We start from the raw sequence: 56,694 nt of genomic DNA on the forward strand, positions 1-56,694 counted from the left end.
GGTAGTAGCAGGTGCGTTAGTCATGTTGCTGGTCTGTGGGGCCACGCTCAATTTGCAATCGTACATGGGATTGATTATGTCCGTCGGCGTATCCGTAGCCAACGCCATTCTGATGGTAACCAATGCGGAGAATTTGCGGATATCCCTGGGTAATGCCCGCCGGGCCGTTATTCTGGCGGCGGGTAGCCGGATTCGTCCCATCCTGATGACCAGTATTGCCATGGTGGCGGGTATGTTACCCATGGCCTCGGGTCTGGGTGAAGGCGGCGATCAGATTGCCCCACTTGGTCAGGCCGTGATAGGGGGCTTGGTTGCCTCGACGCTGGCCGCTCTCTTAATTCTCCCTTGCGTGTTCACGCAGGTGCAGGCAAAAGCTTCTTTACAGTCGGTATCACTGGATCCTGAAGATCCCGAAAGCAAATATTATAAACTTCAAGCTCAGGAGGAAATCGCATGAAACGCATGAATTATTGGCTAATTCTTCCCGCCATAGCCAGCTTATATGCCTGCACACCCGCAGGTAGCGAGAATAAAAAAACGGAAATGAAAGCGGCGGCACCCGTAAAACTGGAAATGACCGAAGTTCGGGAAATGCAGCCGAGTAAGAACGTAACCCTGCCGGGTGAACTATTACCCTGGAATCGGGTGAATCTTTACGCGAAAGTGAAAGGCTTTGCCAGCCAGGTCAAGGTAGATCGGGGTACCTGGGTTCGAAAAGGACAGGTGTTGGTTCAGCTTGACGCCCCCGAAGTACTCTCGGAAGTCAACCAGGCTCAGGCTCAGGTGCAGGCTCAACAGGCAAATCTCATCCAGCAGCAATCGAAATACCGGGCCAGCCGCCTTACCTATCGGCGTCTGGTTGAAACCAATCGAGTGGAAGGGGCCGTTTCGCTCAATGAAATCGATCAGGCTCAGTCGAAGATGGATGCCGATAGTGCTCTGGTGATGGTGGCTCAGGAAAGCGTTCAAGCCGCCAAAGCCAATCTTCGCAGCAAACAGGATTTAAAGCAATACCTAACGATTACCGCTCCGTTCGATGGCGTGATTATCGAACGGAATATCAGTCCGGGAGCGTTGGTGGGAGCGGGCGATGCCGGAAAACCTTTGCTCGTGCTGGAGGATACCCGAACGCTACGGCTAACCGTAGCCATTCCCGAAGCATACGCGAATCAGTTATCTAAGAAAAGTCCAGTAGAGTTTATGGTAAACGCCATTCCTGAGCGGATTTTCAAAGGCTCACTGGCCCGGAGTGCCGAAAGCCTGCAACAGGACAAACGTTCAATGATGGCTGAATTTGACATTCCCAATGCCAAAGGAGAACTCAAAGCGGGCATGTATGCTCAGGTGAAATTACCCGTCGAGCGTTCGCAGGCGACCTTATTCGTACCTAAAAGTTCGGTCGTTACTTCATCCGAAAAAGTATTTGTTATTCGTTTAAATGGCGATAAAGCTCAGTGGGTAACGGTAGATACGGGTAATACGCTGGATAGTCTGATCGAAGTTTTTGGAGACGTAAAGGCGGGAGACGTATTGGTTAAAAAAGCCTCAGAGGAAGTTCGGGACGGCCAAACCATTCAAAAATAAATTTTTAATTCAAGCAAAAAGCCTCGACTCAAATCATTGAGTCGAGCTTTTTGCTTGGGAAAGGTTACTTACAGAAATTATCAGATTCAATATTCAAGCGGTAAAATGTCACCTTTAATAAGGTATCTCGCTGGGTTAATGGCCAGCCGATGGCAGGGTTAGGAGTAGCCCGGAACCGGTAGCGTTTGCCTATTTCCAGTTTGTTGGAGGCTACTTGCCGAACGGTACGTGTTAAAGTAATCAGGTCACGCCAGGTATCGGTGCCTACCACCTGATATTGAACGTAGAGATTAGCAGGAAGTTTGGATTCATCTACTTGTTTACCAGCAGGACACTTCACCACCAATTCGACACTTAAAGTGGTTGGAGGCGTTTCGAAACTTATCGGAGCAACAATTGTCCGGCCATCACACAGATCCACAGGAGCCGAGGTGTAGATCGGTGTCGTCATGTCGCCGCCGTAGTAGTTATTCGCTCGGAAAACCTGAAGACGAACGGTTTTCTGAACCAATCCAGAGAACGAACGCTTCGAACCATTGTTGAGGTCCAGATAGGTTTCCAGCACGGGTTGGTTGGTTGCTACATCTATCAGTTTCGCATAGTAAAGAATATCAACGTTTTTCAGGTTGGTCTGAAACTGGAAAGTCGGCCCTACTTCACAAACAGGCTGTGTTTCAGCCAGTGCGTAATAGCTAAAATTGGAAACCTGAGTTTTGATGAAGAGCTTATTAGTGGAAGCATCTTTCTGAATGCGAAGCGTATTTTGACGAACCCAAATGTTGCGATTCAGGTCATAACGCCAGAAAGGAACTACATCTCCTTCTTTCACCAACTGACCGTTTAGCAAACGCTGATTCCCTATTAATTCAACGGTCACTTCGGCATTACCCGTTGACCCCTGAATAACCTGGCCGCCCGTGGTAAAAGCATCTAATTGGAAATAAGCCAGGCTTTGAAAAAGGAAAGCCGAAAGTTTGCGATCACTTTCGTCAACAGCATTATAAATGGTTTGCGTATGACCAGGTAAATACGTGTTGGCCTGGGTGGGATTAATATAATAAAGAGCCGCATTAACTTCACCCGTCAGGTCGTTACCTGCCAAAGTCTTTAACTCCAGATTATCCGGTAATGCCCATCGTGCTTTCGTTCCGGTTCCTGTTAAATCAGGCGTTTGCAGGGTAATAGAACGACCCGTATACGTTTGCTGCGTGGCTGATACACCGAAAGGAGGCTGATTGATATCAATAAGTTGAACCGTTTGGCGAATGTTGGTATTATCGGACATGTTAATCCGGGTCAGCTTACTTAAGTAGCCTTCAGCCTCGGCCAGTACAGAAAGTTTTACCGGATCCTGGGTAGTTGGCAGGTGATTGGGATCAATAGACAACCCTAACAACCCTTCCGAGCTGGGCCTGATCACTTTGCCACCCGTCAGGTTTCTGATGCGTTCGGCATCGTCTCCAACGATAGCAATTTTCAAATTGCTGGGAATTTTCTCCGCTGAGGAGGCATTGGCGTTGGCGTACTGGAGTAAAACGGTAGCTTCAGTACGCGGATCTTTAAACTGAAAATCGATATCCTTAAAAGGATTGGCACACGCATAAATTAGCGTCAGTAATGCGAGGCAGATCAGGGAAGGGAAAGAGTAGATTCGTTTCATCTTAAGATTTTGGCGGAAACCTTGATTGATTGAATATATACGTTTCTCTTTATCTCAAGGGTGGGTAGTAGGCTGAATAGTGTTGTTATTGAGATAAATATAAAGAAAAAAACTAACGATTGACCCACTTTGATTATCATAAAATATCAGACCACCAGATTTTGGTAACCGTATGGAATCATGGGTATAACGTAGTACTTGGAATGAGCAGGTATAATCAGTTAGGAAAATAAAAAAAGAAACCCCCAAACATCCGCCAATGTTTGAGGGTAACAAGTTTTGCAAGTATTCGTTAATACTTAGTTCTACTTGTACTAATAAAATTTTTTAAAATATCGGGCCATTCGTAATACAACTACCTAATGAGACGAAGCGTTCTCGATATGTGGAATAATTACTTCACATTAACTAGTGAAGAGTAAGTTAAGTAGCAGAAATAGGACATATTTTTAGTAGTAAATATATATATGATAGGATTAATTGAATATTTGTACAATAACTATAGTCTATTTTTCTTGGTCAGAAATGTTGAAATAAGGGAGTGGAAGCACTATTGCTATCCAATGTATGCAATGGCTACTGATCTACACGTGCAGACTTTTTGAAGCCTGAGTAGCGGGCATAAACTACCAACCCTATTCTATATACTAATTCAAAGCTGGATCCACCTTTGCCCAGATTATTAACCCCGATGCGATAGCCGGGTTCAAGCCCAAAGCAGTCAGGTAATTGGCTAATGCATACAAAGCAAAACCCGCAGGAATCCCCTGCATGACGTAGAGGTAGAAGAAAGTAACGTACCGCAGCCATCTTTTTTCAGACAGTATAAGTGGATAAGCACCTGCCTCAACCGGGGAACTATATACGTATACATAAAAATGACTAGTTATTATCCAGTTTTATATGAATATGGTTCTATAATATGGCTGTATCTAACATGGTTTGGCAGTAGGAGGGTAATGAATAATAGCTTTGTTGAATGATGTAATGTATTAATCAGTATTACCCAATTAATCAGACTGGCTCAGTTGAGCGATCCATTGAAAAGTCCGATAGCTAAGCCGCTTAGGATTACAAGGGCATAGTGTGGAAAATACATCCAGTTTATGTCGAAGTAATAAGGATGCCATTCCGCTACCTACCAACGTGGCCCGACCAGCTTTTTCGCTGGTGGCAACTACTTGTGCCGTGAAGATAAATCTAAGGCAAAAGGGAGGCTATGCCACTACCAGCTTTCCGCCGGTACCTATTACTTGTCTCAAGATGATGGATTTCATAGCACTGAGTTAGTGCTGGCAGTGATTGAAAAGTCATGCAAAAAAGCATGAACAATTAGTAAATTATGGAATGTTTTTTTTCGGTTAAATCCTGCTAGGTACACCCCAAATTTTAATACATTCATCAGACATGAAAATCAGAACGCTTGCTTTTGCTGGATTATTCTTTCTATTAAACGCCTGCGACTTTTCTCCTCAAGAAAAACAAGAAGTAAAAAATCAGGGATTCCCCGAGATTAGAAATCCCGAAACGGCTGCTCCTACCACTGGAGCCACGGGCGAACCTACTAGTCCTACGTACAACGAGTCAGATTCTCTAATTCTGCCTGAACCTCGTCAGGATACTTCAGATTTGAACTGAAGCCATGACGTTTATCGGTAAGTCGAAATTAGAGCAACTTTAGTGGCCGAAATTGAGGAGAACGTCCCTTCTAGGGATGAGCCAATAACCATTAGCCTACATTTAACCTACCTTGTCAGAGCTAATGAATTATTGAAATGTATGCCTTCCCTTTTTCATCTGTCCGCCAGTGTGGCCGCTTTCGCCTTTATTTTCACGAGCAATCATTTAGTTCTTACGACGGAAGACTCGCCTGAAAGAGCTGTGACAGATACGAGTGGTCGGTATCTAGCGGAAAAATACTGCCAGAGTTGCCACCTTTTCCCCGAACCAGAGTTACTCGACAAACAGACTTGGGCGAAGGGTGTACTGCCGTACATGGGGTTACGCCTGGGAATCAAATCTCATATCAACCCTTACCACGGGTTATTTGCCGAAGAAAAGCAGCGATTGCAGGAAGCCGGGATTTATCCCGAAAAGGCCCTTTTAACCAAAGCGGAATGGCGAGCATCGTTAACTATTATGTGAATGCCGCTCCCGAACGTACGCTTCAACCCCTGAAAGTACCAACGGCTCAAAAGAACCTTCCGCTTTTTGAGGTAAAGGAAATTTCTTGGCAAGACGAACACTTGCCTCAAACCACACTCTTGCATTACGATACGCTTTCCTCGCGTTTCTATTTAGCGGATCGACAGAAGCAAGTAACGATTCTGAAATCCAATTTTGAGGTAGAGCGAGTCATAAGCCTGGACAGTCCGGCGTCGGCCATGCGGGTAAGTAAGGAGGAAGACGTGCAGGTATTAACCACTGGAACACTCAATCCTTCGGATCTTTCCATAGGTAACTTATTGAAAATTAATGCTGATGATAAGATCGAAGTACAATTGCATTCACTGCCCAGACCCGTTGATTTTGTAGAATGTGATTTAAATCAGGACGGTAAAAAAGACGTAGTGGTCTGTGGCTTTGGCCATAATCTGGGAAAATTGTTATGGATTGAAAGTTACCGAGAATCCCACTCCCAGGAGCACGTACTTCGAGCCTTACCCGGAGCCCGAACTGCGGTAGTGAAAGATTTCAATGAGGACGGTAGACCAGATATCATGGTATTAATGGAACAGGCTCAGGAAGGAATTTTTTTGTATGAAAATCAGGGGAATGGACACTTTCTGGAGCGGGAAAAGCTACGCTTTCCACCTGTTTATGGCACCAGTTCGATGCAGGTTGTTGATTATAATCAGGATGGGTTTGATGACCTATTAATAACCAATGGTGATAACTGGGATTACACCAATATCCTGAAAGCTTACCACGGCGTTCGGGTGTATTTGAATGACGGAAAAAATAATTTTAAGGAAGCCTTATTTTATCCTCTGTACGGAGCCAATCAGGCCATTGCAGCCGATTTTGATGGTGACGGAGATCTGGATATAGCCGCTATTTCTTTTTTTCCAGATTTGCTCAATAGTCCTGAAAAAGGGTTCATCTACCTCGAAAACGAAGGAAATATGCAGGTAAAAGCCTATACAACGCCCGAAGCCGTCAGTGGAAAATGGTTAGTGATGGAAGTCGCCGATTACGATCAGGATGGCGATCTGGATATTCTGCTGGGTTCGCACGTATCTAATATGCTGGATTTTACTACGCTCACGTTGCAGGGAAAGGAAACGTTTCCTCAAATCCTGCTATTAACCAATCAACGTGGTGCTCAATAAAATCGGCTTAAACATTACTGTTTTCCAAAGGTTTATATACGTACTCTCTACTTTTAAATCATCTGATATGAAACAATTACTTCTGGTTATAGCCCTGGTGTGGGTGTCAATGGCTTGCTCGAAAAAAGAAAGTGCTCCGGTTAATATCGACGCAGCTACACTGGAGCTGAATTATGATGAGCAACATCAGTTTGTATTAACCCAGGGCAGTAATACGCTGAACGCAAACGATTATACCTGGGCTTCCAGTAATACAACCATTGGCCAAGTCAGTGCTTCGGGTGAATTTACTGCTAGTCGAATCGGAGAAACCACCGTTACCGCAACGGCTAAAAACGGTGGTGGAATCATTGAAAGTAAAGTGACGGTAGTACCTTATTATAGTTTTGGAACTGAGCCTTCTTTTAGTTTAGGCGGAAGTAAAACGGTGGTGAAGAGTTATGAAAAACGTACGTTAGTAGCAGAGACAGACAGTACCTTAGATTATCAAGGGGAAAATAATTCAATCAACGGGGTTAGGTATTACTTTGATAATGCTGCCTATAGCGAATCATATTTGTTCTACATGCCAAGTGTTACATTACTACAAGCCCAAACCTATTATGATGAACGATATAGTTATCTTGGTAATATACAAGATCAAGGATTGACTTACAATGTTTTTTCCATTACGAATACAGTAGGAGTAGGAGTTACGAATGTCTCAAACCAAGGATGCGTAGCTGTTTATTTGCCGATTAATTCGGGAGGAAGAATCCCTGCAAACTATTTGAAAGCAGCAGCCAATCGCATTCGATCTGGAGGAATTAAGTAATATTGATAGAAAAGCTGATAAAGCCGCTATTGACGAAATCAATAGCGGCTTTATCGTTTATGCTTTCGTCAAAAAGCGTCGGCTAGTTTTTCTTTCGATTCTAAAAAATTAACGTGTTTGCCTTTGTTACTTTCGAACATAAAGTCTTTTAAACTTTTACTTTCATACGCACCGAAATCGCCGATAATAATCAGTTGAACACGATAGGTTGAAAATTTCTGAAGTATTTCTCCGGCCAGTTTCGTTTTTAAGTCAAAAAATGCAGGAGTTATATTTTGGGCATGAATAATAACTTTATCGAAGCCCTGGTAATAGATGTTTCCCAGTAGATCGGTGGCCTCTTCCAGAGTAGTAATAATCAGATCATCTGAAATGATTTCAGCAAATTCGGTTTGATTGATTTTGATTCTTTCCAGTTTCATAGAAATGAATTTAAGAGACGCTTTTACGCAGTAAAGGTAAGGAAGTGCCTGTTATTGGAATGATTCATTAGGGCACTTCAGTAGCTAAAATGCCCTATTCAGCGTCTAAAAGCTGGTTTTGGGTAAGTTCTTTTTTCATGACATTCACTCATCCCTCACCTTTGTTACGAACCAAACGGCAAAGCACCTTTACAGGTAGGAAGTCGAAAATTTGAAAAGCCATGAAAAAACTCATTTTAGTATTCGGACTGATGGCAGGAGCCTTTCTTGTACAGGATAGTGCTGCTCAGGTAAATGTCAATGTAAATCTGGGAAGTCAGCCCGCCTGGGGACCAACGGGGTATTCGTACGCTCAGAGCTATTACTTGCCTGACATTGACGTTTATTATAACATTCCTCAAAAGCAATGGACTTATCAGGACGGCAATCGTTGGGTAACCGCACATACACTTCCGGCTCGTTATCGTGCCTATGATTTATACAGCGGACATAAAGTGGTTATTAATGAAGCAAGACCTTATTTAAACCACGCCAAATACCGCAAGCAATACGCCTTTTATAAAGGTCGCCATGATCAGGTCGCCATTCGTGATGGCAGAGATTCAAAAAACCGCTGGGATGATCGAAAAGATCGAAAAGAGGATCGCCACGATTCTCGTAAAGATCGGGATCGTTGGGAGGGAAATCGTCGTCGCGGCTAAACAAAAAAATCCCTGGTTTAAACGCCGGGGATTTTTTGTTTATATCACAATAAACAAAAAAGCCTGACACTTTTCAGTATCAGGCTTGCCAGTAGTCCGTGCTGGGATTAATTGACGACTATCATAATTGTCTGTTTATTAATAAGTATATATCAATTTTCTCAATTCAAGGTTAGTTTTTAATGAAAGAGGTTAAAATAAGATATGTTTTTTATTTATGGTTAGGAAGTGCCCTCTAAATTCAGGTATATAAATTTTTTTCTAAACAAAATTCAGCTAAATTAAGAGGGTATTAACCCTTAACATTCTTTACTTACCTATGCCGCCTGTAAACACTATTCGCATAGAATCAAACGGCTTTATTGTACTTGAGAATGATAAGGGTGAGTTGATTTCCATAGACCCTTCTAATGATACTCTCGCACTTGAGCAGCTTCGTAAGCTATCGCGTTTTCAATTAGATAGCTTATTACAGGTTGTAGATACTGAACAAAGAGTTGCCCTCTTTGAGGTTGCCTTACATCAGATAGCTGCCGAAAAAAATATTTTAAAAGGAAGTGTATCTAATGTACAAACAGTAACAATTGGAGATGTTATTCATATCCACTACACTCCTGTACCCTCTATCCCCAAAGAGCTAACGAGCAGAATCCCCCGAATTCAGGAGGATGAAATCATTGGGCGTGGGGAAGATTTACAGGAATTGCATCGACTTCTACATCAAACCAGGAAAGTGGTGCTAGTAAATGGACTGGGAGGGGTTGGCAAAACGACCTTAGCACAGGTATATCTAAGTAAGTTCTATGAAGACTATCAGCATATAGCCTGGATAACTCAAACTTCTGATTCTTTCGGGGTGGATTTAATCAATGAGGCAGATTTACTCAGAAATCTGGCCATTGAGACGGATCAAGTAAATGCTGAAACGTTGATTAGGGAGACCTTACGAAAGCTCAAAGCCATCCCGGAGCGACCTAATCTGCTGGTGGTTGATAATGCGGAGCAATCTTTTTCCGAATATGTACATATGCTTCCGGGCCAGCCTAACTGGCATGTATTGATAACGTCTCGGGAAGAGATTGAAGGAGTGCATGTAAAACCGATTGGATTTCTAAGTGAAACGGAAGCCATTGCTCTGTTTCGAAAACATTATACCCGTCAGAAACTCAGTGAGGAGGAAATAAGCGAGTTAGTAGTGTTGGTTGATTATCATACGCTGACGATTGAGCTACTGGCCAGAACTGCTCAGGTCCAGCGGTATGATCTGGCGACGTTGAAGATCGCCATTGAGCAGAATATGCGGGCAAATGTAAAAACGGCTCACAGCCAGATGCAGTCGATAGAGAAGGTGGGCACGTACCTGGAGGCGTTATTCGGGATTAGTTCACTAAGCGAGGGCGAGCGTTGGCTATTGACGCAGTTTGTGTGTTTACCGGCAGAGTATCATAGTTATGCGTTATTGGAAGAACTATTAATCAATGAGACCAGTGAGTATGCCGCCGAATTTTCCGAAACGCTGGACTTTCTAAGTAAGAAAGGCTGGTTGCTTCAGGATGGAGAATTGGATGGGTATAAGATGCACCGGGTGGTAGCGGGTGTGGTGAAAAAGCAGGTGTCATTTGAGGAAGAGCGGGTTCAGCCATTATTGGAAAACATAACAAAAAAGCTGAGTATTGATGACACACGAGATAACCCGGTTGACAAATTCAAGTGGATTCCGTTTGGTACGCTGTTGGTGGAGTTATTCAAGGAAACAGGCAGTATTTCCTTGTCAAATCTGCAAAATAATTTGGCTGTGGTGTTACAAGATTTGGGAGCGTATGAACAGGCCCGGGTGTTGCTGGAGCAAGCGGTAGAGTTGGATGAGTTGAATTATGGGAAAACACACCCGAGTACGGCCATCAGTTATTCGAATTTAGCTCTGGTGTTACAAGAGTTGGGAGCGTATGAAGAGGCCCGGGTGTTGCTGGAGCAAGCGGTAGAGTTGGCAGAGTTGAATTATGGGAAAAGACACCCGAGTACGGCAAGAAGTTATTCGAATTTAGCCCTGGTATTGAAAGATTTGGGGTATTACGTACAGGCCTTAATGTATTCCTCTAACGCTCTATGTATTTTTATTGACTGCTTACCAGAAGGCCATCCTTATATTGAGACGGCTGCTGAGAATTATAGGGCTATAAAGGAATCATCTGAATCAAACAACCATACGAATGGAACCCATTTATTAAGACGGCTGCTGAGAATTATAGGGCTATAAAGGAATTATCTGAATCAAACAACCATACGAATGGAACCCATTAGTGTAATAGTTTCTGCGGCCTTCGGGTATATTCTGAAAGGAGCCGCTCAGAGCAAGGCTGCGGACACCGCAAAAGAAGAATTAGTAACGGGCTTCTGGAACTGGATTAAACCGTACCTTTTGGAAGATGTGCCTGAACTCGAAAAACAACCTGAAGAAGCAGAAACAGAGGTAAAAACCGAAGAGAAGTTGTTGAAACTAATTCAGGATGAAAGCTTTTTCGAGGTACTGGCTGAAAAAGTGAATGCAATGAAGAATTCAGGAATTCGGGAAAAAAATATTGCAAAAGGAAATATAAGTAGAGTCAAAAAAATAAGAATAGGGGACAAAGTTTATAATCCTGATGAATTTTATAACCGTAAAAATATTGTGGAAGGTGATGTAAGTGATGCTGATGAGTTTATTCTGGGGGATGGGCATTAAGGTGCTAAGCAGTTGATCGTTTTTAGCGGCCGCCGCTGCGGTAGTCAATAGATTATAAAACAAGAACAGGCTAGAAATCTAGTTTCTAGCCTGTTCTTGTTCACAGCGTTTGCAAGCAAAGCTTTTCGTAGTCCGTACGGGAATCGAACCCGTGTTTTATCCGTGAAAGGGATACGTCCTAACCCCTAGACGAACGGACCGTAATCAGAACCTTCAAATTTCTAAGAAACTTTCCGGTAGTGGTCGCGTAGGGATTCGAACCCCAAACCTTCTGATCCGTAGTCAGATGCTCTATCCAATTGAGCTACGCAACCGGTACTTATGTCTTTTGTAATGCCTAAAATTCAGGTGGTGGTCGCGTAGGGATTCGAACCCCAAACCTTCTGATCCGTAGTCAGATGCTCTATCCAATTGAGCTACGCAACCTATTTCCCTTTCTGCCAGCGGCGTGATTGGGAGTGCAAAAGTAGCAATAGAAGCCCCCTTTGTCAAGTTTATGCTCAAAGGTTTTTAAAAATATTTTACTTCTTGCTGAATTTCAGGGCGTTGGTATAATGATTAATGATTCGCTTGGTTCGGAGGTAACGTCCTACATTGAACTCATCATAATGGTCAGCCGAAGGATCGATGCTATTTACCATGACAAAATTCGAGGAATGAATAAACTGATTGTTTCCGATCCACATGGCTACGTGAACGACTTTCTCCGTACCGTCCTCATTGACTTTCCCAAAAAATAATAAATCTCCGGGCCGAAGCTTCGACCAGTCCTTGGTCGTATCCACCAATTCTCCTGAATTTACCTGTTGTGAAGCATCACGGGGCAACTGGACACCGTTGAGGAAATAAACGGTTTTGGTAAAGCCACTGCAATCCACGCCTTTGAAGGACGTGCCACCCCAGAGGTAGGGCAAACCCATGAGTTTTTTAGAGGTACTTACCAGCGAGGATTCGGATATCTGAACGGAAGACAACCATTCCTCGTAGAAACGGGCATCGGCTTTGCGAATAAAGGCTTTTCGACCATCAGGGTAAGCGACCTCATAAAAAGCTCCTTTTTCGCCTTTGTAAGCCACTAAATCGCCCGCAACGATGTCGGAGATGGTTGATCCATCGGCGTTGGCCTCAGCGTAGCTGAAACCGTAAGGCGTCAGGTAAATAAGTTTGCGGGCTTTCTGCCAGTTTTCAACCTCTGCAGGCGTAGCCAGAAAAATGGCCCCCTGATCTACCCAGGAAATGTATGCATCGGGCGTTTGCACCCGTAGCCAGCTTCCTTCTTTTTCGTATACGTTCAGTGGTGTGCCGAGTAATGCCTGCGTGGCTAACTCCGCCGAATGCTTGGGGGCGGAGCGGATGTTGCAGACCGACACATTGACAATGGCCTGCGTTTTCTCGCCCACAGCGGCGTTGGGTAATACCTGCATTTCGTCCACCAGACTCGGTTGAACGGCTTTTAGTTTCTCTACCAACGCTTCGTGAGCTACAGCACTGCTGGTTTTGCCCGTTAATTTATCGTCCTCTGATACTTCAGCCTCAAAGATAACGGTGCGTTTATCGGGAGCGTAGGTTTTCTGAACCTGAGTAATGATTTCTTTCATGGATACATGCTGAGCCATTGCCGATCCAACCAGCAGGCAGAAACTCAGGGTTAATAGTGATTTCATTCGTATCGGTTAGACTAGAAACGGACGTAAATTTAAAGATAATGCCATCTATGAGTTCTGGGCAAACTGCCGACAAGCCTGAGCAATGTGCCTGAGGTCTTCGAGCGTGTGTAAAGGGGTAATAACCAGTCGGGTAATAGCCGGATCGTTGGGGCCGGGGTAGGGGAAACAAGCCGTTAATATTCCCTGGTGCCGTAAATACTCGTGTAATCCCGGACGATCTGTCGTGAAGGCTGGATACTTTTCGATCCAGTGAAACAGATGAATGGCTTCCCCTAATGCTTCCACGAATTGTTCAACCCGCAATAGGAGCTTTTGATGGGCTGACTGATAATCGGGTAGTGCCTGGGTTAAGGCCCACAAGTACGCCGGATTCGCCGGACTGGCTCCGCTAAACATGGAAAACTGACGCATGGAATTCAGGATGGCCTGAGAACCCATAATGAGTCCCGCTGGCACACTCATGGCTTTATTGAGCGAAGCCGTGATAAGTAACTCAAGGCTCGCTGGAGGGTTGATTAACTCATGAATGCCTTTTCCGTTGGCTCCCAAAACGCCCAGTCCGTGCGAGTCGTCAATAACTACGGTGATTTTCTTCGAGGGGGGTAACCGATGCAGCCAGTCAAAAGGAACGGCAGCAGTATGGGGAGAACCCACGGAATCGGTAACGACCACGATTCTTCCGAAGCCGTTGCCTCCAATCGTCTGGGAAGCTCGGCAAACCAGTTTTCGTAATCTTCGACAGCGGGCGTAAACCCTTCCAGTCTCAGGGCAGGGTGAACGTTAGGGGCATAGAAAATGGGAACCTGAGGGTTTTGAAAAACCAGCCATTTGAGTGCCAATTGTCCCGCCAGCATACCCGATGAAACGGTTAAGGTATCCGCCACGCCAAACCATTGAGCCAGAGCAGCTTCCGCCTCTTCGTATATCGATAATCGGAGGGTATTACTTCGCGAACTACCCCAATTAATACCCACCTGCTGCATGCCCTCCATTACCCGCTGAATGAATACTGGATTTTTACTCATGCCCAGGTACGAAGTCCCGCTGCACCAGAGGTATTCTTTCTGATCAATAACCAGGGTTCGATCTGGAATACATGAAGTGTAAAACGTTGACATTTAGCTTAATAACTTGGCTCCGGTTCCGTTTTCTTCGGCGTAAATTACTTTTCCGTAGTCGATGGTAACACCGCTGGAAATGTGGTCTTCTACCAGTAAAATACCGTCCATATCCACGTAATCGAGCAGCGGTAATAACTGAGCGATGGCTGAACAGCCAATGTTGGATTCGGTCATGCAGCCCACCATAACTTTCAGACCCAGCTTACGGGCGTGGGCAATCATCCGACGAGCGGGGGTAAGGCCGCCGCATTTCATCAGCTTGATGTTAATTCCGTGAAAGAAGCCATAACAACGGGCCACGTCGGCTTCTACGATGCAGCTTTCATCCGCGATGAGAGGTAATGCCGACTCCGCGTAGACTTTCTTCATGCCTTCCCAATTGGTGGCCTTCATGGGCTGTTCGATGAATTCAACTCCAAGTTCTTTTAGAGCTATGGAATTCTGGATGGTTTCTTCTACATCCCAGGCCGTGTTGGCATCAACCCGGAAAACGGCATCGGTATGTTTTCGTAATTCCTGGATAATTTGAATGTCTTGTTTCGTGCCTAGTTTAATCTTATACAAAGGAAAAGGCATTTCCTTCATTTTTTCGACCATTTTTTCAAGGGTGTCCATGCCAATGGTATAATCCGTAATTGGATTCTTGGAAGGCTCCAGTCCCCAGACTTCGTACAATTTTTTACCCGCTTTTTTGGCGTATAAATCATTATAAGCTACGTCCAGAGCACATAAGGCAAAGGGATGTTCATCGCGTAAGTGCGGCTCAATGAATTCGTAAAATTCCTCGGGAGTACCGCCCGGATACTGTTCAATGCGTGAGCGAACAGCTTCGAGCTGGGCAATCATGGTGTGCATATACACACCGTAATAAGTAGTTTCGGTGGCTTCGCCATACCCAGAAAATTCGCCGTCCTGAAGCTCAACGATGAGCGTAGGTTGTTCATTACGAGATTCGTGCGTGATGGTAAACGTGTGCCGCAACTGAAGAATATGGGAGTGAAGGAGAAGTTTCAAGGGACAATGAAATGATAAACGGTTCAATAATGAAGAAGGCAGATACGGTCCTAAAAAAAGAGAGGTACCCAATGATCACTAATCAAAGAAAATCAAAAAGCTCTGCCGATTAACAAAATTGTGTAATTTTATGAAAAATGGGCTATTTATTTTGTGATTCATTAGATTATTCTGTTTTTCTTTGGAACAAATCCGTTTATAGAAATGCTTCAAATGTAAACCCTATGACAAAGTCTCTGGTATTCATCGCTCCCACTAGGTTTGCTTGAAAATCATCCCGTAAATTTATCTGCCGTTTCAATTAGTACCGAACGAAATATAATCCTTTCTTTCCCTGTGAAAACTGAAGAAATTTCAGCTCCTGTAAAAAACGATAAAGCTGAGCGTAACTTTAATTTCTGGCAGTCGACCGTTGCTTTCATGACTTATGCTTTACTTCTGGTTTGCATACTCGGGCGATTCGGGACGTATTTTTTCTTCTTTGAGTTATTTAGCCACTTTGCCGTACAGTGCCTAGGTGTGTCGGTATTTCTACTGATTTACTGGATACTCTTCCGAAATCGGCTGTACGTAATTGCCTTGTTTAGCGTCATTCTAAATGCCTGGCAGGTGTTTCCCTGGTTACAGAGAACGGACACAAGCGGAACTGCTGATTTACGCATCATGCACACTAATGTGCTGTTTACGAATACTAATTACGAAGCCATCGTCAGGGGTATTGCTAAAGAGAAGGCGGATATTGTGTTAATCGCTGAAGCTACGCCTCCCATTTTTCAGCATTTCAGGAAGAGCCTCGGAGCCGAATATCCCTACCAATACATGGTTTACACGAAGTCACATTGTTACAATGTGATTGGCAGTCGCTTTCCCATTGAAGTAGACCACGCAGCTGTTACTGCCAATCGCATGATGCATGTTTACGCCAATGTAAAGGGCAAAAAAGTGGCTCTGATTTCGGTACACCCGAAAACGCCCCTGAGCTCGCTCTGGTTTAAACTTCGAAATGAGCGAATTTCCAAAGCCTTTGCCCTGGCTGCTCAGGAGAAAGTTCCGGCTATTCTGGCGGGAGATTTTAACGTCAGCGTTTTTTCGCCGGTGTATCAATCGCTGGTGAACGAATCAGGACTACACGCTTCCAGAAAAGGTATTGGACTTTTCCCTACGTACCGAAATGGCTATGGCCCACTAATGATTCCGATTGACCATGTGTTGACGAATAAAGGCTTCAAAACGGTAGGTTTTCACACCGCCGATATTGAAGATTCAGACCATAAAGCCATTATCGTCGATCTGAAATTCCAGTAAAAAAGCCCTGAATATTCAGGGCTTAGAATTTATGGGATTAAGCGGAAGTTTAGTTGGTAGCTGGCGTGAAGCGAGTTTGAATGCGTTTGTAATACAAATTCGTCAGTCCTTCATAGCCAGAATCGGTCCCAACGACCACATAAATATTTCCGTCGGCGTTGGAGGTAACCTGTAACTTTTGATTTTCGTTACTGCGAGTAATAAACTTGTACGTACTGTCCTGCGTGCCGTTTGAGATATCTCCTAATACCATCAAATCCTTACCGCCCTGGGCCTGATTGCCCTTGTCCAGATTAAACGTATAAAAATCTCCCACTAGCGTTACCGCCGGAGCCACGCCTGAAGCTCCGGCTTTCAGATAGACGGAATGGGCGGGCGACCCTCCAATTCCAACGCTTTTATCCGGTGCGTTTGAGGCTAGTTCCACCACAAACTCAACGTTAAACTTGGTGTTGGGAGCTAAGCCAGAAACTTTTTGGGTCAGATACATGAATATGTCATCGCTTCGATTAATTGATTGGAGACGAAATCCCTGTTTGGTAGTATCTAGTGGAGCAGGAAGTTTTGATAAACCTTTTCTAAAACTGAAAATGGCCGTATCGGTGGCGGTTGAATAGTCCGAAAAACCAGCCGACCAATTTGGACTTCCTCCCATACTAAAGTCAGTGGCGGTGAGAAAAAAGGGTTCTGAAAAATTTTTGTTACAACTGATAACTCCGGTGGAAAGGAGAATCAGGCAAATCCATTTTGACAGTTGTTTCATGGTTTGTTTGTTAAATCAAATGAGTTCTGTTTCACACTGAACCAGTGGCAGACGCAAACGGTCTGAGAAAGCTTTCTGAATTTAAGACCCTGGTTACTGATTAAAAGTTGTAACGTAGTAATTATTTATTAAGTATTTATAGGGTAAATTATTGAATTTGAATATCTTATGATTGGTGAAAATAGTTAGTTACCCCGCCGCTCGACTCTAGCCAAGCGACGCTGTAGTATGGTAGGCTTCTGTCCGATGTTCGCAAGCTTGGTCTTGTTTGGGAAAGCTGTTTTGTAACTAGCTAGGGGTTTGCACTCTACGGGCCAGAGGCCTGGAGCTAGGTAGTCACTCGGCTAGAGCCAAGCGACTGCGGAAGATTAACTTGCAGCCAGAAAGTGTTACTCAATCCTATAGTAGGGTCCTTCGTTTCGCTCTGGATGACAGGAGGGAAGAAGAGGGTGTTATTGCTACCAATGTAGCCCGACCAACTTTTTGCTGGCAGCTCTGTTAGGAATTGGAGAAGTAGAGTTATTTCTTAACCTGCATGCGATGCCAAATTTCGTAACACGCCCGGCTGTTGTGGTAAGGGCATTTCCAGGCATTAACCTTATCAGCCTTTCGGGAGGGCTGATGATGGGCATCCGTTTTCTCGAACCATTCGCCATCGTTATAGTCAATCAAATGCTCTTTGATGAAAGCCCAACTTTGCTGCGATTTTTCCAGAAAATGTTGCTTACCCGAAAGTTGATAGGCGTTGAAGTAACCCACCATTTGTTCACTTAATACCCACCAGCTTCGATCTTCGTTTTTATGTCCCGAGGTCGGATCGAATTCGTAAGTCAAGGCTCCGTCTGGGTTTAAGCCTTCTAGGGTAGCGGTAACCATTTTCAGACTTAACTCTTTTACTTTTGCTAGTAACCCCTTTTCATTTAATACTTCGGCTGTTTCGTAGAGTAACCAGGACGCTTCAACGTCGTGTCCGTAGGAAATTTCGGTGGACTTTACCTGCCAGTCTTCCGTGAAAAACAGCCGCATGTGATAACTTTCAGGATTAATGATATGACCCATAAAGTCATTTTCCAGCATGGAGCGAACGTGTTTTTTCAATTCAGGATCGGGCCATACGCGGTATAAATTTGTGAAGGGTTCAATCAAATGCAGGTGCGTATTCATCGATTTTCGCTCTTCACCCTTACTCAAAATATAATCCTCCGTTTGCGACCAATCTTCATTAAAAGCTTCAATAAAACCGCCTTGTTTCGGATCGTAGGCCTTTTCAATCAGCGTTTGGAACAACTGTTTCGCATCATCCAGGACTTGAGGTATTTTCGTAGCCCGGTAATATTCGCTCAGTCCGTACAAAGCAAAGCCCTGACCGTATAACTGTTTCTTGGTCACAGAAGGCTACCGTCCGTTTTCACCGACCAATACACGCCGCCATTCTTTTTATCCCAGAAGTAGGTTTTTATAAACTGATACGCCCGATCAGCCAGCGTTCGATAGTCCGGTTTTCGGGTAACCCGATACGCTAGCGAGAATGCCCAGAGAATGCGGGCATTCAGAACAATCGCCTTATCTGCCTTTGAATCAGGTTGATTGTCTGCGTCTATCCGACCATAAAAGCCTCCGCGTGGATCGACGGTATGCGTTTCCCAGTATTGAAAAATGCGTAGAAATTCCTGATAAACTTCCTGTTGCAGGGCCGGTAACGAAAGCATAACTCAACTACGTTTAAAAAATCAGTTAACGAAAAGAGAGGTATGAAAAGACTTCGCCAGCTGTAAATTCTGAACGATCTGCGGGTAATTCCAGAAACCCGGTACACGCCAATAAATTCGCGAAATCACCTGACCCTGACCCTTTGAGTGGGGTCGCCATCAATCGACCTTCTTCGTTAAAAGAAGCGGCAACGGTTAGAAAATACGTCAGCTCGGGTTTGAAAATGATCTTTTCTGAAAGAACGGCTTTCATTGGTGCGAGCGTGCCCTGCAACAAATACGGTCGAACGTATTTCAGAAAACAGGCAAAGGTAGAAACGGGATTGCCGGGCAAAGCGAAAACGGCGTTTTGTCCTGCTCTAACTCCAAACCAGACGGGTTTACCGGGCCGCTGAGCTACTTTATGAAATTGTTTCTGAATCCCTAATTTCTCCAGCGTAGCGGGTACAAAATCCTTTTTACCGGCTGAAACGCCACCCGTCAGAATCAGAATTTCAAAGTTCTGTATTAATTCCGTTAACTTCTTTTCCAGTGATTCAGGATGATCGGGGAGGTGAAATAACTCACTGGCAAAACCCATTTCCTGCAAAGCCGCCGCCAGTTGATACCCACTGGATTTACGAATTTGATGGGGGAGAGGAGTTACCTGAATATCAACCAACTCGTCGCCCGTTGAAATAATAGCTACGCGTGGTTTTTTCTGAACCAATACCTGCGACTTACCCACGGAAGCCAGAATGCCAATCTCAGAAGAACCCAAGCGAATGCCAGCCTGTAATAACACTTCACCCGCCCGACGGTCGCTTCCCTGGTGATGTACGTTTTGCTGCGGATTGACGTTTGTATTCAGAGCCGCAAATCGTTTATCTCCGTACTCTGAAAATGTTAAGTCTTCGTAACGAATGACCGTATTTGTATTCGATGGAAGAACCGCTCCCGTCATGACCTCGAGGGCTGAACCCCGTGAAGTGATCGTTTTAGGCGACTCTCCGGCGTATTGCGTTCCTTCAATTCGGAATAATCCTTCGGTAATGGGCGTATCAATCGAAACGGCGATACCATCCATTGTTACCCGATGGAAAGGAGGGAAATCACGGTCAGCCGTTATCGCTTCGGCCAGAATTCGGCGGTTGGCTAGCGGTAGAGGAATCGTTTCAGTACCCCAATCGATTTGATGGGCAGTGATGATCTGGGAGGCTTCTTCAACAGAAATCATAAGCAAAGGCGTAAAAAAAGGAATATCAAAGATGGCAGAGTAGACTTATTCAAGCAATGCTTCCGGCCCGAATGCTTTTAAATATTGAATTTCTTGGCTCTATTTGTAAGTTAGGTAGCCTCGGAAAGGTTTACATTTGAAGGTACTTTCTGTAAAAAGCCCCAAACTCCCATCTCAATAAGCTTAAGACTAACCAGTTTTTATGAGAAAACCATTTTCCCTCATTGCATTACTTGTTTTTATAAGTACGGTCTGTGCCATTGCTCAGCCCTCTGCTGAACCGTATGGCCCCCAAGCTTTGACTATTCTGGATGCCCGTAAGTTTCACTGGTCGCCCGATGGAAATGCTTACCTGAATTTTCAGGGAGGCGAGTTAGTTCAGACGGACGTTAAAACCGGAGCGAAAACTACGCTGGTAACAAAACAGCAATTAACTCCTGCTGGAGCGAGTGAGCCTCTGCGAGTGCAGGCCTTTGATTACTTGCCTACGCTTAAAAAATTATTGATCTACACCAATGGCAAGCGGGTGTGGCGTTATGCTACCCGTGGTGATTATTACCTGCTGGACATGGCGGGTAACTCCCTTAAGAAGCTGGGACAGTCGCTGCCCGAAAGCTCTCTGATGTTTGCGAAAGTTTCGCCCGATGGTTCTCAGGTGGCCTATGTTTCCAAGCATAACCTTTATGTAGAGGATTTAAAGTCAGGAGCGATTAAGCCTTTGACGACTGACGGAACAGATCGGTTGATTAACGGGACGTTTGACTGGGTTTATGAAGAAGAACTGGATTGTCGCGACGGATTTCGCTGGTCGCCCGATAGCAAGCGAATTGCCTTCTGGACGGTAGATGCCCGTAAGATTCGTAATTTCCTGATGATGAATAATACGGACTCTACGTATTCTTTTAACGTTCCCGTAGAATATCCTAAAGCAGGAGAGAAGCCTTCTCCGACGTTTGTCAAAACGGTTGAAGTGGCAACGGGTAAGATTACACCCATCCAGATTCCCGGCGAGCCGGATAACAACCTGTTACCCCGCATGGAGTGGATTCCTGGAAGTTCGGAGTTATTAATCCAGCAACTCAATCGTCGTCAGCAGGAGAGTACCTTATACGTAGCGGACGGAACCACTGGAGCGGCGAAAGTGATTAATAAAGAAACCGACGATGCCTGGGTAGATGTTCGGAGTAACTGGTCAGAAAGTGAAGTGACGAACTGGCACTGGCTCGCGGGTAACAAAGAGTTTTTATACCTGAGCGAAAAAGGCGGCTGGCGTCAGTTATATAAAGTGACGAAAGAGGGTAAAGAAACGTTGCTTTCAAAAGAACCTTATGACATTATTAATGTCTATGCAGTCGATGAAAAAAATGGGTATGTGTACTTTGCTGCTTCCCCTACGAATGCAACTCAGCAATATTTATACCGTCTGAAACTGAATGGAAAAGGAAATGCGGAACGCTTAACGCCAGCAAAATACGCAGGGACGAACGATTACGAGATCTCTCCGAACGGTTTATGGGCTAGTCATTCGTTTTCTTCGGCAAATATTCAGCCTACTGGGGGTTTTATCTCCCTGCCTACGCATAAGCCAGCCGATGGGAAAACTGAGCCTGAGTTGAAAGCGGGTCGAATGAAAGTAGAATTTTTCCAGGTAAAAACATCCGAAGGAACCGTTATGGATGGCTGGATGGTGAAACCTGCCAACTTCGATTCTACGAAGAAATATCCCGTTGTCTTTTACGTGTATGGCGAACCCGCTTCGGCGACGGTAGTCGATCGTTTTGGCTCGGGTTACAATCGTCTGTTCCAGGGAAATATGGCCGATCAGGGCTACATCTATATTTCGCTGGATAACCGCGGAACTCCTGCTCCGAAAGGTCGGGCTTGGCGGAAAGCGATTTACCGTAACAACGGAATCGTGAACACCAAAGACCAGGGACTGGCTACGCAGGAAATTGTAAAATGGCCATTTATCGATAAAAATCGCGTAGCCATTTGGGGCTGGAGCGGCGGTGGCATGTCTACGTTAAATGCTCTCATGCAGTATCCTGATTTGTACCAGACGGGCATTGCTATTGCGGCTATTTCGGATCTGCACTTGTATGATAACATCTACGAAGAGCGGTACATGGGTATTCCTTCGGAAGCTCAGGCTGATTATGCCAAGGGATCACCGATCAGTCACGTTAAAAACCTGAAAGGAAACCTGTTGTACATCCACGGAACGGGTGACGATAACGTGCATTACCAAAACGCGGAAGTGCTGATTAACCATTTGATCAAGGCAGGTAAGTTGTTTAGTCTGATGATTTATCCGAATCGCAGTCACAGCATCTCCGAAGGTGAAGGAACGTCTCAGCACTTGTCAAAAACCTATACGGACTTCTTGCTGAAGAACTGCCCTCCGGGAGCAAAATAAGCGTATTGCATTCTACCAGGAATCGCTTAGATTTGGCAACGCTTCGGCGTTGCCATTTTTATTTCTTACCTTCTTAAGCCGCAATGCAATGAGTACGAGTGAACCTTTTGCTTATGAAGCAATCTTGAAAGATACCCAGGACTCTGGCTTTACGATGGCCTCTGAGCCACTGACGGGTTCTTTGCTTCGGACGCTGGCTGCCACCAAACCCGGTGGAAAATTTCTGGAATTAGGTACGGGTACGGGATTATCTACCAGTTGGATTCTCGCCGGAATGGATGCGGCATCGACATTGATTTCGGTTGATAATGATCCTAAATTTCTGGAGATTGCGGAACGTCACCTTCACAGTGATGAGCGACTTACACTGGTACGAGCCGATGCGGGAGGATGGCTGGAAGCGAATGCGGAGGAGTCATTCGACTATATCTTTGCGGATACCTGGCACGGGAAATACCTGTTACTGGACGAAACACTGGCTCTATTGAAACCGGGTGGTTTATACATCATCGATGACTTATTACCGCAACCCAACTGGCCCGAAGGACACGATATCAAGGCACATTTATTAAAAGAACGCCTCCTTTCAGAACCCCAACTCTGGATTACCCAACAAGATTGGGCCACGGGTATTATGATTGGGGTGAAAAAATAAGGGAGTTTTGAGTTTAGAGTTGTTGGTTTTGAGTTATTGAAACATTAACATTTTAACAACTCTAAACTCAAAACCAACAAACTCAAAACTAGCATGCCTCTTTCTCATATAGACGAAAATGCGAACCCTACGATGGTGGATGTGGGGGACAAGCTGATTACCCGCCGGACGGCTACGGCCCGGAGTCTGGTTTTATTACCCCCAGCCGTGCTGGAAGCTTTGCAGGATGGTGAAATTAAAACCAAGAAAGGCCCTGTGTTTCATACCGCCATCATTGCCGGAACGATGGGGGCGAAGAAGACTTCGGAACTAATCCCCTTCTGTCATCCGCTGGGACTGGATTCCTGTAAGTTCAAAATTGAAGTCATGGGTAATCAGGTGCAAATTGATTGTACCTGTGCTCTGGAAGCCAAAACCGGGGTAGAAATGGAAGCCCTGACGGGAGCCTCTATCGCCGCTCTGACGATTTATGACATGTGCAAAGCTTTATCTCACGATATCGTTATTCAAGAAACCCGGTTACTCACCAAAACAGGCGGAAAATCTGATTTTCAATCAAAATAGATTGTTTGAGGAGGTTTGAATGGTTTTGAAATCGTTTGATTTTCTGAAAAACCATAGCCCTGGAGGGGTTCAATACGAATAGCCCCGGATGTATCGGTTCGTTGTCATATCCTATATGTTACTCTTCCCCGGATTACATCCGGGGCTACCCATATTAAACCCCGCTGGGGTTATTAAAAGCTGGGTTTATTAAAAAACGATCAAACCTTCTCAAATTAACCCAAGTCAAAGTGAAATGAAGCAATTACCACCGCTTTGGGGATTGGTGCTGGCTGGGGGGCAAAGTTCCCGCATGGGGCAGGACAAGGCCTGGTTGAGTTACCACGACATGCCTCAGTGGCAGTACGTACAGAAGCTGTTACAAAAGGTTTGTGAGCGGGTATATCTTTCCATGAATCCTTCTCAACCATCCGTTTCGGGCGAGTTAGTAATCACCGATCAATACGCGGAGCAGGGGCCAATGGGCGGGTTAATGTCCGCCATAGGAACCAATTCTGAAGTGGCCTGGTTAGTAATGGCGGTAGATATGCCTGTCGTAACCGAAGAAACCTTACGTTTTTTGTCGACTCATCGGAACCCTGCATGTGCGGCAACGGTTTATAGAACTTCTGATAATCAGATAGAACCATTATTGGCCATTTATGAGCCGTCTAGTTTTTCATCGATTCATACTTTATTTGAAAAAAAAGCATTAAGCTTGCAGAAATTTCTAGGGACATCAGACGTTACTTTCCTGAGTCCGCCCAAGCCCTCAGAGTTAATCAGTATAGATACCCCCGAAGCCTACCGATACTGGAATAAGCATTAAGCTTTCTCTTCAGATTCTCCGCTAAGGTTTGCAATCCCATAGATTACGATTGGAACAGTTTCAGGAATTTTTAAACAAGTATCTTCCAGGAAACGACTGGCTCAATTTTTTAGGATTCTTTGTTATCCTTGCTACTGGAACGCTCTTTCGCCGTTTTATTGGCAAAAAGCTGAGTCAGATCACCTTCGGAATCGTTCGAAGGGTATCCCGGGAAAATGAAGTAACGGTTCAGGAGTTTGTTACTTTATTGGGGCGACCTCTGGAATATGTCTTTTTGCTGGTCATTGCTTTTTTTGCCTTTGATCTCATACATATCCCTACCCAGTGGGAGCTGGCTCATCCAACGGAATTTGGCCTTCGCCTTATTTTTCTCAGAGGATACAAAAGTTTACTCATTCTGGCCCTAACGTGGGTTCTGATTCGTTTTGTGAAGTTTCTGGCGATTGTTTTTACCCGTCGGGCAGAACGAACGGACACGAAAATGGATGATCAGCTGGTGCCTTTTCTAACAGACATCATCATTGCATTGATCGTCATTGTGGCGGGGCTGATTATAACGGGCAAGGTATTTAATATTGACGTCGCCACGTTAATCACCGGATTGGGAATTGGCGGTATCGCTATTGCTTTGGCGGCCCGCGAAACGCTGGAAAACCTGCTTGCGTCGTTTACCATTTTTATGGACGGCTCATTCGTAGTAGGAGACGCCGTACAGATCGGGACGATGACAGGCGATGTAGAAAAAATAGGTTTCCGCAGTACGCGTATACGTACGGTAGATGGCAGTCTGGTAACCGTACCCAATCGTCTGATTGTCTCACAGGTATTAGAAAACCTTACTCAGCGTGAATTCCGACGGGCCAAGTATACGATCCGGCTGGATTTAAGTACCTCTTCCGAACGGTTAAGAGCGGTAATTTCTGATATTCAGGACGCAATTGACGTTCATGAATTTACAAAAAACAAACCTGGTGTCATACGTTTTGATGCCTTCGGCGATCAGTCCTTCGACGTACTGATTATCTATTTTGTAGAAACCCGGGACATTCGCACGTTTAACCGAATCAAGGAAGAAATTAATTTCAAGATTATGCAAATCGTTTTAACCCATAAAGTTCGCTTTGCCAATCCTATCAGTACCGTTTATTTGAAAAACGATTTTATCAATAACTCTGGCGATAACTCGCTGTAACAAAAAAGTTTAGGTTGAGATATTGACAAAATGCTTTCGTCCGTTTTACCTTTGCAACTCATTCACCAATGCGACGCATCTCCAGACGCTGGTACGCTCTCCTTCCCCAATCGTTGTAGTAGCTTTTACCCTTCTGTGAATGAATCAAAAACAACTCAAGCATTTTTTCTATTTCACCCCACCATATTAATTTTCTATTCCGGCACGGCCGCGATTGATACGTTATTTTCATGTATACATCAGAAGAGCTGAGTTTGCGGCTGCTGTCAGAATTGAGGGCAATCGCAAGGGAGTTGAGTATATCTAATCCCACCCAATTGTCCAAATCTGATCTCATTGCTAAAATTCTAGAAAGACAGGTCGAACAGAAAAAGCCTGCCAGTACCACTCATATGCCAGCAGCCTCCGATAAACCCCGGGCTCGGCGTACGCGGAAAGTGGCCGAAGAACAGGAGGTAACTCCCGCTCCGGTAGCCCAGCCCGTCGTTGCTGAATCACCCGTCGTTGAAACTCCTGCGGCTCCGGTTGAACCCGTTTCAACTGAAAATCAGGATAATCGACACAAACGTACCCGCATTCGTCGCGGTAACTCAGACGAGAAAATCCCAGAAGCTTCTACTTCCACTCTGGAAGCTGCGGAAGAACAAAAAAATCAGCAAGATTCGGCTTTTGAGCCCATTGATGAAATGGAAATTCCGGCTGAATTAGCGAATGATTTTTCTTTAGACGAGGCGTATCAGGCCACTATGGAAGTAATGCCTGAGCCTCAGACGGCCGCCGTTCAGGCTCCTAATCCTGAAACGGGTGCACGTCCGAACAATCGGGAAAACCGTGAACCTCGCGACCGGGAAGGACGTACCGATGAAAATGGACAGCCTTTACAGCCCAATCCTCGCTCGCAGCAAATGCAGCAGCAGGTGAAGCGTAACTATAACCAGCACATTCGGGAGTTCGACGGATTAATTGAAAACGAAGGAGTTCTGGAAATTATGTCAGACGGAGGATACGGCTTTTTGCGTTCCGCTGATTATAACTACCTGGCTTCTCCCGATGATATTTATGTATCTCCTTCTCAGATTAAATTATTTGGTCTGAAAACGGGAGACACCGTTCGGGGAGCGATTCGTCCTCCCAAAGAAGGGGAGAAGTATTTTGCCCTGTTACGAGTGGAATCCGTTAACGGAAAAACCACCGAAGAGATTCGGGACCGTATTCCTTTTGAATACTTAACTCCCTTATTCCCAACGGAAAAATTAAATCTGTTTACCTCGGGTCGCGAAAATTCTACCCGTATCCTTGATCTGTTTGCTCCCATTGGGAAAGGTCAGCGGGGGATGATCGTAGCTCAGCCTAAAACGGGTAAAACGGTATTACTGAAAGAAATTGCCAACGCCATTGCCCGTAACCACCCCGAAGTGTTCCTGTTGATCCTGCTGATTGACGAACGCCCGGAAGAGGTAACGGATATGCAGCGAAGTGTAAAGGCGGAGGTCATCTCCTCTACGTTCGATGAGCAGGCCGATCGCCATGTGAAAGTATCGAGCATGGTATTGGAAAAAGCCAAACGTATGGTAGAATGCGGTCACGATGTCGTTATTCTGCTGGATTCTATTACTCGTCTGGCTCGTGCGTATAATACGGTCGTTCCATCTTCGGGTAAAATCCTTTCGGGTGGGGTAGACGCCAACGCTCTTCATAAACCCAAACGCTTCTTCGGTGCAGCTCGTAATGTGGAGAACGGAGGTTCATTAACTATTATCGCTACTGCTCTAATCGAAACGGGAAGCCGGATGGATGAGGTGATCTTTGAGGAATTCAAAGGTACGGGTAACATGGAACTTCAGTTGGATCGGAAACTCTCGAATCGTCGGATTTTCCCAGCTATCGATGTTCCTGCTTCCGGTACTCGTCGCGAGGATCTGCTTATGGATCCCGAAACGCTCAAACGAGTATGGATTTTACGCAAATATATGTCCGATATGAATTCCGTAGAATCAATGGAATTCCTGCTGGAAAAAATGCGGGGAACCCGTTCAAACGAAGAGTTCTTACTCTCAATGAATCGATAATACTAGCGTTTGAGTGTTTGATTTCGTTTAAGAAAAGTTTAAAGAGGTTTTAGTGATTAAAACATTTTCAAACCTTACGAAACGAAATCAAACGTTCAAATGTAGAAAAGAGCCTTACCTACAGGTGAGGCTCTTTTTTATAACCTTTTCGGGTAAGCCTGAGTTATTATTATAGGCATATTTAACAAATGGCTTCGTTAGTGAACAAACAGAAGTACATTTGTAAATGTCGACGAATTCTTAAGTGTTTTCGAACTAATCTTCCATTCGTTCGCTCAGAACTTTTCATTTTATCTAACGATTTGTTATGTCAACCGTCAAAACGCTGACTTGGTTAGTGCTAATCAGCTGGATTGCAGGAGGGGCTTATTGGCACGTTTGCCAGATTAAACAATTGTGTGATGGAAATCCAGAACCAGTAGTGGTAAGCGAAGAGGTTTCTTCTACTGAATTTGATATACCGGCCCTTGATATCCAAGACGCTAATTCTTTTCATGTAACTTCCATACACAATCTGGGTTTTGCTCGTTCAAGAGGTGGGGTTTCAACGGAGGCGGTTCAGCCTCAGTTACAATCGCTGGCGGTTTATCTGAAAGCTAATCCCAGGAAAACAGTGAAATTGGTTGGGTATTATGCCAGTGACGAGGAAAATAACACGGCCTTCCAATCCTTGGGATTAGCCCGGGCTGATGCGATTAAGCAATACTTTTTGAAGTTAGGAGTTCCTGATAAACAGGTATTGACCGAAGCCGAACAACGGGCCTTAGCCTTCAGTCCGGCGGACTCATCCTATGGAGCAGGCTTTGTCTTTTCGGGAACAGCTGAAGTGGCAGAAACGCTAACGGAAGAAAAGCTAACGGAAACGACTCCGCCGACCTCCACTGCTACTTCCTTCGAAGTTCCCAAAGGACAAACGGAAGAGGAACTAGCCGCTGCGGCTACGTATGAAAGCATTTTCCGGCCCATGGAGTTATATTTCCCGCTGAGTAGTAATCAATTCATTCGAACGAAAGATAACGAGACGTTTTTTAATGAAGTAAAGAAATACCTGAAACAGAACCCTAATAAACGCCTGATATTAACCGGGCATACGGACAGTGAAGGGCCAGATGACTCGAATTTGAGACTATCTAAAAGTCGGGCAGAGGCAGTGAAGCGACAGTTTGTCAGAAAGGGAATAAAACCTGATCAGATTATTACGATTGGAAAAGGAGAGACGCAGCCGCTGGCAGACAATACGTTACCCGCAGGCCGAAAGGCTAATCGTCGGGTAACGATGGCGATCGACGAACAGAAGATGTAACAGAATTTCTCGGAAATAAGTATTGATATGTACGAACATTTTAATCCCATGCATCTGGAAAGTGCCTGGTTACAACACCTGATTTTTCTGGGAGGAGCCGGCATTCTGGGGTATATCATTGGCTATCTGAACGGGAAGACGACCCTCAATAAGCTAAAGGCAAGTTTAAGTAATCTGGAGTTTCATCTGAATCAGTGCGAGCAGGGTTTGTACGTGCCGCCGCAGCCGAAAGCCATTCATCCGGCTACCCCTTTTGCCGAGCCCATCGTAGCTCCGCCCGCTGAAGAGGCAGCTCAGCCGATGGCGACTACTGTAATTCCGAATGAGGAAGACGACCTGAAAAAGATTGAAGGCATTGGTCCCAAAGTAGAGAAGCTATTGCATGAGGCGGGTATCAAAACTTTTGCTCAGCTAGCAGCGGCGGAACCTTCCCACGTGATGTCCATTTTGCGGGCTTCTGGCGGTTCCCGTTTCCAGGTTCAGGAGTCCAGTAGCTGGGCTAAACAGGCGAAACTGGCTCAGGAAGGAAAATGGGAACAGCTAAAAGCGTTACAGCAGGAGATAACCCAGAAGGGGTAATAAGGACGTAAGACTTGCATTGAAGAATGCTATTCAAGCTTAGAAAATCATGGTATTAATACAATCGTTAAGTCAAAACATACCCATTGCTGTGCTGGAAGCCGTTGCCATCATGACTTTGGTGGCGGGTATTGGCTGGATCTTAGGCCGCCGTTCCATGAATCATCAGATTGATACGATTCAAATGGAAATCGCTACCAAACAGGTGGAGCTGGAAATGTGTCGTCAGGGCAAACCGAAACCATTCAGACAGGACAAGACGACCAAGCCGTTCATGCCAGAGCCTTTTGCGGTGCCGCAACCCGACCCTGTCGTTCCTTCGGAACCCGAAGTAATCAAAGAACCGACCATCGAGATACCTCTGGATATTGCTACTTTTGAAGGCATTCCAGGACTTACTTCCGCCATTGCAGCTCCGGTTATTCTGGATGAACCCGATGATCTGAAGGTTATTGAGGGAATTGGTCCTAAAATTGAACAAATCCTGAATGTCAACGGAATTATTAGCTTCAAAAGTCTGGCCACTACCTCCGTTGACCACATCAGAGCGTTATTAAAAGCCGAAGGTCCCCGTTTCGAAAACCGGGACCCTTCTACCTGCCGGAGCAGGCTCAACTGGCTGCGGAAGGCCGCTGGGTGGAATTAAAAGAATGGCAGGATGAATTAAGTAAAGGGCAGCGGAGTTAATGAATAGCAGACTGTTGAAAAACAGTTAGGATGAACGTTTCATTTTTCAATTATCATTATGACTGAAAGTAGTAAAACCTTTCTCTATCAATACCTTAATAACCCATCGCCAACGGGTTTCGAAGCCTCAGGACAACGCATCTGGCTGGATTACATCAAACCTTACATTGACGAATACATCGTTGATACCTACGGTACGGTGGTGGGGGTAATCAACCCAGGCCAGCCTTACAAAGTAGTAATCGAAGCTCACTCCGATGAGATTTCCTGGTTTGTGAATTACATCTCAGACGATGGTTACATCTATGTTCGCCGCAACGGCGGTTCTGATGCGGTCATTGCTCCTTCCAAGCGGGTGAATATTCACACGAAAAAAGGAATCGTTAAAGGCATTTTTGGCTGGCCTGCCATTCACGTACGTGACCTGGCAAAGACACGGCCCCGAAAGTAACCGACCTGACGATTGATTGTGGGGCTACGAAAAAGGAACTGGAAGAAAAAGGCGTTCATGTGGGTTGCGTCATCACCTTTGAAGACGAGTTAACCGAATTAAATGATCGCTATTTTGTTGGTCGTGCTCTGGATAACCGCGTGGGCGGTTTTATGATTGCAGAAGTAGCTCGTTTGCTAAAAGAAAATCAGGTGACATTGCCCTATACCTTGTACGTAGTCAATGCCGTTCAGGAAGAAATTGGCCTACGTGGAGCTGAAATGATTGCCCGTCGTCTGAAAGCTGATGTGGCTATCTGTACGGATGTAACGCACGATACTACTTCGCCGCGATACGATAAAAAAGAGCAGGGCGATTTACGCTGCGGTGGCGGTCCGGTGTTATGCTATGGGCCAGCGGTGCAAAATAACCTGCTGGATTTTCTCATTGGTGTAGCCGAAGAAAAAGAGATTGCCTTCCAGCGTCAGGCGGTAAGCCGCTCGACGGGCACGGATACGGACTCGTTTGCTTATGCGGCCGAAGGAACTGCTTCTGCGTTAATTTCCCTTCCGCTGAAGTACATGCACACTACGGTTGAAACCGTGAGTAAGCAGGACGTTCAGGCCGTGATTACTCTGATGTATGAAACCCTGTTAAAGCTCGAAAGCGGTCAGGATTTTAGATATTTAAGCTAACACAGGCAACGAAATAAACAGTATAGGGGTCGTAAGTGGGAACGCTTACGACCTTTTTGCGTAAGTATGCTAAATAAGCATAGGAAATGAACTTTGCTTCAGGAATCCCGATTGTAGAATAGATTCCCCTTCATTCCATTACCCCCATGAAAAAGCGAATACTGAATCGATTTATTAACTACTTCATTCGAGGCCTTTTACTCATTGCTCCCCTGTTTTTTACGGGCTACATCCTGTATCAGGCTTTTCTGTATCTGGATGGATTAATTCCAGTGGGCATTGGTACGGGTAAAGAGCAGATTCGGCTTTGGGGAGTGGGAATGGTAATCGTTCTGGCTATTGTCTTTCTCGTTGGTTTTCTGGGATCTACCTTTATTCTTATACCTATTTTCAATGTTTTTGAGGAAATCATTGATCGTCTACCCCTGGTTCGAATTATTTATTCTTCCCTGAAAGATCTAACCTCAGCCTTTGTAGGCGATAAGAAGAAATTCAATCAACCCGTGTTGGTAAAGATGGATGCCCATTCGGAGTTATACCGGATTGGTTTTCTAACCCAGACAGATTTGACAGATTGGGAATTGCCCGGTTCGGTCGCGGTGTATTTTCCCCAGTCGTATGCATTTTCCGGCCATTTGTTTATTGTTCCGAAAGAAAATGTAAAGCCTGTGAATGTAAGTGCTACGGAAGTAATGAAGTTTATTGTCTCGGGTGGCGTTACTTTGCATTAATCTTTACGACAAATTTGGTGTCAATCGTAGGAATGATTTTGTTCAGGAAAAGCCCAAACCCTCTGGCTGAAAGCATACTTTTCCTCGAAACCAGACGTTTTTTGGGTTGCATGTTACTTTTGTTACTGAAAGCTATGAAATGGATTATACTCCTTCTGACCACCTTTTCTGCTACGGCTTTATGGGCTCAGAGTCCTTCTACGGAAGAATTATTACGGAAAGCGAACCCAAGTATGGGTCGGGCTTTAACGGCCCATCAATCGGTGAAATACATTGCCGTTGATTATCCCGGTGGGAGAAAGCGTTTTTTCGCGGGCGACGAGATTGTCTTCAAAGCCAAAGGGCAGAGTGGAAAAATCCGTGATAATATTTTTGCCGTTACCGACTCGACCGTCGTCTTCGCTGATTTTAGTGAAATTACCAATCAGAATGAATTCGTAGAGTACCGGCTCGATCAGATTCGTAAAGTTTATTTCATGAATGGAAGCGGGCTGGCGGTTCAGGCGGGTTATCTATTACCCATCGCCGGAGCTCTTTATTTTGTCATGGATTTCTTCAGTCCTGTCTGGAATCAGGAGTTTAAGGGAGCTCCTTTGCAGTTGAAAACCTCTACTGCCATCGTTTCGGGCGGTTTGTTCGGTTTGGGAGCTTTGTGTTTTAAATCCACTCATAAGGCCTTGAAAATCGGTAATCGCAATCGCTTAAGAATTCTAAAAACGATGTAGACCAGGATTAATGGGGGCTCTTGGTACGTCAATAAATTTAAATTTCGGCCAAAACTCAAAACGGTTATAAAGTAAAACCCCGGAAAAAGAATAATTTTGCGGCTGGTTGTTATTGCGTGCATATTATTCTTCTGTACTGTCTTGAAAAAGCTCCTCCTCCATAAAGTTACCAAACCTTTTCAGGTTGACATTTTATTACCTGCTTCCAAATCCGAATCGAATCGTGCTCAAATCCTGAACGCGTTAGCGGGTGGTAAGGGCTTGCTCACGAACCTTTCCGAAGCTCGTGATACACAAACCATGCAACGCTTACTGATCCTGGATGGACCAGTAGCCGATGTACTCGATGCGGGAACGACTATGCGTTTCCTAACGGCTTATTACGCCGTGCTAGGCAAGAAAAAGATCATGACGGGGACTGCCAGGATGCAGGAACGCCCGATTGGAATTCTGGTAGATGCCCTGCGGGAATTGGGAGCTGATATTACGTATCAGAGAAATGAAGGCTACCCACCGCTGGAGCTGAACGGATTCAAATTTTCCGGCAAGAAGGATTTAACCATGCGGGGCGACGTGAGCAGCCAGTTTATCTCAGCGATACTGATGATTGCTCCCACCTTACCTGAAGGGTTAACCATTCATTTGACGGGTAACCTGGGTTCGATACCTTACATTGAAATGACCATCCAGCAAATGCGTCAGTTTGGAGCAGAGGTAACGGCAGACTGGGAAAACCGCAGCATTCGTGTAGAAGCAAAACCTTACGCAACCTGCGATTATGCCATTGAATCCGATTGGTCGGGAGCAAGTTACTGGTATAGTCTGGTAGCGTTAGGACCCGAAGGCTCAGAAGTAGAGCTATTGGGCTTAAAAGAAAATTCACTTCAGGGAGACTCGGCCATTGTTGACATTATGCGTCAACTGGGGGTAGAAAGCACCTTCACTGGTCGTGGGTTTAAACTGACACAAATTCCGGCAAGTGATCATCTGGAGTGGGATTTTACGCATTGTCCTGATCTGGCTCAAACGGTTTCGGTGGTAGCGGCCATGAAAGGAGTGCCTGCGATTTTCACCGGCATTGAAAGTCTGAAAGTAAAAGAAACGGATCGGGTGTTAGCAATTCAGCTGGAGCTTCAAAAATTCGGAGCCGATCTGGTGGAAGTAACGCCAAATGAAAAATATCAGATTCAGGTAGGGGAAAGTACCGATTGGAATAAGCCCGAAACGATTATTCATACGTATGAAGACCACCGGATGGCTATGGCTTTTGCTCCCATCGCCATGCGAACAGACCTGATTATAGATGATGCGTCAGTGGTCGCCAAATCTTATCCTCGGTTTTGGGATGACCTCTCCAAAATCATCGAAATTTCCTAATTTGAAGACGAGACCCGATCATTAATATCGGGTCTCGTCTTTTTTAGAGATAAGATGATGGAAGGTCCTAACCGATCAAGAGCAGTGTCGACGTTTATACGCTAGGTTATTTAAGAAAGTAAATTAAAAACGATAGTATAAGACTCATTAGTTAACGTATCCACTAGTAGTAACAAAAGACTTTAATTGTTTCTGAAGGACAATAAGTAGTGTGAAAGTATATAAGAATATGACAATTGAGCGTTTAAAAGGCAAATCGTTTGAAGCACTTTATTTCTATAAAATCATCCAGTAAAATCTATGTTATTGAGTATTTACGTATATAAATTCTTAACCACGTATATAAATGTTAATTCGAAATCTAATGAATAGATTTTTTTATTTGAATAGAATTTATTGGGTAGGATAGTAGTATTTATCTGGTAAATTATGATTTAACGCTCATAGAATGCTATGGATTAGTTAATTGATGGAATTTAAGATACTAATTTTATGTATTTATATTTATGAGTATTTTGACTTAAAAAACGCAGGTAACTTAAAAAAATATCGAATTGTTGGCTTGCGTTATGGTAAGTACCATAAAAATGTGCTATTTTAGCTGACAGTAAAACCGCCATTTCATAATTTCCTTGAAAAACGTATGCTTTCAGAAAACGTTACACAGCCACTCTTGTCCTACATCCGCAGATATGTGGAGCTGTCTCAAGAAGATGTAGATGCCATCAACTCTGCGTACCAAACTCGACCCTTCAAAAAAGGTGATTTTTTCATTCATCAGGGGGACCACATTGATGAGGTTGCCTTTGTGATTGAAGGAGTAATGCGAGTGTACCGCACCGACAAAGGAAAAGAAGTAACTCTATTCCTTCGAGACGAAAATTCTTTTGTGACGAGTGTAACCGGTTATTCTACCCACCGTCTCAGCCCTTATTCGGTTCAGGCTCTGGAAGATTCTACTTTACTGGTGATGACGAGCGAAGATCGGGCAACCCTTTTTGAAGAATCGCAAGCCTATCAGCGTTTTTCAATGATGATGCTGGAACGTACCGTTCAGGACATGGAAGGCCGTATTGATTCTCAAATTGCTGACAATGCTGCTGATCGTTATTTACGTTTATTGCAGGATCACCCCTCGTTAATTCAGCGGGTTCCTCAGTATCATTTGGCTTCTTATTTGGGTGTAACGCCCGAATCATTAAGCCGTTTGCGGAAATATCTTTAGTAGTAGGTTCATAATCGAACTTTTTCTACGCAAATTAGGGACATGAAGCCTATTCAAAAGGGCCATGTCCCTAATTCTTTTTATACCGAAATACTAGCCGGTATCACGAGTTTTCTGGCTACCGCCTATATCATTGTAGTGAATCCTTCGGTATTATCTCTTTCCGGAATGCCCTTTTCCGGCGTGTTAACCGCTACCGTTCTGGTATGTTTTTTCTGTAGTTTGATGATGGGGCTTTATGCCAAAAGTCCTTACGTGGTTGCACCGGGCATGGGGCTTAATGCCTTCTTCACGTATACCGTCGTGCAGGGAATGAATGTACCTTATACAACGGCCCTGGGAGCCGTTTTCTGGGCGGGGATTTTCTTTTTAATCATCTCTATTTTTAACGTTCGGGTGGTGTTAATTAAGGCCATTCCCAAATCTTTGCGTTATGGCATTGCCGCCGGTATCGGGCTCTTCATTACCCTTATTGGGCTAATCAATGCCAAATTTGTCGTAGCAAATCCGGCTACCATTATCAGCATAGGTACGTTAAACCCGGCGGTAATCATTTTCATTATTGGTCTGTTAAGTACCCTGGTCTTCATTCAGAAAAAAGTAAACGGCGGCATTTTATGGGGGATCGTTCTTACGACATTCATTGCATTAATTCCCGGCAGATTATACGAAAGTGAGCGACTGATTAACTGGAAAGGTGTTTTCGCTGCCCCGGATTTTAGTCTGATCTTTCAACTGGATATTTGGGGCTCTTTAACGTGGGCGATGGCTCCGGTCATTTTTGCCTTCGTTTTTACGGATCTTTTTGATAGCCTCAGTACATTCATCGGATTAGCCGAAGCCACGGGCCGACTCGACGAAGAAGGGGAGCCTTTAGCCATCAAAGAATCGCTGTTAACCGATGCTGTGGCGACGACCCTGGCGGGATTAGTTGGGAGTAGTCCGGGAACGGCCTACATTGAATCGGCTGTAGGCATTGAAGCGGGGGGACGAACAGGGCTTACCGCCGTTACGGCTGCCTTTTGCTTTTTACCCTGCCTTTTTCTCTCACCTCTCTTAAGCATGGTACCCTCCTTTGCAACGGCACCAGCTCTGGTCGTGGTAGGCGTATTTATGATGAAAACCGTAATACGCATTCCCTGGGACGAATGGGAAGAAGCCGTCCCTGCTTTTCTGGCTATGGTCTTAATCCCTTTCAGCTATAGCATTACTCAGGGAATCATTTGGGGCTTTCTAAGTTATGGAGCCCTGAAACTAGCTTCTGGTAAGTTTCGGCAGTTACCTTTGGCCTTCTGGCTGATTATTGGCTTGTGTCTGGCCGCTTTACTGAATGAATAAGTAATAAAAATGAAAAAGATTTTTGGAATTCTATGGATTCTTTTAGGCCTGACCTCAGGACTGAGAGCACAATTGACCTATTCCACCACGCCCGATCAAACCAGTGGCTTTCCCAGGAAAACCAGCAATTACACCGCCATTATGGGAGCATTCGCAGATGAGGTGGAGGTTTTGAAAAAAGAGATCAAAGGTCGTAAAGAGAAAAAAATTGAAGGACTAACTTTCTATACAGGACAATTGGAAGGCAAGAAAGTGGTGTTGGTGCAGGGAGGAATTGGTAAGGTTAATGCCGCTCTGACTACTACTTTATTGTTGGAACATTTTAGACCTCAACAGGTATTGTTCACCGGAATTGCGGGAGGGTTGAATCCCGATTATCATCCCGGAGATATTGTCATTGCGACTCAGGTGGCTCACCACGATTATGGACGTTATCTGAATGAAGGAATGCAACAGCGACCAACGCGGAACCCCTATAACTTCAAAGAAAATCCAGTTTATTTTCAGTCAGATTCGGCTTTATTACTCGTGACGGGCCTCGTGGTTCCGAAGGTAAAACTGGAGTCGATTGGCGATTACAAGCCGCTCATCCACACAGGGATTGTCGTAACCGGAGATGTGTTTATGGCTTCTGATTCCGCCAGTCTGAACATTCGTAGAACCATGAAAGCCGATGCCATTGAAATGGAAGGGGCAGCCGTTAGCCAGATTTGTTACCAGCAAAAAGTGCCTTTTTTAATCATTCGAAGTTTGTCAGATAATGCCAATCATTCCGCTTCGGTAGATATGCATAAATTCGGACCAATTGCGGCTCGCAACTCAGCTACGCTGGTAAAAGCCTTGGTACAGCGGCTAAAATAGGGCCGTAAGTACGGATTCTATTCAAAAAAAGTCTACTTCTCCCACCTTCTGTTAGTTTTGCAGTTCGGAAAGAACGTTGAAATAGAAGATTGAGTTTTCGGTGAATCTACTATTCGAAAGAGTTACTTACTAATGATTGTACATCAGGATCTTTATACGTTTGTTCGGGATATCTTCCTTGCCATGGGTTGTCCTGAGAACGACGCTACGCTGGCTGCCGACGTATTGGTATCAGCCGATTTACGCGGAATTGATTCCCATGGCGTTGCCCGTTTGTCCGGTTATGTCCGATTAATGGATCTGGGCCGCCTGAATCCCAAACCTACGATCCGTATGGTCCACGAAACGCCCTCCACGGCGGTAATCGACGGAGATGCCGGGTTAGGATTGGTGGTAGCCCCCAAAGCCATGGAAATAGCGATGGAAAAGGCCGACAAAGTTGGTACGGGCTGGGTAGCGGTTCGAAACTCCAACCACTTTGGAATTGCCGCATATCACGCTTCGCTTGCCCTGAAAAATGACATGATTGGCTGGTCCATGACACACGCGGGGCCTTTGGTTACGCCGACTTTTTCCAAAGAAAGATTATTGGGCACAAACCCGATTTGCGTAGCTATGCCCGCTCAGGAAGAGCCACCCTTTGTACTCGACATGGCTACCACAACGGCAGCTTATGGCAAACTCGAAATTCTGCAACGCAAAAATCTGGAAACACCCACGGGGTGGGTTCAGGATGCGGAGGGTAACCCCACTACCGATGCCAACGCCGTTCGAAAAGGCGGAGCTCTGCTCCCTTTGGGGGGAGATCGCGAGCATGGCAGTCATAAAGGATATGGACTGGGAGCAATGGTCGATTTGTTTTCGGGAGTATTGTCGGGAGCAAATTATGGCCCCTGGGTTCCGCCCTTTGCAACGGCAGGGTTTATGTCTGCCGACGAAGGCGTAGGCATTGGCACCGGGCATTTTCTGGGAGCCATGCGGGTAGATGCTTTTCGGCCCGCCGATGAATTTAAAAAACACATGGATCAATGGATCCGCCGCTTCCGCAGTGCCGAAGGACTCAAGGGAGAGCAGGTATTAATTCCGGGAGATCCAGAACGATGGATGGAAGCTAAGCGGAAAGAAGAAGGAATTCCGGTATTAGCTCCGGTAATTGCTGATTTAAAAACGCTGGGCGAACGTTTTCACGTTAAGTTTCCAAACGAATAAATCTGTTTTTTCGTTATCATCAACCACAACACGTTATTGAACAAACCCCATGATTCAGAATAAATATATAAAATACGCTATTATTCTGGTTTCTATTCTGATTCCTATTGTTACGTTTTATTTCTGGCAGATTTTTTATACGTCTAATTTAAATGTGAAAGGTAAGCGGGACTTTTACCTGTTAATCCCCACCAAATCAGCCAATTTTGAAACCGTTGTAGATTCGCTGGAAGCGAATAAAATGGTGCATGATGTGATGTACTTCAGATTTCTTTCCAAGCTTCTGAAGTATCCTGAGCACGTGAAGCCCGGCCGTTACAAAATCAAACCTAATGCCGGAAACTATGAGGTAATAAAAGCCCTCCGTTCGGGTAATCAGACTGCGGTTAAACTGACTTTCAATAACGTACGGTTGAAGCAGGAGCTGGTAGAAAAAGTAGCCGGAAAGTTTGAATTTGATTCAACTGAGTTTAAACGAATGTTAAACGATCCAGAGGTTGCCAAATTCTACGGCTTTACTCCTGAAACAATCGTAGGGATGTTTTTACCTAATACCTACGAAGTATACTGGAATACCACGCCTCAGAAATTACTGGGACGTATGAAATCAGAATACGATAAATTCTGGACAGCCGAACGGAAGGCAAAAGCAAAGGCTCTAAACCTAACCCAGGATGAAGTCATAACGCTGGCTAGTATTGTAGAGGCTGAAACGAAAAAGAAAGATGAAAAACCACGGGTAGCGGGAGTTTATCTGAATCACCTGGCGGCGAATGAACCCCTTAGAGCTGATCCAACCGTAATTTTTGCGATTGGTGATTTTGGTATTAAACGATTGTTGCACAATCAGTTACTGTACCAGTCGCCCTATAACACATACATTAACAAGGGCCTGCCTCCGGGACCTATTAATATTCCAGAGCCATCGTCCATTGATGCTGTTCTGAACCGCGAAAAGCACGATTACATGTACTTTTGTGCAAGTCCGAAACTGAATGGCTATCACATTTTTGCGGTAACGTATCAGGAGCATTTAAAGAATGCTAAAGATTATCAGAAAGCATTAAATCAGTTAGGAATTAAAAAATAAAAGACGATAGAGCATCAGATCCGGTAAAAGGAATGGTGCTCTTTTTGCTAATGAAGTATGCGTTTTTTTCAACACGAACATACCTACCGGGTTTGTTATGCCGATACCGACCAGATGGGGTACATGTATTATGGTAATTACGCCCGTTTGTACGAAATTGGTAGGGTAGAAGCCCTCAGAAGCCTGGGTTTCCCTTATAAAAAGCTGGAGGAATCAGGGATTATGATGCCGGTTTATGAAATGAAAACCCGTTATCTGAAACCCGCCCGTTACGACGAGGTAATTACCATTCGAACGAGTATCAAGCAGCGTCCAGCCGCTCGTATCGTTTTTTATTTCGAATTAATGAATCAGGAAGGAGTGCTTTTGAATACTGGAGAAGTTACTCTTGTTTTTGTAAACATGCAAACCAATCGTCCCGTACTGGCACCAGCTGAATTATTGGTAAGACTACAGCCTTCTTTATCAGAATGAGGGCTTTAAGTTTTGATGCATAAAGGTAACTGATGGCTAAAACTTACTCAAGATCCCGAACTTTTCAGAGGCGAATAAAAACCTGGCTTCGAGGTGTAAGAGTTCGTAAAAGAAACTTTTCACTGTATCACTTATTACAGGTCTTACTGGCAAACGTCCTGCAATTTGACATTGATCAGCGGGCCACTGCCGTAGCCTATAGCTTTACTCTGGCTATTTTTCCGGCTATCATTTTCCTTTTTACCCTGATTCCCTACATTCCCATTGCTAATCTGGATGACCAGATTATGACTATTCTTTCGGATGCTATGCCTCGGGGAATCTACCGGGAAGTAGAGCCTACCATTCGGGATATCGTAAGCCGGAGAAGAAGTGGGGTATTGTCATTCGGTTTTATTTTCGCCTTATTCTCGGCAACGAATGGAATGATTGCTCTCATGCGTTCATTCAACATCACCCAACGCACGCACGATGAGCGGGGCTTTATCAAAACGCGTCTCGTTTCTATCTTACTCACGTTTCTTTTGGTACTAGTATTACTGGTTGCGATTGGCGTACTGATTATTGGCCGACTGGTGGTAGATGAGCTGGTAGAGAAGCGAATCATCAATGTAGATTCTACCTACATGTATGCCGAAGGGCTGAGTTACTTGACCGTTTTCATTCTACTATTCGTTGCAGTCTCCGTTATTTATTACATTGCTCCAGCTTTGCATCGTCGCTGGCGGTTCTTTAATACGGGTTCTATTATTGCTTCAGTACTGATCATTCTTATTACACAGGGTTTTTCTTATTATATTTCCAACTTTGCCAGCTATAACCGGCTATACGGTGCTGTGGGTACTTTGATAGCCCTGATGATCTGGCTATATCTAGTTGCCTTGGGCCTGATTCTCGGTTTTGAAATTAACCAGAGTCTGGATGATGCAACGCAGAAGAAAGAGGAAGAAATAAAGGATTTATAAGAGACGATGATTCATTACCCTTTAGTATCTATCATTTGCCTTTGTTATAACCACGGACGTTTTGTTGCGGAGTGTTTAACGTCCGTTTTTAATCAGTCTTACCCTGCTATTGAATGTATTATTGTTGATGATTGCAGCACCGATACCAGCGTTCCTATTATTCAGAACCTATTACGAACTCAGGATCAATTAATTACGAACAGGCAAAACCTAGGTATTTGTAAGAGCTTTAATAAAGGGCTACAGCTCGCCAAAGGAAAATATATTGTTGATTTGGCAGCAGATGATTATTTATTACCAGAAACGATTAGACAACAGGTAAGCTATTTTGAAACGCTTCCTGAGGAGTACGGAGCCATTTTTGGCGAGGCCATCCTGGTTAATGAAGCCGGTAATAAAATAGGAACCTGGTATAAAAGAGATGAAGGGGGGCAGTTGATCCAGTCCGTCCCTCAGGGCGACGTTTTTGCTGCCGTTTTAGCTGGCACACCCATTTTAACGGTTACGGCTATGACGAGAAAAGTCGTGTATGATGCTCTAAACGGCTATGACGAATCGCTATTATATGAGGATTTTGATTTTTTGGTTAGGGCATCTCGTCATTGGAAATATGCTTTCAAAGATGAGTATTGGGTGAATTATCGTCAGGTAGCAGGATCGCAATCGCGTAATCAGCAGACCCGAAGGGCCAAGCAGTTAGAGTCTACCTTTATGGTGTGCAAGAAAGCGGCTGCTATGATTAGAACCCCCGAGGAAGAAATTGCATTACTATGGCGATTAAAACAGGGAATAAAGCAATGTTTTTATCTCGAACATTACTCGCTTGTTAGGAAATATGCGACCTTGCACGAATCTCTGAAACCACTTAGTGCGTCTTATCGGGCCATTCTCTGGGCCTGTCAACTAAGAGTTCCTTTTTATCAAATCTATCGCGGATATCAGAAAATCCGGCGATAATAGAATTGTAAAGCCATGCCAGCTGAATTAATAAGTATACATCCCGTAAACCCCGAACCCCGAAAGATTGCTCGGGTGTTAGAGGTATTGAGACAGGGCGGAATTGTAATTTATCCCACCGATACGGTCTATGGAATGGGTGGGGATATCCACAATGCCCGAACCGTTGAGCGGATCGCTCAGGTGAAGGGTATTAAGCCCGAAAAAAGCGATTTTTCGATTATCTGTAATGACCTGAGCCATATTACGGACTATGCCAAAGTATCGGATCTTGCTTTCAAAACAATGAAGAAGATACTTCCAGGGCCTTATACTTTTGTCCTGCCGGCCAGTAACAAACTTCCAAGATCCCTAAATCCCCGCAAGAAAACCATTGGTATTCGGGTACCGGATCATGCCATTACCCGGGAGATTGTTAGTCAGTTGGGTAACCCGATCATTACTACTTCGATTAAACTGGAGGATGATTTCATGGAGTATCCTACTGACCCCGAAGAAATTTTCCACCAGTTTCAGCATAAGGTTGACCTCATTATCGATGGAGGACCGGGAGGACTTATTCCTTCTACCATCCTGGATGCTACTTCTGACGACATTGAAATCATCCGGGAAGGTTTAGGTGAATGGGAGGAGTAATGAATGCCTAAGCATTAAAAAAGCCTGATCTAGCTAGATCGGGCTTTTTTAATGCTTAGGAAGAACCATTTCGTCTTCCGAAGGGTGAGTGGTCCGCTTATGTTTCCATCGTTTATGTGACCAGAGCCAGAGAGCTGGTTGTTCGATCAGGGTGTTTTCCAGCCAGCGAATGTACACTTCGGTTAAGGCACCTGAAGAAATATCTTGATAGGAAGGTTCTGCCACTAATTCCAGATGAAAGGAATAATAACCCCGGCGAATCTTCGTAACTTTTCCAAAGACGATAGGGGTATTAAATTTTCGGGCTAGTTTTTCGGTTCCGTTAAAAAAATCAGTTTCCTGATGGAAGAAAGTGGACCAATAGGCCGAATCCGGATGATGGGGAGCCTGATCAGCCAGTGTTCCAATGACCCTGGGTTCTTTCCTACGACTAACCATATCTCGTAGAATATTATACATAGAAACGGGCTTAATGCCAAAACGCGATCGGATGGCGAGCATAAACTTTTCGAAGAAATCATTCGACAGAGGCTTATAAATGACATCCGCTGGTATACCATCACTGGCGATGCTCAAGGATACCCATTCCCAATTCATCTGGTGGCCCAGCATGGTGAACACCGTCTTTTTTTCTTCATTCACTAACCGATGGAGAATCTCGGAATTTTCTAATTTCATTCGACGCTGGATTTCCTCCTGGGTAATCGTCAGCGTTTTAACAGTTTCTACTATGAAGTCGCAGAAATTCTGAAAAAACTCCCTGGCGATTTTTTCACGCTCCTGTTCTGATTTGTTGGGAAATGCAGCCGCAAGATTGGATAAAACTACCTGTTTCCGATAGCCGAAGATGTAATAGATAAAGAAGAAAAGGACATCCGAAAAAAGATAGAGTATCTTAAAGGGTATGCGGGATATAACTCGGAATAATACCATTTATGTAATCATAATAAATTCAAAAACTCATTAGGCTTGTCTATATAACTACAAAAGTTAAAAAATAATTTGACACATGAGTTTTTTTGACTTCCTTTAAAAAAGTGATTTAGTTGCAAATGTCGGAAAATAATACCATAGTTGTAGAAATTCAGTATCTCCCGGGTTTGGAATTCTGGACGTGCTACGAAAATTTTGAGACCATTCTCCTTGAAAAACACGAGCATTTTCAAAAGCAGACCTTCAGAAATCGGTGTCAGATATTAACGGCTCAAGGGGTTGATACGCTGGTAGTGCCAGTACTGGATGGACGCAGTAAGCATAAAACGCTGATTCAGGATGTAAAGATTGATTACCATCAACCCTGGATTAAGCGACATTGGGGGGCAATTGAAGCAGCTTATCGAAAAACTCCCTTTTTTGAGTACTTTGAAGAGAAATTTAGGAAGGTTTACGAACAAAAGCCTGACTTTTTGTACGACCTGAATAGGCAGATGCTGACAGTTTGTCAAGAGTTTTTGCGAGTGCCGGATAAATGTAAGGACACCGAAACCTATAATCTGGACTATGAATGGCCAATTATGGACGCCAGGGGCCTGATTTCACCCAAGAAGGGGCCGGAGGAACGGGGTTTTTATCAGCCCATACCTTATCGGCAAAATTTCGGGGAACAATTTTTTCCTAATCTAAGTATTCTCGATTTATTATTCTGTCAGGGAAATAAGGCTCGATCAATTTTGAAGGCTTCTATTAAAAATACATCAACAGAAAATACGTTGACAGTATAAAACCAGCAGATTTTATAGATTCTGGATTATAAATGAACAATAGCTGTTCGTCCGGCGTTAGCCGGTTAAATAAAGCACGCTAAACCTTAAGTATGGAAGCGAAATTTTCAAACCGCGTGAAAGAAGTCATCTCTTTGAGCCGAGAAGAAGCTCTGCGATTAGGGCATGACTACATCGGGACAGAGCATTTGCTTTTGGGTATGATCCGTGAAGGCGAAGGCGTGGCTGTTGCCCTGTTAAAGAAATTAAGTATCAACCTCGATGAGTTGCGAATGACGATCGAGCAAGCTACGAAGGGAACAGCAACGCACAGCGTTCGGAACATGGCCAATATTCCTTTGACTCGTCAATCGGAGAAGGTACTTAAAATGACTCATTTGGAGGCGAAGGTCTTCAAAACCCAGTTGATTGGCACTGAACACGTATTGTTAGCCATCCTTCGGGACGAGGATAACATTGCGACTCAGATTCTTCATAAGTTCAATGTGAACTACGAAATCGTTAAGGAAATGCTGGAATATCAATCAAACCCTAACATCAATGCCGGCCCGGATACGGACGACAACGATGAAGACAGCCGCATGTTTGGTTCCAGCCCTCGTAGTGAATCTGGTAAGCCAGGAGCAGAGAAATCCCGCACGCCGGTGTTGGATAACTTTGGCCGTGACCTCACCAAGTTAGCTGAACTGAGCAAGTTGGACCCTATTGTGGGCCGTGAGAAAGAAATTGAGCGGGTAGCTCAGATTTTGTCTCGCCGTAAGAAAAACAACCCTATTCTGATCGGGGAACCTGGCGTTGGTAAAACAGCCATCGCTGAAGGCCTTGCTCTCCGCATTGTTCAGAAGAAAGTAAGCCGCGTGCTCTTTGGCAAACGCGTCGTTACGCTCGATCTGGCATCGCTGGTAGCCGGTACTAAATACCGGGGTCAGTTTGAAGAGCGGATGAAGGCGGTAATGAATGAGTTGGAAAAATCACCCGAAGTGATTCTTTTCATCGACGAAATTCATACCATCGTTGGAGCTGGTGGAGCTTCTGGCTCACTGGATGCCTCTAACATGTTCAAGCCTGCTTTAGCTCGTGGAGACATCCAATGCATTGGTGCTACCACACTGGATGAATACCGGCAGTATATTGAGAAAGATGGTGCCTTAGCCCGTCGTTTCCAAATGGTTATGGTAGATGCTACTAGCATTGAAGAAACCATTGAGATTCTCAATAACATCAAGGATAAATACGAAGAACACCACCACGTTAATTATACACCCGAAGCTCTGGAAGCAGCGGTGAAATTGTCAGAACGTTACATTTCTGATCGCTTCCTGCCCGACAAAGCTATCGATGTGCTGGATGAAGTAGGTGCTCGTGTACACATCAATAATATTTCAGTTCCCGAAGACATTATTCAACTGGAAGAAGCAGTTGAAGAAGTGAAAAAGCAGAAAAATCAGGTCGTTAAATCGCAGAAATACGAAGAAGCGGCACAACTGCGGGATCGGGAAAAGAAATTACTTGAACAGCTTGACAAAGCGAAACAACGCTGGGAAGAGGATACGAAAACTCGTCGTTATACCGTAACGGAAGATAACGTTGCAGAGGTTGTAGCGATGATGACGGGTATTCCCGTACGTAGCGTGTCCAGCGATGAAGGCAAGAAGTTACTTACGCTTTCAGAAGATCTGAAAGGCAAAGTAATTGGTCAGGAATCTGCCATCGAGAAACTGGCTAAAGCAATCCAGCGGACGCGTGTAGGTCTGAAAGATCCGAAAAAACCGATTGGTTCTTTCATCTTCCTGGGCCCTACGGGAGTTGGTAAAACGGAATTAGCCAAAGTGCTGGCCTCTCACTTGTTCGACAAAGAAGATTCGTTGGTTCGGATCGATATGTCTGAATATATGGAGAAATTCAGCGTAAGCCGTCTCGTGGGGGCTCCTCCAGGATACGTCGGTTACGAAGAAGGCGGTCAGTTAACGGAAAAAATCCGTCGTAAGCCTTACTCAGTTGTCTTGCTTGACGAGATTGAAAAAGCTCACCCGGATGTATTCAACATTCTGTTACAGGTGCTGGATGACGGTATCTTGACGGACGGTTTAGGTCGTCGGGTTGATTTCCGAAACACGATCATTATCATGACTTCGAACATCGGAGCTCGTGACCTGAAAGATTTCGGAACGGGTATTGGTTTCGCTACGAAAACTCGGGTGGATGGTCAGGACGAAGCGGTGAAAAGCACTATTCAGAATGCTTTGCGTAAGGCGTTCTCACCTGAATTCCTGAACCGTCTGGATGATGTAATCATCTTCAACTCACTCGAACGCGAACACCTGCATCGGATCATTGAGCTGATGCTTGGAAAACTTTTCGCTCGGATCACTACGCTGGGTTACCGCGTTGAGTTAACCGAAGCCGCAAAAGACTTCCTGGCGAAGAAAGGATACGATCCTCAGTACGGAGCTCGTCCGCTGAACCGGGCCATCCAGCGTTACCTGGAAGATCCCGTAGCGGAAGAAATCCTTAAAGGAGATCTGGCCGAAGGCGATATTCTGCTAGCCGATCATGATGGAACCAGCGAAACGCTGACGATCACGGCTAAAAAACCAGAAACGATTACGGAAGAATAGATTTTCCTGAATAGATAGATAGAAAGAGAGTGGTGAAAGCCACTCTCTTTTTTATTGCCAGTTGGTAATGCGAAGCTTCCTGAAAAACTCATTCTCCTCCATTTCACGAACTTCGCCAGGTTGTAAATCTCCCAAAGTAATCTCTTCAATGGATACCCGAATGAGCCGTTGGCAATGGTGATGGATTGCTTTCATCATCTTCCGAATTTGCCGAAATTTTCCTTCCGTTAATGAAATAAGTAACCAGGTATGGGGACGGTCATCAGGATATTCCCAGCCACTTTGAAAGAGGTTCGCGGGTTTTTCTACGATATCGACCTGGCAGGGGGTGGTTTTGTAGTATAAATCTCCGGTGAGTGGAATAAGGACGCCCGTTCGTAAAGCTTCTAATGATTCGGGGCTTACTTGTTTATAAACCTGAACCAGATACTTGCGTTCGTGCGGAATATCGCCCTGAAAAAGAAGTTTAGTAACTTTTTTATTGGTAGTAAGTAATAGCAAACCTTCCGATTTATTATCTAATCGGCCAATGCAGTGCGTTCCTTCAGGAAAGTTGAAATTCAAGTTTCCTAACATATGCATAGCCTCGGCCCCAGTGAACTGCGATAGCATGTTAAAGGGTTTATTAACCAGAAAATACCGATGTGGCAAGGCTTCACTCATCATAAATAAGTACGGTAAAAAGAGAATAAGGACTTAAAAGTAATAGCTATGACGAGTTAATAGCTCAATATTCTGGCGAATCAAATCTAAAAAATGATAACCTACTCCTAGTGAATGCTATACATTATTGATTCGTTATCTTTGCCAAATGAATTCAGAAGAATCCAGCGGAAATACTGCTCTATTACTTGAGTTAACCACTTACAAAATGCCATTTGGGAAGCATAAAGATTCCCTGATTTCAGACTTACCCGTTTCTTACTTAGAATGGTTTGCCCGGGAAGGTTTTCCGCAGGGCAAGCTGGGTGTGCTGCTCCAAACCATGTACGAGATCAAACTCAACGGATTGGAATACTTACTGGACGGAATTAAGAAACAGCAGTTTAGATGATTTCCAAAGCCAGACTTCGCTACGGCTTCCTTATTCTTGTTACCATTGTTATAGGCCTCATTTCCAGAAAACTATCTTTTATACCTTTGGGGGTAGGTGATGCTTTATGGGCATTAATGATTTTCTGGATGATGATCTTCTGTTTCCCTACTGCAAAACTTGTTCGACTCATGTTAGTTAGTCTACTGATTTGTTTCGCCGTCGAAGCGAGTCAACTGTATCAGGCCGAGTGGATAAATGCTATCAGAAGAACGTTACCGGGCCGACTAATTCTGGGTCAGGGTTTCTTATGGTCAGACTTGTGGGCCTATGCAATAGGAGTATCGGCGGGAGGATTTGTTCAGGGAAAAGTAATAAACAAAACAGCGGAATAAAGGGCTGTTTTATTGTGGTGCAAGAATGTAGTAACGAAAATGGGTGAGGTTCATCATCCGGTTTCAGGGCACTAAATGAAAACGTAAGTCAAACGTAAAAAATGTTAATATTCTATTTGACAATACGTTATCAGAATTTTTGCCTTTAGTTTTGTAGGGTTTTTCTTCCAATTCACCATCAGAATTTATTAAAAATTGAGTATATGAAATTAAACTATACCTTCTTCATTGGTTGTCTGTACTTATTATTTTCTTCTTCTGCATTTGCTCAGGTAAACATTACCTTTCCAGTAAAACGGATCGTTTTTCAGCGAAATGCGAGCAACAATGCCAGCGTAACCGTCTCGGGTAACTATGCGAATAATGCAGATAAAATTGAAGCTCGCTTCGTAGCTCGCAATGGTCAGGGAACCAGTACTAATTGGACTCCCATAGCAGCGGGCAGTGGGGTTTTTCAGGGAACCGTCCAGGTTTCCGGGGGCTGGTATGACGTGGAAGTTCGCTCTTCGGCGGGGGGAAATGTATTATCCAGCGGTAAAGTGGAGCGAGTAGGAGTAGGGGAGGTTTTTGTTATCGCCGGGCAGTCTAACGCTCAGGGCCGCAAAGACCAAACGGACATTCCTGAACCTCAGGACGACCGGATTAACGTCATTACCAATTTTACAGAAAATGAGAATAGCAGTCAGGAACCCGGAAATTCTTTTCCGGAATTCAATAAAATGACGGCTAGTATCAAATACGCTCCTTATGGCTATACAGCCTGGCATTGGGGACATTTAGGCGACCTACTGGCTCAACAATATAACGTGCCCATTTTGTTTATTAACTCGGCTTTCTCTGCAACGGGAGCTTATAACTGGGAAGAAAGCTCGAAGGGATTGGCTACCAAGAATCCCTTTGCTGATTTTAACCTCCCCATGGGAATGCCTTATGCCAATCTAAGGATTTCTTTGCAATATTATGGAAACCTTACCGGGGTTCGGGGGGTATTGTGGCATCAGGGCGAATGGGACGGATTAAATAACACCAATCCTGAAACGTATTATAATCAGTTAAAGACGGTCATTGAAAAATCAAGGGCTGATTTTGGTGGGAAAAACCTGTCCTGGATGATTGCGAGAGTGTCCTTATATGTAGGAGCAAACAATGCAACATTTACCAGTAGTAATGTGATTCAGGGGCAGAATTTGGTCGCTGAGCGTGTCTCTAACTGTTTCAAAGGTCCTGAAACGGATAATATTCAAAATCCCAGGAATCCAGCCGATCCCGCTCACTTTTATGGTTCGGAGTATCATAAAAAGCACGGTCAGGCCTGGTTTGATGCCATCAACAGTACTAACTTTTTAGGAGCGTCCCAGCCACAAACGGCAGCCAGCATGTTACAAACGGCTTTTGCCTGTGCGGGTTCCAGTCAGTTTAGCTTAACGCTGCAAAGTGCGACGGGTCAGGGACTTTGGGTAAATGCCAATAACGGTTCTACTCAATCGGGACAAAGTATTACCGGACAAGCAGGCGTAACCTATTATGCTCGTAGCAAAGATGGAGTAGGTAATTCGTCCTTTGCTCCTCCCTTTACGGTTCCCAGTGGAATCGGTACGCCCAGCATTTCAGCCACTAGTCTTGCGTTCTGTCCCGGCGGTAGCACCACCCTGACGGCTAACGGAGCTGGTACTAATTTCGTTTGGAGTAATGGACAAACGGGAAAGAGTATTACGGTGAAAGAAGCCGGAAGTTACACGGTGAAAATTAAGGATGCGGGTGAATGCGAATCGGGTAACTCTGCTCCGGTAGAAGTGAAATTATCGTCGGCTCTTGCGGCCCCTGAAATTACGGCTTCTACTAGCGTAGTTTGTGAAGGAAGCTCGGTAGTTTTAAGCGTTCCAGCGAATAGTAGTTATCAATGGAGCACGGGAGCTACCACCCAAAGCATTACGGTAAGTGCGGCAGGAAGTTATACCGTCAAGGTAAAAGATGCCTTCGGTTGTGAGTCGTCGGTTTCCAAAGAGTACAAGTTAACCACTTCGCCCTTACCGGCGGCACCAACGCTAACGGCCTCTGGTTCTGTAACCAACCTTTGTCCCGGAACACAGGTAACTCTTAGTTCGTCTGCCGGGAGTTCTTACAAATGGAGTAATAACTCAACAGCACAAACTCTGGTGGTAACTCAGCCCGGTCGTTATACGGCTCAGGTAACTAATGCGAACGGATGTGTATCGCCCGTTTCGGCGGCCATTGAGGTTACGTACACCAGTAAGCCAAACACACCCGTTATCACCGCTTCTGGTAAACTGGACATTTGCGAAGGAGAGACAATCAAGCTTTCTTCCAGCAAGGCAGATAATTATTTTTGGTCGGATAATAGCAATACGCAGGAACTGACCGTTAGCAAATCCGGCGAGTTCAACGTGTATTCGACGAATGCCAACGGATGTAAGTCAGATCTTTCCAACACCATTCGGGTTACGATTCATGCCCTTCCTGCGAAGCCTTCGGTAGTGGCTCAGGGGCCTTCAACCGTATGTGATGGGGTGGCTGTGAACTTAAATTCTACGGTTCAGGCTGCCACGTATAGCTGGAATACGGGTGAAACTAGTCCCAGCATCAGTACTACCAAAGCTGGAGATTATACAGTACTTGTGAAAGACCAGTATGGCTGTACTTCGCCCGTCTCAGATGCGTTGAAAGTTATTGTACGGTCGTTGCCCGCTACGCCCACCATTGCGGCAAGTGGCCCGGTAACTAACTTCTGTCCTGAAAATCCAGTAACGCTCACTTCTACTTCTTCTCAAAAATACACCTGGAATAATGGCTCTGCTGATCAGTCCATTAAGGTTAGTCAGGAAGGATCATTTACGGTGAAAGTGACGGATGAGTTCGGGTGTACCTCTCTGCCTTCGGCAGTGGTTCAGGTAAAACCCTTCCCGAAACCTGCGACTCCAGTAGTAACGGCTTCAAGAAATCCTTCGTTTTGTGAAGGGGAAAGTGTAACGCTTTCGTCCACGCAGGCGGATACTTATAATTGGTCAGGAAATCAAACTACGAAGGATATCGTTGTGAATCAATCTGGCGTGTTTTCGTTGTTTGCCGTGAGTACTAATGGCTGTCGTTCCGACCAGTCAAATACAGTAACCGTAACTGTTCACCCATTACCGGCCAAACCTCAGGTAGTGGCCAGTGGTTCTACGTCCTTATGTACGGGTGGATCGGTTAACCTGACGAGCTCTTCTGGATCGGGTTATTCGTATGTGTGGAGTAATGGAGCCAACCAGCAAACCATTAATGTTTCAACGGCTGGGAATTACAAAGTGAAAGTAATGGATGCGTTCGGTTGCGGTTCGGCTGAATCGGACGCGATAGCGGTAGTGGTGAATCCTCGTCCAGATAAGCCTGTGATTCAGGTGCAGGGTTCCCCGGTATTCTGTGCGGACAAAAACGTAACGCTTCAGGCGAATTCTGCGGAGACTTCTTTTGTGTGGAGTTCAGGTGAGAAAACCTCTTCCATCGTAGTCACCAAAGCAGGTACCTACAGTGTGCAGGCGATGAACATCTATAACTGTCTGTCAGTAGCTTCTGATGCAGTTAACACTACCGTTCGAGCCTTACCTCAGGCTCCGGTGATTCGGGCGTTAGGTAACCTGGAATTCTGTGAAGGCGGAACGGTTACACTAGCCTCCGACAACTCAGCTCTGAAACATAGCTGGACTAGCAATACTGCTACTCAAAATAGTATTGTGGTTTCACAATCGGGTACTTATACGGCTCGGGTAATGGATGAGCTGGGTTGTACTTCAGCCGCGTCTAATGCCATTACTGTAAAAGCGGATCCCCTTCCCACGACGCCAACGATTACGCAGGTGGGTACGTATAAATTACAGGCTGGAGGCACAGGAACGGTCTTCAACTGGAAACGCGATAATCAGGCTTTGGCTACAGAAGAATCAGTAATTAAAGCCTCCGCTTCGGGTACATATACGGTTCAGGCCGCTCTGGTCTACCGATTGGCATCAGGTAATAATTTAACCTGTTTCGCCAAAGAAACGGCAAGTTTCCGCTTCGTATTGGACCCCAACAGTCAGGAACTTAGCGTTTACCCCATTCCTGCGGTCAATGGTCGGGTAACCGTTGAGACGTTAAAAGGCTTGAAAAATGTGACGATCCGCCTTTTCACTATGGCTGGAAAGCAGGTGTATGAACACAAGATGGCTTCACTGGAGGATACTCAAACGATTCTCGTCAATGAAAATTCAGGTCTATTAATCATGGTAGTAGACGCCGACGGATTCCACGCCAGCAAGCGGATTGTGGTTCATTCGTATTAATAGATAAGATGAATGAGTAATAGAAAATCCCTGGTCAATTCAATGACCAGGGATTTTTGCTTTTATAGGCATCGGACGTGACTTTATCGCGTTTGGTTGCCTACTCGCAGTCGCTCGGCTCTTACGCCGTGGTTGGTGTCTCACCAGCCATTTGTATGCAAACTGTAGTTGGTGAGACACCAGCCATGGCGGGAGATCTGATCCAAATGTATTTTAATACCAATCGGCCAGAGGCCTATCAATATTTCGTCACTCGGCAGAGCCGAGCGACTGCGGGGTGACTGCCTAGCATTTATTCAACAGGTAATACCTCCATCTGAACCCTGCTTGCCTTGATTTGATACAAAGGCGTTTCTTCGTGTCGGGGAGCTACCACCAGTTGCGTGTCGTTCATGTGCGGGTAGAACAAATCCCAGGCCACTTGCGGATGGTTATTCTCTTTCGATAAGTGAGATAGAATCAAATGGCTCATGAAAGCTGGTCGATAATTTTGAAAGAGAGACAACGCCTGCTGATTCGATAAGTGCCCTTTACCTCCCCGAATTCGCTCTTTCAGAAAATACGGATAACGGCTTTGCGTCAGCATTACTTCGTCGTAATTAGCTTCCAGAAAAGCCGCATGACATTGCTGAAAATGAAGAATCAGTTGGTCACAAGGAACGCCGATGTCCGTAAATACACCCACATTAATCCCCTGATACGAAACCAGAAAACTATGCGGGTCGGCAGCATCGTGGGTTTTGACGAACGACTTCACGCATAACTCACCAATCCAGACGCAGTCATTACTAGGTAGAATATAAATGGGAAAACCCGTTTGTGGGTACTTACAGTTTAACAGCGTTTTTGCCGTAATGTATACGGGAATCTGGTATTTTGCCGCCAGCATGGGCACCCCGGTGATGTGATCGGTGTGCTCGTGTGAAATAAAAATGGCCTTTACTTTGGTAATAGACAAGCCCAAACGCCGCATCCGCGATTCGATTTGACGACAGGAAATTCCGACATCCACCAGAATTGCCTCTTCTTCATTGCCTACGTAATAGCAATTGCCGTTACTGCCTGAATTGAGTGAAGTAATAAAAAGTGACATCCTACAAAGTAACGAATTTCGAAGTATCTCATCACGATTATTAGTTCTCTTTCAATCTTTCAGACCGTCATCTTTGCTCTGGTACCCGTTTTAGGATTTAATAAGCCCATTTTTGAATGGATTTATTCTCCATCAGCTGAGCTATAAATACATCATGTTTTTCTTTGGAACCCTGTATAATCCACGTGACCGTCAGATGTTCATGCTCTTTGATCTCGCGAGTAATCTGCCCTTTTAAGCCCGTTTGCTTGAGCAGTTCCTTTATCTCTTCACGAAAATGGCCGGAATAAGTGGTGGTAAGAATGTAGGTTCTGGACTGATTTCTTTCATCAATGTAATTTTCCAGAGAAGGCAGAGCGGCCAATACCAAAAAAATCACAATGCTTGCCCAGGCGGAAGCAAAGTAATAGCCAGCTCCAATGCCCATGCCCACGGCAGCTACGGTCCAAATGGTAGCCGCTGTCGTAATGCCTATGACTTTACTATCTCCACGAAAAATCACTCCTGCTCCTAAGAAACCAATTCCGGTAACAATACCAGCAGCCAGTCGATCTGGGTTACTCGGAGCACCTAATCGATTGGATATCATCGTAAAGAAACAGGCTCCCATCGAAATCATGATCATGGTTCTGAATCCAGCCGACTTGCTACGATACTCCCGTTCTGCTCCTACAATCCCACCCCATAACACAGCCAGAGCAAACCTTAATAAAATTTCTACGTCAAAAGAATCCATTCCTGTACATGAAACGATTGAATCACAATGATTCAAGAATACATTGTTTTTTTCAGGTTTAAAACCCTTAGCCGCCAAAATAACTGCCGGCAATGCCGCAACAGGCTTTCACCAGTAATAACCCATCAATGACGACGAGGTAATACAAAATCTTACGTCGATGATGGAGGCCATAGGCGACGGCCAGTAAAGCGAAGTAAGGCAAGGCATTAAAAGCAATTCGAAGGGTAGAAAAATGCTGCACACTGGCAAACACAAAAAAAGAAGAAACGCCGATTAATAAGAGCGGAATGAGAATAAAGTAAATCGTTTTCGAAGCCCAAACTGAACGACAAAGGTTTTCAGTTGCCGATTGGCATCATCGGCGTAATCTTTGAGATCAAACATGATGGCATTTACCGTGCAGAACATCCAGTTTTTAATGAACAACCAGATTTCCAGTTTGGCGTTGGGAAACACACTGCCGTGTTCAAGCTGGACTTCAAAAACGGGCATCAAGCTTACGCAACCCGCCCAGACGAAGCCAATGACGAAAGCCTTCAGCCAGCCCGTATCCCGCAGATTGAGCGTTAGGCCCATGCCGTAATAAAGTAAACCCGCTAGGGGTACCAGGGCAATGAATACGTAATCGATGAAGGGTAATGAGGTAAGATTTTTACCGTATTGAACGAGTAATAGAAGGGCTGAGCCAAGGCCAATCATGGATAGAACCAGCTGACTGATCCGAACAAAGAAAGCATGCTGACGATACCATTCGGTTCGGGGATTTCGGGAAACGGGAGCGGTGGCCGGAATGGTGTAAGCCACGGTGTAATAGACAATAACCGCCGAAACCACCAATACATAATAAGCCGGAGAAGCGAAAGGTAAATCCAGTTGAAAAGCCGTTTCCAGCGAAAGCATAAGAGCCAAGAGGCCCAGAAAGTAATTGGAAAAAAATAGAAACTGAATCGCCCGCATATTCTCTTTTGATGCTTTTTCAAAGCCTAAAGGAAGGCAGGAATTTTCATAAAGCGGTAGCCGCAATACTCAATTTTTTGAATCGATAAAGATACGGGGCTTTATGAGCCTTACCCGTGTAACTTTTCTCCAGCCGTTCGAGTAAATCCAACTGAAGCATTCGCCTTTGAAAACTGGAAGCGATTTAGTTTTTCACCTAAAATGGTTTCGTATAAGTTTTGTAAAGTCTGCATAGTGAAGGCTTCGCCGAGCAGGGAAAACCCTACCAGTTCCTGGTCCAGATTGGCTCGTAAATGTTGCATGGCAAATTGCACGATTTCGGTGTGATCCTGCATGAGTTGCGGTAAACGGCCATACTCGTGCCAATCGCACCGATCGGCCATGGAATCAGGTTGGGGACTTACTTTCGTGAAATCCACCAGAGCATAATACCCCACTGTTACAAATCGCCGCAGTAGCCAATGATGATCTTCGGCAACAAGCCCTTTTCCCTGCATGATGGCTCGCATGGAATCGGGGTCCGATCGCTCCACGCTACCAAAGGTGTGAAATTGTTGCAGATAAAGATTCGTCAAGCCCGTTCGCTCGCTTAAGACCCGCCGGGCGGCGTCTTCCAGATTCTCATTCATGCGAACAAAACCTCCCGGCAGAGCAAACAAACCAGTGTTTTCGTATTCAAGAATCAGAATTTTTAATTCCTGTTCGTGAAAACCAATGATAACAAAATCCAGAGCTAAATGCGGAATATAGCCCGCCCCGGAGGCATCATTAACGGAAGGATCATGCGAATCTGTCATTTCAGG

The 56,694-nt window shown here is 44.8% G+C and carries 55 protein-coding genes, 3 tRNA genes and 1 pseudogene (1 of these 59 cut by a window edge); 38 read left to right on the forward strand and 21 right to left on the reverse strand.

Annotated elements, in window-relative coordinates; translation table 11 throughout:
- Window positions 1–457, forward strand: the final stretch of a protein-coding gene (locus tag BWI96_RS17550; RefSeq protein WP_106637883.1) for an efflux RND transporter permease subunit. Its footprint begins 2,774 nt before the window's first position; 457 of the gene's 3,231 nt are visible here — the last part of the coding sequence; its start codon lies off the left edge, out of view; the stop codon is at window positions 455–457.
- Window positions 458–462: 5 nt separating this feature from the next.
- A complete protein-coding gene (locus tag BWI96_RS17555; protein ID WP_106637884.1) occupies window positions 463–1,584 on the forward strand; it encodes an efflux RND transporter periplasmic adaptor subunit in 1,122 nt (373 codons plus the stop codon).
- Window positions 1,585–1,648: 64 nt separating this feature from the next.
- Here BWI96_RS17555 and BWI96_RS17560 read toward each other — a convergent pair whose 3' ends face one another.
- Together BWI96_RS17560 and BWI96_RS22985 are read right to left on the reverse strand one after the other, a co-directional pair.
- A complete protein-coding gene (locus BWI96_RS17560) occupies window positions 1,649–3,244 on the reverse strand; it encodes a hypothetical protein (RefSeq protein ID WP_106637835.1) in 1,596 nt (531 codons plus the stop codon).
- A gap of 647 nt (window positions 3,245–3,891) precedes the next feature.
- Complete coding sequence (locus BWI96_RS22985; RefSeq protein WP_255400708.1) at window positions 3,892–4,017, reverse strand: hypothetical protein; 126 nt, start codon at window positions 4,015–4,017, stop codon at window positions 3,892–3,894.
- Between the two features lie 634 nt (window positions 4,018–4,651).
- Between BWI96_RS22985 and BWI96_RS17565 the strand changes: the two genes are divergently transcribed.
- The 4 genes from BWI96_RS17565 to BWI96_RS17580 all read left to right on the forward strand — a co-directional run bounded on the left by BWI96_RS17565 (window position 4,652) and on the right by BWI96_RS17580 (window position 7,390).
- Window positions 4,652–4,882, forward strand: a complete 231-nt coding sequence (locus tag BWI96_RS17565; protein WP_106637836.1) for a hypothetical protein — start codon at window positions 4,652–4,654, stop codon at window positions 4,880–4,882.
- Window positions 4,883–5,023: 141 nt separating this feature from the next.
- Window positions 5,024–5,389, forward strand: coding sequence for a hypothetical protein (locus tag BWI96_RS17570; protein ID WP_106637837.1), 366 nt, complete (start codon window positions 5,024–5,026; stop codon window positions 5,387–5,389).
- The gene (locus tag BWI96_RS17575; protein ID WP_106637838.1) at window positions 5,362–6,576 is read left to right on the forward strand and encodes a VCBS repeat-containing protein; all 1,215 of its coding nucleotides are present in this window, start codon (window positions 5,362–5,364) and stop codon (window positions 6,574–6,576) included. The genes BWI96_RS17570 and BWI96_RS17575 overlap by 28 nt, the downstream gene beginning before the upstream one ends.
- A gap of 67 nt (window positions 6,577–6,643) precedes the next feature.
- Window positions 6,644–7,390 (forward strand): Ig-like domain-containing protein, encoded by a 747-nt coding sequence (locus BWI96_RS17580; protein ID WP_106637839.1) that lies wholly within the window; start codon window positions 6,644–6,646, stop codon window positions 7,388–7,390.
- Between the two features lie 68 nt (window positions 7,391–7,458).
- On the opposite strand, the gene BWI96_RS17585 is transcribed toward BWI96_RS17580, so the two are convergent.
- A complete protein-coding gene (locus BWI96_RS17585; protein ID WP_106637840.1) occupies window positions 7,459–7,812 on the reverse strand; it encodes a DUF4180 domain-containing protein in 354 nt (117 codons plus the stop codon).
- Window positions 7,813–8,033: 221 nt separating this feature from the next.
- Here BWI96_RS17585 and BWI96_RS17590 point away from each other — a divergent pair, with 221 nt between their 5' ends.
- The 3 genes from BWI96_RS17590 (at window position 8,034) to BWI96_RS17600 (ending at window position 11,235) form a co-directional block, all read left to right on the forward strand.
- Complete coding sequence (locus BWI96_RS17590) at window positions 8,034–8,513, forward strand: hypothetical protein (protein ID WP_106637841.1); 480 nt, start codon at window positions 8,034–8,036, stop codon at window positions 8,511–8,513.
- A 319-nt stretch (window positions 8,514–8,832) separates the two neighbouring features.
- Window positions 8,833–10,770, forward strand: a complete 1,938-nt coding sequence (locus tag BWI96_RS17595; RefSeq protein WP_106637842.1) for a tetratricopeptide repeat protein — start codon at window positions 8,833–8,835, stop codon at window positions 10,768–10,770.
- Between the two features lie 30 nt (window positions 10,771–10,800).
- On the forward strand, window positions 10,801–11,235 hold the full coding sequence (locus BWI96_RS17600) for a hypothetical protein (RefSeq protein WP_106637843.1): 435 nt from the start codon (window positions 10,801–10,803) through the stop codon (window positions 11,233–11,235).
- A 128-nt stretch (window positions 11,236–11,363) separates the two neighbouring features.
- On the opposite strand, the gene BWI96_RS17605 is transcribed toward BWI96_RS17600, so the two are convergent.
- The 7 genes from BWI96_RS17605 to BWI96_RS17630 all read right to left on the reverse strand — a co-directional run bounded on the left by BWI96_RS17605 (window position 11,364) and on the right by BWI96_RS17630 (window position 15,037).
- Window positions 11,364–11,435, reverse strand: a tRNA-Glu gene (locus tag BWI96_RS17605).
- Between the two features lie 40 nt (window positions 11,436–11,475).
- A tRNA-Arg gene (locus tag BWI96_RS17610) sits at window positions 11,476–11,549 on the reverse strand.
- A 35-nt stretch (window positions 11,550–11,584) separates the two neighbouring features.
- A tRNA-Arg gene (locus BWI96_RS17615) sits at window positions 11,585–11,661 on the reverse strand.
- A 95-nt stretch (window positions 11,662–11,756) separates the two neighbouring features.
- Window positions 11,757–12,899 carry a C40 family peptidase gene (locus BWI96_RS17620; protein ID WP_106637844.1) on the reverse strand — a complete coding sequence of 381 codons (1,143 nt, stop codon included), beginning with the start codon at window positions 12,897–12,899 and terminating at the stop codon, window positions 11,757–11,759.
- Window positions 12,900–12,947: 48 nt separating this feature from the next.
- Window positions 12,948–13,556: an aminotransferase class I/II-fold pyridoxal phosphate-dependent enzyme gene (locus tag BWI96_RS22990; protein ID WP_157830418.1), complete on the reverse strand. Its 609-nt coding sequence runs from the start codon at window positions 13,554–13,556 to the stop codon at window positions 12,948–12,950.
- On the reverse strand, window positions 13,481–14,020 hold the full coding sequence (locus BWI96_RS22995) for an aminotransferase class I/II-fold pyridoxal phosphate-dependent enzyme (RefSeq protein WP_157830419.1): 540 nt from the start codon (window positions 14,018–14,020) through the stop codon (window positions 13,481–13,483). The genes BWI96_RS22990 and BWI96_RS22995 overlap by 76 nt, the downstream gene beginning before the upstream one ends.
- Window positions 14,021–15,037 (reverse strand): dipeptide epimerase, encoded by a 1,017-nt coding sequence (locus BWI96_RS17630; protein WP_106637846.1) that lies wholly within the window; start codon window positions 15,035–15,037, stop codon window positions 14,021–14,023. It lies immediately after the preceding gene.
- Between the two features lie 336 nt (window positions 15,038–15,373).
- Between BWI96_RS17630 and BWI96_RS17635 the strand changes: the two genes are divergently transcribed.
- Window positions 15,374–16,342: an endonuclease/exonuclease/phosphatase family protein gene (locus tag BWI96_RS17635; protein WP_157830420.1), complete on the forward strand. Its 969-nt coding sequence runs from the start codon at window positions 15,374–15,376 to the stop codon at window positions 16,340–16,342.
- 49 nt (window positions 16,343–16,391) lie between these two features.
- Here BWI96_RS17635 and BWI96_RS17640 read toward each other — a convergent pair whose 3' ends face one another.
- The 4 genes from BWI96_RS17640 to BWI96_RS17650 all read right to left on the reverse strand — a co-directional run bounded on the left by BWI96_RS17640 (window position 16,392) and on the right by BWI96_RS17650 (window position 20,030).
- Window positions 16,392–17,105: a hypothetical protein gene (locus tag BWI96_RS17640; protein WP_106637848.1), complete on the reverse strand. Its 714-nt coding sequence runs from the start codon at window positions 17,103–17,105 to the stop codon at window positions 16,392–16,394.
- A 519-nt stretch (window positions 17,106–17,624) separates the two neighbouring features.
- Entirely contained in the window at window positions 17,625–18,494 is an 870-nt protein-coding gene (locus BWI96_RS17645) for an AGE family epimerase/isomerase (RefSeq protein WP_255400709.1), read from the reverse strand.
- Window positions 18,491–18,814: an AGE family epimerase/isomerase gene (locus BWI96_RS23000; RefSeq protein ID WP_255400710.1), complete on the reverse strand. Its 324-nt coding sequence runs from the start codon at window positions 18,812–18,814 to the stop codon at window positions 18,491–18,493. Before BWI96_RS23000 ends, BWI96_RS17645 begins: the two co-directional genes overlap by 4 nt.
- A gap of 25 nt (window positions 18,815–18,839) precedes the next feature.
- Window positions 18,840–20,030 (reverse strand): molybdopterin molybdotransferase MoeA, encoded by a 1,191-nt coding sequence (locus BWI96_RS17650; RefSeq protein ID WP_106637849.1) that lies wholly within the window; start codon window positions 20,028–20,030, stop codon window positions 18,840–18,842.
- Window positions 20,031–20,232: 202 nt separating this feature from the next.
- Here BWI96_RS17650 and BWI96_RS17655 point away from each other — a divergent pair, with 202 nt between their 5' ends.
- From BWI96_RS17655 to BWI96_RS17760, 22 genes and pseudogenes are all read left to right on the forward strand, one after another.
- On the forward strand, window positions 20,233–22,446 hold the full coding sequence (locus BWI96_RS17655; RefSeq protein ID WP_106637850.1) for a S9 family peptidase: 2,214 nt from the start codon (window positions 20,233–20,235) through the stop codon (window positions 22,444–22,446).
- Window positions 22,447–22,534: 88 nt separating this feature from the next.
- Entirely contained in the window at window positions 22,535–23,101 is a 567-nt protein-coding gene (locus BWI96_RS17660) for an O-methyltransferase (RefSeq protein WP_106637851.1), read from the forward strand.
- Between the two features lie 93 nt (window positions 23,102–23,194).
- Complete coding sequence (gene moaC, locus BWI96_RS17665) at window positions 23,195–23,665, forward strand: cyclic pyranopterin monophosphate synthase MoaC (protein ID WP_106637852.1); 471 nt, start codon at window positions 23,195–23,197, stop codon at window positions 23,663–23,665.
- A 235-nt stretch (window positions 23,666–23,900) separates the two neighbouring features.
- The gene (locus tag BWI96_RS17670) at window positions 23,901–24,473 is read left to right on the forward strand and encodes an NTP transferase domain-containing protein (RefSeq protein WP_106637853.1); all 573 of its coding nucleotides are present in this window, start codon (window positions 23,901–23,903) and stop codon (window positions 24,471–24,473) included.
- Between the two features lie 49 nt (window positions 24,474–24,522).
- On the forward strand, window positions 24,523–25,665 hold the full coding sequence (locus BWI96_RS17675; protein ID WP_106637854.1) for a mechanosensitive ion channel family protein: 1,143 nt from the start codon (window positions 24,523–24,525) through the stop codon (window positions 25,663–25,665).
- Window positions 25,666–25,895: 230 nt separating this feature from the next.
- A complete protein-coding gene (rho, locus tag BWI96_RS17680) occupies window positions 25,896–27,734 on the forward strand; it encodes a transcription termination factor Rho (RefSeq protein WP_106637855.1) in 1,839 nt (612 codons plus the stop codon).
- 307 nt (window positions 27,735–28,041) lie between these two features.
- Window positions 28,042–29,037: an OmpA family protein gene (locus tag BWI96_RS17685; protein WP_106637856.1), complete on the forward strand. Its 996-nt coding sequence runs from the start codon at window positions 28,042–28,044 to the stop codon at window positions 29,035–29,037.
- A 27-nt stretch (window positions 29,038–29,064) separates the two neighbouring features.
- Window positions 29,065–29,616, forward strand: coding sequence for a helix-hairpin-helix domain-containing protein (locus BWI96_RS17690; protein ID WP_106637857.1), 552 nt, complete (start codon window positions 29,065–29,067; stop codon window positions 29,614–29,616).
- Between the two features lie 49 nt (window positions 29,617–29,665).
- Window positions 29,666–30,262 (forward strand): hypothetical protein, encoded by a 597-nt coding sequence (locus BWI96_RS17695; protein ID WP_106637858.1) that lies wholly within the window; start codon window positions 29,666–29,668, stop codon window positions 30,260–30,262.
- Between the two features lie 99 nt (window positions 30,263–30,361).
- A pseudogene (locus tag BWI96_RS17700) lies at window positions 30,362–31,428 on the forward strand (M20/M25/M40 family metallo-hydrolase).
- 146 nt (window positions 31,429–31,574) lie between these two features.
- A complete protein-coding gene (locus tag BWI96_RS17705) occupies window positions 31,575–32,159 on the forward strand; it encodes a DUF502 domain-containing protein (RefSeq protein WP_106637859.1) in 585 nt (194 codons plus the stop codon).
- A gap of 134 nt (window positions 32,160–32,293) precedes the next feature.
- Window positions 32,294–32,884 (forward strand): hypothetical protein, encoded by a 591-nt coding sequence (locus BWI96_RS17710; RefSeq protein WP_157830421.1) that lies wholly within the window; start codon window positions 32,294–32,296, stop codon window positions 32,882–32,884.
- Between the two features lie 141 nt (window positions 32,885–33,025).
- On the forward strand, window positions 33,026–34,261 hold the full coding sequence (locus BWI96_RS17715) for a 3-phosphoshikimate 1-carboxyvinyltransferase (protein ID WP_106637885.1): 1,236 nt from the start codon (window positions 33,026–33,028) through the stop codon (window positions 34,259–34,261).
- Window positions 34,262–34,904: 643 nt separating this feature from the next.
- Complete coding sequence (locus tag BWI96_RS17720; RefSeq protein WP_106637861.1) at window positions 34,905–35,486, forward strand: Crp/Fnr family transcriptional regulator; 582 nt, start codon at window positions 34,905–34,907, stop codon at window positions 35,484–35,486.
- Window positions 35,487–35,528: 42 nt separating this feature from the next.
- Window positions 35,529–36,824: an NCS2 family permease gene (locus BWI96_RS17725; RefSeq protein WP_106637862.1), complete on the forward strand. Its 1,296-nt coding sequence runs from the start codon at window positions 35,529–35,531 to the stop codon at window positions 36,822–36,824.
- A 9-nt stretch (window positions 36,825–36,833) separates the two neighbouring features.
- The gene (locus BWI96_RS17730) at window positions 36,834–37,685 is read left to right on the forward strand and encodes a 5'-methylthioadenosine/adenosylhomocysteine nucleosidase (RefSeq protein ID WP_106637863.1); all 852 of its coding nucleotides are present in this window, start codon (window positions 36,834–36,836) and stop codon (window positions 37,683–37,685) included.
- Window positions 37,686–37,817: 132 nt separating this feature from the next.
- Entirely contained in the window at window positions 37,818–38,894 is a 1,077-nt protein-coding gene (locus BWI96_RS17735) for an Ldh family oxidoreductase (RefSeq protein ID WP_106637864.1), read from the forward strand.
- A gap of 49 nt (window positions 38,895–38,943) precedes the next feature.
- Entirely contained in the window at window positions 38,944–39,984 is a 1,041-nt protein-coding gene (gene mltG, locus BWI96_RS17740; protein WP_106637865.1) for an endolytic transglycosylase MltG, read from the forward strand.
- A gap of 57 nt (window positions 39,985–40,041) precedes the next feature.
- On the forward strand, window positions 40,042–40,458 hold the full coding sequence (locus tag BWI96_RS17745; protein ID WP_106637866.1) for a thioesterase family protein: 417 nt from the start codon (window positions 40,042–40,044) through the stop codon (window positions 40,456–40,458).
- Window positions 40,459–40,490: 32 nt separating this feature from the next.
- On the forward strand, window positions 40,491–41,423 hold the full coding sequence (locus BWI96_RS17750; RefSeq protein ID WP_106637867.1) for a YihY/virulence factor BrkB family protein: 933 nt from the start codon (window positions 40,491–40,493) through the stop codon (window positions 41,421–41,423).
- A gap of 6 nt (window positions 41,424–41,429) precedes the next feature.
- Window positions 41,430–42,380, forward strand: coding sequence for a glycosyltransferase (locus tag BWI96_RS17755; protein ID WP_106637868.1), 951 nt, complete (start codon window positions 41,430–41,432; stop codon window positions 42,378–42,380).
- A gap of 15 nt (window positions 42,381–42,395) precedes the next feature.
- Window positions 42,396–43,016 carry an L-threonylcarbamoyladenylate synthase gene (locus tag BWI96_RS17760; RefSeq protein WP_106637869.1) on the forward strand — a complete coding sequence of 207 codons (621 nt, stop codon included), beginning with the start codon at window positions 42,396–42,398 and terminating at the stop codon, window positions 43,014–43,016.
- Between the two features lie 48 nt (window positions 43,017–43,064).
- On the opposite strand, the gene BWI96_RS17765 is transcribed toward BWI96_RS17760, so the two are convergent.
- Window positions 43,065–43,949, reverse strand: a complete 885-nt coding sequence (locus BWI96_RS17765; protein ID WP_106637870.1) for a lysophospholipid acyltransferase family protein — start codon at window positions 43,947–43,949, stop codon at window positions 43,065–43,067.
- Between the two features lie 119 nt (window positions 43,950–44,068).
- Between BWI96_RS17765 and BWI96_RS17770 the strand changes: the two genes are divergently transcribed.
- Both BWI96_RS17770 and BWI96_RS17775 read left to right on the forward strand, forming a co-directional pair.
- Entirely contained in the window at window positions 44,069–44,737 is a 669-nt protein-coding gene (locus BWI96_RS17770; protein WP_106637871.1) for a WbqC family protein, read from the forward strand.
- A 92-nt stretch (window positions 44,738–44,829) separates the two neighbouring features.
- Window positions 44,830–47,355, forward strand: a complete 2,526-nt coding sequence (locus tag BWI96_RS17775) for an ATP-dependent Clp protease ATP-binding subunit (RefSeq protein ID WP_106637872.1) — start codon at window positions 44,830–44,832, stop codon at window positions 47,353–47,355.
- Between the two features lie 51 nt (window positions 47,356–47,406).
- On the opposite strand, the gene BWI96_RS17780 is transcribed toward BWI96_RS17775, so the two are convergent.
- Complete coding sequence (locus BWI96_RS17780; protein ID WP_232793788.1) at window positions 47,407–48,021, reverse strand: pseudouridine synthase; 615 nt, start codon at window positions 48,019–48,021, stop codon at window positions 47,407–47,409.
- A 145-nt stretch (window positions 48,022–48,166) separates the two neighbouring features.
- Here BWI96_RS17780 and BWI96_RS17785 point away from each other — a divergent pair, with 145 nt between their 5' ends.
- The 4 genes from BWI96_RS17785 to BWI96_RS21695 all read left to right on the forward strand — a co-directional run bounded on the left by BWI96_RS17785 (window position 48,167) and on the right by BWI96_RS21695 (window position 53,383).
- Window positions 48,167–48,409 (forward strand): DUF3820 family protein, encoded by a 243-nt coding sequence (locus BWI96_RS17785; RefSeq protein WP_106637874.1) that lies wholly within the window; start codon window positions 48,167–48,169, stop codon window positions 48,407–48,409.
- Window positions 48,406–48,783 carry a DUF2809 domain-containing protein gene (locus tag BWI96_RS17790; protein ID WP_106637875.1) on the forward strand — a complete coding sequence of 126 codons (378 nt, stop codon included), beginning with the start codon at window positions 48,406–48,408 and terminating at the stop codon, window positions 48,781–48,783. Before BWI96_RS17785 ends, BWI96_RS17790 begins: the two co-directional genes overlap by 4 nt.
- 203 nt (window positions 48,784–48,986) lie before the next feature.
- Entirely contained in the window at window positions 48,987–53,102 is a 4,116-nt protein-coding gene (locus BWI96_RS17795) for a sialate O-acetylesterase (protein ID WP_106637876.1), read from the forward strand.
- Window positions 53,103–53,179: 77 nt separating this feature from the next.
- Window positions 53,180–53,383, forward strand: a complete 204-nt coding sequence (locus tag BWI96_RS21695; protein WP_157830422.1) for a hypothetical protein — start codon at window positions 53,180–53,182, stop codon at window positions 53,381–53,383.
- A gap of 11 nt (window positions 53,384–53,394) precedes the next feature.
- On the opposite strand, the gene BWI96_RS17800 is transcribed toward BWI96_RS21695, so the two are convergent.
- The 5 genes from BWI96_RS17800 to BWI96_RS17815 form a co-directional block, all read right to left on the reverse strand.
- Entirely contained in the window at window positions 53,395–54,195 is an 801-nt protein-coding gene (locus tag BWI96_RS17800; RefSeq protein WP_106637877.1) for an MBL fold metallo-hydrolase, read from the reverse strand.
- A gap of 97 nt (window positions 54,196–54,292) precedes the next feature.
- Window positions 54,293–54,931, reverse strand: coding sequence for an MgtC/SapB family protein (locus BWI96_RS17805; protein ID WP_106637878.1), 639 nt, complete (start codon window positions 54,929–54,931; stop codon window positions 54,293–54,295).
- 67 nt (window positions 54,932–54,998) lie between these two features.
- Window positions 54,999–55,187: a hypothetical protein gene (locus BWI96_RS21985; RefSeq protein WP_198555293.1), complete on the reverse strand. Its 189-nt coding sequence runs from the start codon at window positions 55,185–55,187 to the stop codon at window positions 54,999–55,001.
- A 20-nt stretch (window positions 55,188–55,207) separates the two neighbouring features.
- Window positions 55,208–55,891 (reverse strand): hypothetical protein, encoded by a 684-nt coding sequence (locus BWI96_RS17810; RefSeq protein ID WP_198555294.1) that lies wholly within the window; start codon window positions 55,889–55,891, stop codon window positions 55,208–55,210.
- Window positions 55,892–56,001: 110 nt separating this feature from the next.
- Window positions 56,002–56,694: NUDIX domain-containing protein (locus BWI96_RS17815; RefSeq protein WP_369804208.1), on the reverse strand; the 693-nt coding region annotated here is incomplete at its 5' end.

This window comes from Siphonobacter sp. SORGH_AS_0500, assembly GCF_002838835.1.
Taxonomy (GTDB): Bacteria; Bacteroidota; Bacteroidia; order Cytophagales; family Spirosomataceae; genus Siphonobacter.

Excerpts from the sequence above, each read along its gene's own strand:
- BWI96_RS17585 (WP_106637840.1), bottom strand. The coding sequence starts at position 7,812 with ATGAAACTGGAAAGAATCAAAATCAATCAAACCGAATTTGCTGAAATC.
- BWI96_RS17720 (WP_106637861.1), top strand. The coding sequence starts at position 34,905 with ATGCTTTCAGAAAACGTTACACAGCCACTCTTGTCCTACATCCGCAGA.
- BWI96_RS17750 (WP_106637867.1), top strand. The coding sequence starts at position 40,491 with ATGGCTAAAACTTACTCAAGATCCCGAACTTTTCAGAGGCGAATAAAA.
- BWI96_RS17770 (WP_106637871.1), top strand. The coding sequence starts at position 44,069 with ATGTCGGAAAATAATACCATAGTTGTAGAAATTCAGTATCTCCCGGGT.
- BWI96_RS17705 (WP_106637859.1), top strand. The coding sequence starts at position 31,575 with ATGAAAAAGCGAATACTGAATCGATTTATTAACTACTTCATTCGAGGC.
- BWI96_RS17735 (WP_106637864.1), top strand. The coding sequence starts at position 37,818 with ATGATTGTACATCAGGATCTTTATACGTTTGTTCGGGATATCTTCCTT.
- BWI96_RS17775 (WP_106637872.1), top strand. The coding sequence starts at position 44,830 with ATGGAAGCGAAATTTTCAAACCGCGTGAAAGAAGTCATCTCTTTGAGC.
- BWI96_RS17780 (WP_232793788.1), bottom strand. The coding sequence starts at position 48,021 with ATGATGAGTGAAGCCTTGCCACATCGGTATTTTCTGGTTAATAAACCC.
- BWI96_RS17580 (WP_106637839.1), top strand. The coding sequence starts at position 6,644 with ATGAAACAATTACTTCTGGTTATAGCCCTGGTGTGGGTGTCAATGGCT.
- BWI96_RS17755 (WP_106637868.1), top strand. The coding sequence starts at position 41,430 with ATGATTCATTACCCTTTAGTATCTATCATTTGCCTTTGTTATAACCAC.
- BWI96_RS17655 (WP_106637850.1), top strand. The coding sequence starts at position 20,233 with ATGAGAAAACCATTTTCCCTCATTGCATTACTTGTTTTTATAAGTACG.
- BWI96_RS17590 (WP_106637841.1), top strand. The coding sequence starts at position 8,034 with ATGAAAAAACTCATTTTAGTATTCGGACTGATGGCAGGAGCCTTTCTT.
- BWI96_RS17555 (WP_106637884.1), top strand. The coding sequence starts at position 463 with ATGAATTATTGGCTAATTCTTCCCGCCATAGCCAGCTTATATGCCTGC.
- BWI96_RS17730 (WP_106637863.1), top strand. The coding sequence starts at position 36,834 with ATGAAAAAGATTTTTGGAATTCTATGGATTCTTTTAGGCCTGACCTCA.
- BWI96_RS17800 (WP_106637877.1), bottom strand. The coding sequence starts at position 54,195 with ATGTCACTTTTTATTACTTCACTCAATTCAGGCAGTAACGGCAATTGC.
- BWI96_RS17620 (WP_106637844.1), bottom strand. The coding sequence starts at position 12,899 with ATGAAATCACTATTAACCCTGAGTTTCTGCCTGCTGGTTGGATCGGCA.
- BWI96_RS23000 (WP_255400710.1), bottom strand. The coding sequence starts at position 18,814 with ATGCTTTCGTTACCGGCCCTGCAACAGGAAGTTTATCAGGAATTTCTA.
- BWI96_RS17710 (WP_157830421.1), top strand. The coding sequence starts at position 32,294 with ATGAAATGGATTATACTCCTTCTGACCACCTTTTCTGCTACGGCTTTA.
- BWI96_RS17650 (WP_106637849.1), bottom strand. The coding sequence starts at position 20,030 with ATGATTTCTGTTGAAGAAGCCTCCCAGATCATCACTGCCCATCAAATC.
- BWI96_RS17670 (WP_106637853.1), top strand. The coding sequence starts at position 23,901 with ATGAAGCAATTACCACCGCTTTGGGGATTGGTGCTGGCTGGGGGGCAA.
- BWI96_RS22995 (WP_157830419.1), bottom strand. The coding sequence starts at position 14,020 with ATGTCAACGTTTTACACTTCATGTATTCCAGATCGAACCCTGGTTATT.
- BWI96_RS17725 (WP_106637862.1), top strand. The coding sequence starts at position 35,529 with ATGAAGCCTATTCAAAAGGGCCATGTCCCTAATTCTTTTTATACCGAA.
- mltG (WP_106637865.1), top strand. The coding sequence starts at position 38,944 with ATGATTCAGAATAAATATATAAAATACGCTATTATTCTGGTTTCTATT.
- BWI96_RS17760 (WP_106637869.1), top strand. The coding sequence starts at position 42,396 with ATGCCAGCTGAATTAATAAGTATACATCCCGTAAACCCCGAACCCCGA.
- BWI96_RS17595 (WP_106637842.1), top strand. The coding sequence starts at position 8,833 with ATGCCGCCTGTAAACACTATTCGCATAGAATCAAACGGCTTTATTGTA.
- BWI96_RS17565 (WP_106637836.1), top strand. The coding sequence starts at position 4,652 with ATGAAAATCAGAACGCTTGCTTTTGCTGGATTATTCTTTCTATTAAAC.
- BWI96_RS17790 (WP_106637875.1), top strand. The coding sequence starts at position 48,406 with ATGATTTCCAAAGCCAGACTTCGCTACGGCTTCCTTATTCTTGTTACC.
- BWI96_RS17600 (WP_106637843.1), top strand. The coding sequence starts at position 10,801 with ATGGAACCCATTAGTGTAATAGTTTCTGCGGCCTTCGGGTATATTCTG.
- BWI96_RS17785 (WP_106637874.1), top strand. The coding sequence starts at position 48,167 with ATGAATTCAGAAGAATCCAGCGGAAATACTGCTCTATTACTTGAGTTA.
- BWI96_RS17795 (WP_106637876.1), top strand. The coding sequence starts at position 48,987 with ATGAAATTAAACTATACCTTCTTCATTGGTTGTCTGTACTTATTATTT.
- BWI96_RS17745 (WP_106637866.1), top strand. The coding sequence starts at position 40,042 with ATGCGTTTTTTTCAACACGAACATACCTACCGGGTTTGTTATGCCGAT.
- BWI96_RS17570 (WP_106637837.1), top strand. The coding sequence starts at position 5,024 with ATGCCTTCCCTTTTTCATCTGTCCGCCAGTGTGGCCGCTTTCGCCTTT.
- BWI96_RS17640 (WP_106637848.1), bottom strand. The coding sequence starts at position 17,105 with ATGAAACAACTGTCAAAATGGATTTGCCTGATTCTCCTTTCCACCGGA.
- BWI96_RS17695 (WP_106637858.1), top strand. The coding sequence starts at position 29,666 with ATGGTATTAATACAATCGTTAAGTCAAAACATACCCATTGCTGTGCTG.
- BWI96_RS17805 (WP_106637878.1), bottom strand. The coding sequence starts at position 54,931 with ATGGATTCTTTTGACGTAGAAATTTTATTAAGGTTTGCTCTGGCTGTG.
- rho (WP_106637855.1), top strand. The coding sequence starts at position 25,896 with ATGTATACATCAGAAGAGCTGAGTTTGCGGCTGCTGTCAGAATTGAGG.
- BWI96_RS17560 (WP_106637835.1), bottom strand. The coding sequence starts at position 3,244 with ATGAAACGAATCTACTCTTTCCCTTCCCTGATCTGCCTCGCATTACTG.
- BWI96_RS17765 (WP_106637870.1), bottom strand. The coding sequence starts at position 43,949 with ATGGTATTATTCCGAGTTATATCCCGCATACCCTTTAAGATACTCTAT.
- BWI96_RS17575 (WP_106637838.1), top strand. The coding sequence starts at position 5,362 with ATGGCGAGCATCGTTAACTATTATGTGAATGCCGCTCCCGAACGTACG.
- BWI96_RS22985 (WP_255400708.1), bottom strand. The coding sequence starts at position 4,017 with ATGCAGGGGATTCCTGCGGGTTTTGCTTTGTATGCATTAGCCAATTAC.
- BWI96_RS17810 (WP_198555294.1), bottom strand. The coding sequence starts at position 55,891 with ATGCGGGCGATTCAGTTTCTATTTTTTTCCAATTACTTTCTGGGCCTC.
- BWI96_RS17685 (WP_106637856.1), top strand. The coding sequence starts at position 28,042 with ATGTCAACCGTCAAAACGCTGACTTGGTTAGTGCTAATCAGCTGGATT.
- BWI96_RS17660 (WP_106637851.1), top strand. The coding sequence starts at position 22,535 with ATGAGTACGAGTGAACCTTTTGCTTATGAAGCAATCTTGAAAGATACC.
- moaC (WP_106637852.1), top strand. The coding sequence starts at position 23,195 with ATGCCTCTTTCTCATATAGACGAAAATGCGAACCCTACGATGGTGGAT.
- BWI96_RS17690 (WP_106637857.1), top strand. The coding sequence starts at position 29,065 with ATGTACGAACATTTTAATCCCATGCATCTGGAAAGTGCCTGGTTACAA.